This window comes from Curtobacterium sp. MCPF17_051 (assembly GCF_003234595.1).
Taxonomy (GTDB): domain Bacteria; phylum Actinomycetota; class Actinomycetes; order Actinomycetales; family Microbacteriaceae; genus Curtobacterium; species Curtobacterium flaccumfaciens.
The window spans coordinates 56,832-111,358 of record NZ_QKSE01000005.1 but is presented as its reverse complement, the minus strand read 5'-3'; the positions used below and the strand labels follow the sequence as shown (position 1 = coordinate 111,358).

The 54,527-nt window shown below is 71.3% G+C and carries 64 protein-coding genes (1 of these 64 only partly in view); 28 read left to right on the top strand and 36 right to left on the bottom strand.

All coding sequences use genetic code 11. The annotated features are described in order from the left end of the window. The first annotated feature begins 91 nt into the window (after nt 1-91). On the top strand, nt 92-1,315 hold the full coding sequence (locus DEJ35_RS05325) for an endo-1,4-beta-xylanase (protein WP_111192198.1): 1,224 nt from the start codon (nt 92-94) through the stop codon (nt 1,313-1,315). A gap of 52 nt (nt 1,316-1,367) precedes the next feature. Here DEJ35_RS05325 and DEJ35_RS05320 read toward each other — a convergent pair whose 3' ends face one another. The 3 genes from DEJ35_RS05320 to DEJ35_RS05310 form a co-directional block, all read right to left on the bottom strand. Further along, complete coding sequence (locus DEJ35_RS05320) at nt 1,368-1,682, bottom strand: SdpI family protein (RefSeq protein ID WP_111192197.1); 315 nt, start codon at nt 1,680-1,682, stop codon at nt 1,368-1,370. A gap of 115 nt (nt 1,683-1,797) precedes the next feature. Beyond that, on the bottom strand, nt 1,798-2,454 hold the full coding sequence (locus tag DEJ35_RS05315; RefSeq protein WP_111192196.1) for a response regulator: 657 nt from the start codon (nt 2,452-2,454) through the stop codon (nt 1,798-1,800). After that, a complete protein-coding gene (locus DEJ35_RS05310) occupies nt 2,451-4,169 on the bottom strand; it encodes a sensor histidine kinase (protein ID WP_111192195.1) in 1,719 nt (572 codons plus the stop codon). The genes DEJ35_RS05315 and DEJ35_RS05310 overlap by 4 nt, the downstream gene beginning before the upstream one ends. Nucleotides 4,170-4,322: 153 nt before the next feature. On the opposite strand from DEJ35_RS05310, the gene DEJ35_RS05305 reads away from it, so the two are divergent. Then, the gene (locus DEJ35_RS05305) at nt 4,323-5,816 is read left to right on the top strand and encodes a CitMHS family transporter (RefSeq protein ID WP_110860998.1); all 1,494 of its coding nucleotides are present in this window, start codon (nt 4,323-4,325) and stop codon (nt 5,814-5,816) included. Between the two features lie 54 nt (nt 5,817-5,870). Here DEJ35_RS05305 and DEJ35_RS05300 read toward each other — a convergent pair whose 3' ends face one another. From DEJ35_RS05300 to DEJ35_RS05270, 8 genes are all read right to left on the bottom strand, one after another. Next, a complete protein-coding gene (locus DEJ35_RS05300) occupies nt 5,871-6,944 on the bottom strand; it encodes a low specificity L-threonine aldolase (protein ID WP_110860996.1) in 1,074 nt (357 codons plus the stop codon). A 4-nt stretch (nt 6,945-6,948) separates the two neighbouring features. Beyond that, nucleotides 6,949-7,632: an SDR family NAD(P)-dependent oxidoreductase gene (locus DEJ35_RS05295; protein WP_110860993.1), complete on the bottom strand. Its 684-nt coding sequence runs from the start codon at nt 7,630-7,632 to the stop codon at nt 6,949-6,951. Beyond that, complete coding sequence (locus DEJ35_RS05290) at nt 7,629-9,095, bottom strand: DUF6421 family protein (protein WP_111192194.1); 1,467 nt, start codon at nt 9,093-9,095, stop codon at nt 7,629-7,631. The genes DEJ35_RS05295 and DEJ35_RS05290 overlap by 4 nt, the downstream gene beginning before the upstream one ends. Before the next feature lie 226 nt (nt 9,096-9,321). After that, a complete protein-coding gene (locus DEJ35_RS05285) occupies nt 9,322-9,621 on the bottom strand; it encodes a hypothetical protein (protein WP_111192193.1) in 300 nt (99 codons plus the stop codon). After that, a complete protein-coding gene (locus tag DEJ35_RS17215; protein WP_181435515.1) occupies nt 9,618-9,788 on the bottom strand; it encodes a hypothetical protein in 171 nt (56 codons plus the stop codon). Before DEJ35_RS17215 ends, DEJ35_RS05285 begins: the two co-directional genes overlap by 4 nt. 55 nt (nt 9,789-9,843) lie before the next feature. Next, nucleotides 9,844-10,557: a hypothetical protein gene (locus DEJ35_RS05280; RefSeq protein ID WP_146238549.1), complete on the bottom strand. Its 714-nt coding sequence runs from the start codon at nt 10,555-10,557 to the stop codon at nt 9,844-9,846. Between the two features lie 8 nt (nt 10,558-10,565). Next, complete coding sequence (locus DEJ35_RS05275) at nt 10,566-11,465, bottom strand: ATP-binding cassette domain-containing protein (RefSeq protein WP_258369892.1); 900 nt, start codon at nt 11,463-11,465, stop codon at nt 10,566-10,568. After that, nucleotides 11,462-11,662 (bottom strand): hypothetical protein, encoded by a 201-nt coding sequence (locus DEJ35_RS05270; RefSeq protein WP_110860986.1) that lies wholly within the window; start codon nt 11,660-11,662, stop codon nt 11,462-11,464. Before DEJ35_RS05270 ends, DEJ35_RS05275 begins: the two co-directional genes overlap by 4 nt. Nucleotides 11,663-11,781: 119 nt before the next feature. On the opposite strand from DEJ35_RS05270, the gene DEJ35_RS05265 reads away from it, so the two are divergent. Together DEJ35_RS05265 and DEJ35_RS05260 are read left to right on the top strand one after the other, a co-directional pair. Beyond that, nucleotides 11,782-12,231 (top strand): hypothetical protein, encoded by a 450-nt coding sequence (locus tag DEJ35_RS05265; protein WP_111192192.1) that lies wholly within the window; start codon nt 11,782-11,784, stop codon nt 12,229-12,231. Between the two features lie 146 nt (nt 12,232-12,377). Then, nucleotides 12,378-12,956 (top strand): TetR family transcriptional regulator, encoded by a 579-nt coding sequence (locus tag DEJ35_RS05260; protein ID WP_181435514.1) that lies wholly within the window; start codon nt 12,378-12,380, stop codon nt 12,954-12,956. A gap of 82 nt (nt 12,957-13,038) precedes the next feature. On the opposite strand, the gene DEJ35_RS05255 is transcribed toward DEJ35_RS05260, so the two are convergent. Then, nucleotides 13,039-13,683 (bottom strand): GntR family transcriptional regulator, encoded by a 645-nt coding sequence (locus tag DEJ35_RS05255; protein WP_111192190.1) that lies wholly within the window; start codon nt 13,681-13,683, stop codon nt 13,039-13,041. Nucleotides 13,684-13,780: 97 nt separating this feature from the next. Between DEJ35_RS05255 and DEJ35_RS05250 the strand changes: the two genes are divergently transcribed. The 4 genes from DEJ35_RS05250 to DEJ35_RS05235 all read left to right on the top strand — a co-directional run bounded on the left by DEJ35_RS05250 (nt 13,781) and on the right by DEJ35_RS05235 (nt 16,854). After that, the gene (locus tag DEJ35_RS05250; protein ID WP_027465970.1) at nt 13,781-14,488 is read left to right on the top strand and encodes a DUF969 domain-containing protein; all 708 of its coding nucleotides are present in this window, start codon (nt 13,781-13,783) and stop codon (nt 14,486-14,488) included. Beyond that, a complete protein-coding gene (locus tag DEJ35_RS05245; protein WP_111192189.1) occupies nt 14,485-15,567 on the top strand; it encodes a DUF979 domain-containing protein in 1,083 nt (360 codons plus the stop codon). The genes DEJ35_RS05250 and DEJ35_RS05245 overlap by 4 nt, the downstream gene beginning before the upstream one ends. Further along, on the top strand, nt 15,554-16,609 hold the full coding sequence (locus tag DEJ35_RS05240) for a DUF2891 domain-containing protein (protein ID WP_258369891.1): 1,056 nt from the start codon (nt 15,554-15,556) through the stop codon (nt 16,607-16,609). Before DEJ35_RS05245 ends, DEJ35_RS05240 begins: the two co-directional genes overlap by 14 nt. Before the next feature lie 62 nt (nt 16,610-16,671). Further along, nucleotides 16,672-16,854 (top strand): hypothetical protein, encoded by a 183-nt coding sequence (locus DEJ35_RS05235; RefSeq protein WP_110860976.1) that lies wholly within the window; start codon nt 16,672-16,674, stop codon nt 16,852-16,854. A gap of 51 nt (nt 16,855-16,905) precedes the next feature. Here DEJ35_RS05235 and DEJ35_RS05230 read toward each other — a convergent pair whose 3' ends face one another. The 4 genes from DEJ35_RS05230 to DEJ35_RS05215 all read right to left on the bottom strand — a co-directional run bounded on the left by DEJ35_RS05230 (nt 16,906) and on the right by DEJ35_RS05215 (nt 19,561). Beyond that, nucleotides 16,906-17,208 carry a putative quinol monooxygenase gene (locus tag DEJ35_RS05230; protein WP_111192188.1) on the bottom strand — a complete coding sequence of 101 codons (303 nt, stop codon included), beginning with the start codon at nt 17,206-17,208 and terminating at the stop codon, nt 16,906-16,908. Between the two features lie 63 nt (nt 17,209-17,271). Continuing rightward, on the bottom strand, nt 17,272-18,156 hold the full coding sequence (locus DEJ35_RS05225) for a biotin-dependent carboxyltransferase family protein (protein ID WP_111192187.1): 885 nt from the start codon (nt 18,154-18,156) through the stop codon (nt 17,272-17,274). Next, nucleotides 18,153-18,785 carry an allophanate hydrolase subunit 1 gene (locus DEJ35_RS05220; protein WP_111192186.1) on the bottom strand — a complete coding sequence of 211 codons (633 nt, stop codon included), beginning with the start codon at nt 18,783-18,785 and terminating at the stop codon, nt 18,153-18,155. The genes DEJ35_RS05225 and DEJ35_RS05220 overlap by 4 nt, the downstream gene beginning before the upstream one ends. After that, nucleotides 18,782-19,561: a LamB/YcsF family protein gene (locus DEJ35_RS05215; RefSeq protein WP_111192185.1), complete on the bottom strand. Its 780-nt coding sequence runs from the start codon at nt 19,559-19,561 to the stop codon at nt 18,782-18,784. The genes DEJ35_RS05220 and DEJ35_RS05215 overlap by 4 nt, the downstream gene beginning before the upstream one ends. Before the next feature lie 169 nt (nt 19,562-19,730). On the opposite strand from DEJ35_RS05215, the gene DEJ35_RS17210 reads away from it, so the two are divergent. Both DEJ35_RS17210 and DEJ35_RS05210 read left to right on the top strand, forming a co-directional pair. Continuing rightward, nucleotides 19,731-19,901, top strand: a complete 171-nt coding sequence (locus DEJ35_RS17210; RefSeq protein WP_164941189.1) for a hypothetical protein — start codon at nt 19,731-19,733, stop codon at nt 19,899-19,901. A 217-nt stretch (nt 19,902-20,118) separates the two neighbouring features. Continuing rightward, complete coding sequence (locus DEJ35_RS05210; RefSeq protein WP_110860963.1) at nt 20,119-21,483, top strand: MFS transporter; 1,365 nt, start codon at nt 20,119-20,121, stop codon at nt 21,481-21,483. Between the two features lie 119 nt (nt 21,484-21,602). Here the strand turns inward: DEJ35_RS05210 and DEJ35_RS05205 are convergent, their stop codons facing one another. Together DEJ35_RS05205 and DEJ35_RS05200 are read right to left on the bottom strand one after the other, a co-directional pair. Further along, on the bottom strand, nt 21,603-21,947 hold the full coding sequence (locus DEJ35_RS05205; RefSeq protein ID WP_110860961.1) for a hypothetical protein: 345 nt from the start codon (nt 21,945-21,947) through the stop codon (nt 21,603-21,605). Between the two features lie 146 nt (nt 21,948-22,093). Beyond that, nucleotides 22,094-22,924: an alpha/beta hydrolase gene (locus DEJ35_RS05200; protein ID WP_181435513.1), complete on the bottom strand. Its 831-nt coding sequence runs from the start codon at nt 22,922-22,924 to the stop codon at nt 22,094-22,096. Nucleotides 22,925-23,283: 359 nt separating this feature from the next. On the opposite strand from DEJ35_RS05200, the gene DEJ35_RS05195 reads away from it, so the two are divergent. The 3 genes from DEJ35_RS05195 (at nt 23,284) to DEJ35_RS05185 (ending at nt 25,233) form a co-directional block, all read left to right on the top strand. Further along, the gene (locus DEJ35_RS05195; RefSeq protein WP_111192183.1) at nt 23,284-24,315 is read left to right on the top strand and encodes a YeiH family protein; all 1,032 of its coding nucleotides are present in this window, start codon (nt 23,284-23,286) and stop codon (nt 24,313-24,315) included. A gap of 76 nt (nt 24,316-24,391) precedes the next feature. Continuing rightward, nucleotides 24,392-25,003 carry a hypothetical protein gene (locus DEJ35_RS05190; RefSeq protein ID WP_111192182.1) on the top strand — a complete coding sequence of 204 codons (612 nt, stop codon included), beginning with the start codon at nt 24,392-24,394 and terminating at the stop codon, nt 25,001-25,003. After that, the gene (locus DEJ35_RS05185) at nt 25,003-25,233 is read left to right on the top strand and encodes a helix-turn-helix transcriptional regulator (protein ID WP_017886849.1); all 231 of its coding nucleotides are present in this window, start codon (nt 25,003-25,005) and stop codon (nt 25,231-25,233) included. Before DEJ35_RS05190 ends, DEJ35_RS05185 begins: the two co-directional genes overlap by 1 nt. An 88-nt stretch (nt 25,234-25,321) precedes the next feature. On the opposite strand, the gene DEJ35_RS05180 is transcribed toward DEJ35_RS05185, so the two are convergent. From DEJ35_RS05180 to DEJ35_RS05165, 4 genes are all read right to left on the bottom strand, one after another. Further along, nucleotides 25,322-26,398, bottom strand: a complete 1,077-nt coding sequence (locus tag DEJ35_RS05180; protein ID WP_111192181.1) for an ABC transporter permease — start codon at nt 26,396-26,398, stop codon at nt 25,322-25,324. After that, nucleotides 26,395-27,276 (bottom strand): ABC transporter ATP-binding protein, encoded by an 882-nt coding sequence (locus tag DEJ35_RS05175; RefSeq protein ID WP_110860950.1) that lies wholly within the window; start codon nt 27,274-27,276, stop codon nt 26,395-26,397. The genes DEJ35_RS05180 and DEJ35_RS05175 overlap by 4 nt, the downstream gene beginning before the upstream one ends. Nucleotides 27,277-27,599: 323 nt before the next feature. Further along, a complete protein-coding gene (locus tag DEJ35_RS05170; protein ID WP_110860948.1) occupies nt 27,600-28,316 on the bottom strand; it encodes a response regulator transcription factor in 717 nt (238 codons plus the stop codon). Continuing rightward, nucleotides 28,298-29,572, bottom strand: coding sequence for a sensor histidine kinase (locus DEJ35_RS05165; protein ID WP_258378435.1), 1,275 nt, complete (start codon nt 29,570-29,572; stop codon nt 28,298-28,300). The genes DEJ35_RS05170 and DEJ35_RS05165 overlap by 19 nt, the downstream gene beginning before the upstream one ends. Before the next feature lie 65 nt (nt 29,573-29,637). Here DEJ35_RS05165 and DEJ35_RS05160 point away from each other — a divergent pair, with 65 nt between their 5' ends. Next, the gene (locus DEJ35_RS05160; RefSeq protein ID WP_111192180.1) at nt 29,638-30,003 is read left to right on the top strand and encodes a hypothetical protein; all 366 of its coding nucleotides are present in this window, start codon (nt 29,638-29,640) and stop codon (nt 30,001-30,003) included. On the opposite strand, the gene DEJ35_RS05155 is transcribed toward DEJ35_RS05160, so the two are convergent. Next, nucleotides 29,909-31,111, bottom strand: coding sequence for an MFS transporter (locus tag DEJ35_RS05155; protein WP_220036875.1), 1,203 nt, complete (start codon nt 31,109-31,111; stop codon nt 29,909-29,911). The two genes, DEJ35_RS05160 and DEJ35_RS05155, sit on opposite strands and share 95 nt — an antisense overlap. Before the next feature lie 62 nt (nt 31,112-31,173). Here DEJ35_RS05155 and DEJ35_RS05150 point away from each other — a divergent pair, with 62 nt between their 5' ends. Next, on the top strand, nt 31,174-31,764 hold the full coding sequence (locus DEJ35_RS05150; protein WP_111192178.1) for a TetR/AcrR family transcriptional regulator: 591 nt from the start codon (nt 31,174-31,176) through the stop codon (nt 31,762-31,764). 133 nt (nt 31,765-31,897) lie between these two features. Here the strand turns inward: DEJ35_RS05150 and DEJ35_RS05145 are convergent, their stop codons facing one another. After that, nucleotides 31,898-32,380: a RimK/LysX family protein gene (locus DEJ35_RS05145; protein WP_111192177.1), complete on the bottom strand. Its 483-nt coding sequence runs from the start codon at nt 32,378-32,380 to the stop codon at nt 31,898-31,900. Between the two features lie 87 nt (nt 32,381-32,467). Here DEJ35_RS05145 and DEJ35_RS05140 point away from each other — a divergent pair, with 87 nt between their 5' ends. From DEJ35_RS05140 to DEJ35_RS05125, 4 genes are all read left to right on the top strand, one after another. Then, nucleotides 32,468-33,646 carry a RimK family alpha-L-glutamate ligase gene (locus DEJ35_RS05140; RefSeq protein WP_110861118.1) on the top strand — a complete coding sequence of 393 codons (1,179 nt, stop codon included), beginning with the start codon at nt 32,468-32,470 and terminating at the stop codon, nt 33,644-33,646. A 68-nt stretch (nt 33,647-33,714) separates the two neighbouring features. Continuing rightward, nucleotides 33,715-34,788, top strand: a complete 1,074-nt coding sequence (locus DEJ35_RS05135) for a 3-oxoacyl-ACP synthase III (RefSeq protein ID WP_110861116.1) — start codon at nt 33,715-33,717, stop codon at nt 34,786-34,788. 8 nt (nt 34,789-34,796) lie between these two features. After that, nucleotides 34,797-37,562 carry an alpha/beta fold hydrolase gene (locus tag DEJ35_RS05130; RefSeq protein ID WP_111192250.1) on the top strand — a complete coding sequence of 922 codons (2,766 nt, stop codon included), beginning with the start codon at nt 34,797-34,799 and terminating at the stop codon, nt 37,560-37,562. 124 nt (nt 37,563-37,686) lie between these two features. Continuing rightward, the gene (locus DEJ35_RS05125) at nt 37,687-38,682 is read left to right on the top strand and encodes an NAD(P)-dependent oxidoreductase (protein WP_111192176.1); all 996 of its coding nucleotides are present in this window, start codon (nt 37,687-37,689) and stop codon (nt 38,680-38,682) included. Here the strand turns inward: DEJ35_RS05125 and DEJ35_RS17540 are convergent. From DEJ35_RS17540 to DEJ35_RS05065, 12 genes are all read right to left on the bottom strand, one after another. Beyond that, on the bottom strand, nt 38,658-39,311 hold the full coding sequence (locus DEJ35_RS17540) for a gamma-glutamylcyclotransferase family protein (RefSeq protein ID WP_258378434.1): 654 nt from the start codon (nt 39,309-39,311) through the stop codon (nt 38,658-38,660). The two genes, DEJ35_RS05125 and DEJ35_RS17540, sit on opposite strands and share 25 nt — an antisense overlap. Before the next feature lie 79 nt (nt 39,312-39,390). Continuing rightward, a complete protein-coding gene (locus DEJ35_RS05115) occupies nt 39,391-40,218 on the bottom strand; it encodes a hypothetical protein (RefSeq protein ID WP_146244747.1) in 828 nt (275 codons plus the stop codon). Further along, the gene (locus tag DEJ35_RS05110) at nt 40,208-40,747 is read right to left on the bottom strand and encodes an RNA polymerase sigma factor (RefSeq protein WP_110860933.1); all 540 of its coding nucleotides are present in this window, start codon (nt 40,745-40,747) and stop codon (nt 40,208-40,210) included. The genes DEJ35_RS05115 and DEJ35_RS05110 overlap by 11 nt, the downstream gene beginning before the upstream one ends. A 186-nt stretch (nt 40,748-40,933) precedes the next feature. After that, nucleotides 40,934-41,350 (bottom strand): MFS transporter permease, encoded by a 417-nt coding sequence (locus DEJ35_RS05105; protein ID WP_111192174.1) that lies wholly within the window; start codon nt 41,348-41,350, stop codon nt 40,934-40,936. After that, nucleotides 41,347-42,168: an Asp23/Gls24 family envelope stress response protein gene (locus DEJ35_RS05100; protein WP_181435512.1), complete on the bottom strand. Its 822-nt coding sequence runs from the start codon at nt 42,166-42,168 to the stop codon at nt 41,347-41,349. The genes DEJ35_RS05105 and DEJ35_RS05100 overlap by 4 nt, the downstream gene beginning before the upstream one ends. A 77-nt stretch (nt 42,169-42,245) precedes the next feature. Beyond that, complete coding sequence (locus DEJ35_RS05095; RefSeq protein WP_071246087.1) at nt 42,246-42,419, bottom strand: CsbD family protein; 174 nt, start codon at nt 42,417-42,419, stop codon at nt 42,246-42,248. A gap of 83 nt (nt 42,420-42,502) precedes the next feature. After that, complete coding sequence (locus DEJ35_RS05090; RefSeq protein ID WP_110860927.1) at nt 42,503-43,066, bottom strand: hypothetical protein; 564 nt, start codon at nt 43,064-43,066, stop codon at nt 42,503-42,505. Then, a complete protein-coding gene (locus DEJ35_RS05085) occupies nt 43,063-43,638 on the bottom strand; it encodes a DUF6286 domain-containing protein (protein WP_110860925.1) in 576 nt (191 codons plus the stop codon). Before DEJ35_RS05085 ends, DEJ35_RS05090 begins: the two co-directional genes overlap by 4 nt. Nucleotides 43,639-43,647: 9 nt before the next feature. Further along, entirely contained in the window at nt 43,648-43,962 is a 315-nt protein-coding gene (locus DEJ35_RS05080; protein ID WP_110860923.1) for a hypothetical protein, read from the bottom strand. Further along, complete coding sequence (locus DEJ35_RS05075) at nt 43,959-44,150, bottom strand: DUF2273 domain-containing protein (RefSeq protein WP_017885412.1); 192 nt, start codon at nt 44,148-44,150, stop codon at nt 43,959-43,961. The genes DEJ35_RS05080 and DEJ35_RS05075 overlap by 4 nt, the downstream gene beginning before the upstream one ends. Continuing rightward, on the bottom strand, nt 44,147-44,605 hold the full coding sequence (locus DEJ35_RS05070; RefSeq protein WP_110860921.1) for an Asp23/Gls24 family envelope stress response protein: 459 nt from the start codon (nt 44,603-44,605) through the stop codon (nt 44,147-44,149). Before DEJ35_RS05070 ends, DEJ35_RS05075 begins: the two co-directional genes overlap by 4 nt. A 160-nt stretch (nt 44,606-44,765) precedes the next feature. Next, nucleotides 44,766-45,977, bottom strand: coding sequence for a helix-turn-helix domain-containing protein (locus DEJ35_RS05065; protein WP_110860919.1), 1,212 nt, complete (start codon nt 45,975-45,977; stop codon nt 44,766-44,768). An 82-nt stretch (nt 45,978-46,059) separates the two neighbouring features. On the opposite strand from DEJ35_RS05065, the gene DEJ35_RS05060 reads away from it, so the two are divergent. The 9 genes from DEJ35_RS05060 to DEJ35_RS05025 all read left to right on the top strand — a co-directional run. Then, complete coding sequence (locus tag DEJ35_RS05060) at nt 46,060-46,350, top strand: metal-sensitive transcriptional regulator (RefSeq protein ID WP_110861109.1); 291 nt, start codon at nt 46,060-46,062, stop codon at nt 46,348-46,350. 32 nt (nt 46,351-46,382) lie between these two features. Next, the gene (locus DEJ35_RS05055; RefSeq protein WP_110860917.1) at nt 46,383-46,601 is read left to right on the top strand and encodes a heavy-metal-associated domain-containing protein; all 219 of its coding nucleotides are present in this window, start codon (nt 46,383-46,385) and stop codon (nt 46,599-46,601) included. Then, nucleotides 46,598-48,829: a cation-translocating P-type ATPase gene (locus DEJ35_RS05050; RefSeq protein ID WP_111192172.1), complete on the top strand. Its 2,232-nt coding sequence runs from the start codon at nt 46,598-46,600 to the stop codon at nt 48,827-48,829. The genes DEJ35_RS05055 and DEJ35_RS05050 overlap by 4 nt, the downstream gene beginning before the upstream one ends. Nucleotides 48,830-49,071: 242 nt before the next feature. Continuing rightward, nucleotides 49,072-50,793, top strand: a complete 1,722-nt coding sequence (gene pgi, locus DEJ35_RS05045) for a glucose-6-phosphate isomerase (protein ID WP_110861107.1) — start codon at nt 49,072-49,074, stop codon at nt 50,791-50,793. A 236-nt stretch (nt 50,794-51,029) separates the two neighbouring features. Further along, nucleotides 51,030-51,566 (top strand): hypothetical protein, encoded by a 537-nt coding sequence (locus DEJ35_RS05040; protein ID WP_111090969.1) that lies wholly within the window; start codon nt 51,030-51,032, stop codon nt 51,564-51,566. A gap of 154 nt (nt 51,567-51,720) precedes the next feature. Then, the gene (locus DEJ35_RS05035) at nt 51,721-53,178 is read left to right on the top strand and encodes a sugar porter family MFS transporter (protein WP_111122869.1); all 1,458 of its coding nucleotides are present in this window, start codon (nt 51,721-51,723) and stop codon (nt 53,176-53,178) included. 109 nt (nt 53,179-53,287) lie between these two features. Further along, entirely contained in the window at nt 53,288-53,548 is a 261-nt protein-coding gene (locus DEJ35_RS17695) for a hypothetical protein (protein ID WP_375342435.1), read from the top strand. A gap of 75 nt (nt 53,549-53,623) precedes the next feature. Further along, nucleotides 53,624-54,028 (top strand): ZIP family metal transporter, encoded by a 405-nt coding sequence (locus DEJ35_RS17690; protein ID WP_375342434.1) that lies wholly within the window; start codon nt 53,624-53,626, stop codon nt 54,026-54,028. A 131-nt stretch (nt 54,029-54,159) separates the two neighbouring features. Beyond that, nucleotides 54,160-54,527, top strand: partial view of a DUF4396 domain-containing protein gene (locus DEJ35_RS05025; RefSeq protein WP_220032948.1) — the 5' portion only. It continues 205 nt past the right edge of the window; only the first 368 of its 573 coding nucleotides appear in the window; its start codon is at nt 54,160-54,162; its stop codon lies off the right edge, out of view.

The window sequence follows — 54,527 nt, the reverse complement described above, 5'->3', positions numbered from 1 at the left end:
ACACCCTCAAGCTACGGCGTGACGCCGCCAGCTTCCGCTGCTATGTTTGCGCGCACAACAAATCCGGGACGACGATGTCGGAGGACGCGCGATGACGCACGCAACAGAGCACCGCTTCGGTCAGACGACCCTGACGATCGTCGATGCCGAAGGCAATCCGATCCCCGATGCCGACATCACGGTCGAGCAGACCCGCCACGCCTTCGCCTTCGGCAACATCGGCTTCGACTTCATCGGACTCGCCAATGGCGAAGCAACCGGCGAAGCAGGCACCGAGCACCTCGCCGACCTCTACACCGACGTCTTCAACACCGCGACGCTCCCGTTCTACTGGGGCCGCTTCGAGCCCGAGCGCGGAGCCCCGGACGCCGCCAGACTCCTGACGACGGCGCAGTGGTTCCGCGACCGGCGCATCGCCCTCAAGGGTCACCCGCTCGTCTGGCACACCGTGCAACCCGATTGGCTGCTGGGGCTCCCGCTGGACGAGGTCGAGCAGCTCCAACGCGAGCGCATCCGCCGCGAGGTCTCCTCCTTCGCCGGCGCGATCGACACCTGGGACGCCATCAACGAGGTCGTCATCATGCCGGTGTTCGACAACGGCGACAACGCCATCACCCCGCTCGCCCGGGCGAAGGGCCGCATCCCGATGATCCGGATGGCCTTCGAGGAGGCCCGCGCCGCCAACCCGCACGCCACCCTGCTGCTCAACGACTTCGACCTGTCGAGCGCGTACGAGTGCCTGATCGAGGGCGTGCTGGAGGCCGGTGTGCAGATCGACGCCATCGGGTTGCAGACCCACATGCACCAGGGCTACTGGGGTGAGGACACGATGCTCGCGATGGTCGACCGGTTCGCCCGCTACGGCCTGCCGCTGCACCTGACCGAGACCTCGCTCGTCTCCGGTGACCTCATGCCCGCGCACATCGTCGACCTCAACGACCACCAGGTGGCCTCGTGGCCGTCGACGCCCGAGGGCGAGGAGCGCCAGGCCGACGATGTCGAACGGCACTACCGGAGTCTCGTGGGGCACCCTTCCGTCGAGGCGATCACCTACTGGGGCATCACCGACGCCGGCGCCTGGCTCGGCGCCCCGATCGGACTCGTCCGCGCCGACGGCACCCCGAAGCCGTCGTACGACGCGCTCCGCCACCTGGTCAAGGAGGAGTGGTGGCTCGGTCCGACGGTGCTGCGGACCGACGACCGCGGTCGGGTGCAGATCCGGGGTTTCCGCGGCGACTACCGCGTCGACGCGCGTGGCACGTCCACGGCGTTCGCCGTCACCGACGTGCCCACGCAGGTGCAGATCGTCGCGTGACCACCTGACGGCCTGGAGGCCCGGTGCGGCCCCGCCCCGCGCCTCCAGACCGTCACCTGGTCGCGCGTCCTGCCGCCACCACACCCCAGAGGGCTCCACCGACGAGGATCGCGGCGCACGCGACGAACGCGGGAACGTCGTCGGCGCGTCCGAGTGCGATGGAGACCAGGCTCACGACCACCGTCGCGCCGCCGGCGATGCTCGTCGGGACGATCGCTGCTCCGTGGCCGAGGACCCAGCTCTCGTCGCTCCGCATGGTCGCCCGGGTGCGGATGCCCACGAGCCCGTTCCGGCCGATGATGCCCCGCGCCGGCAGTGCGACGAAGACGATGGTCAGGACGGCGGCGGCCATCTCGATCGCGATCACGTGGTCTCCTTCTGGGTTGGTCGTCGCGCTCGCGTGTGCAGTGAGCCTGAGCTCGGAGCGCGTCAGTCCAAACCTGCCGGTATCCGGTGGAATACGCAAGCGGCAGCGGAGTCCACTACCGCCGCACGTACCGGTGCTCCGGCCGTCCCGCAGCCCCGTACCGCAACTGCATCGCCACGGTCCCGTCCGCCGTGAGCTGCGCCAGGTACCGTTGCGCCGTCGCTCGTGAGACCCCGATCGCCGCAGCCACCTCGGCGGCGGATCGTTCCTCACCAGCGACGAGCTGCTCGAGCACCAGCGCCGCGGTGGCCGCCCGGGACGGCGACGCTCCGCCGCTGTCGCCGGCGTGCAGGATCCGGAACGCCCGCTCGACGGCCTCCTGGTCGAGGGTCGACCGCTCGTCGAGCACGTTCCGCGACCGTGCGTACGCCTGCAGCCGCTCGGCCAGCACCCCGGCCGTGAATGGTTTGATCAGGTAGGCGAGCGCCCCGGTGCGCATCGCCCGACGCACGGTGCCGGAGTCCGAGGCGGCGCTCAGCACGAAGGCGTCGGTGTCGATCGACCGCAGCAGGTCGAGGCCGCTGCCGTCGGGCAGGTACACGTCGACGAGCACCAGGTCCACGGTCCCGCTCGACAGCGCGGCGCGGGCGGCTGCGAGGGTCCCGACGGGTTCGAGTGCCCGGAACCCCGGTACCTCGTCGACCTGCCGCCGGTGCAGGTCGGCGACGTGGAAGTCGTCGTCGACCACCAGCACGGTGAAGACGGAACTCACGACACCACTCCTTCCAGTCGGGCGCAGAAGACCGCGCCGTGGTCGTCACCGCCGGGGGAGGCGAGCCACACGTCACCGCCGTGCCGCCGGGCGATCTCCCGCGACAACGGCAGTCCGATCCCGAGCCCGTGCACCTGCGAGACGTCCTCCGACGCAGGAGCAGCCGCCGTCCCGCGGACGAACAACGAGTCCGCGGCGTCGGCCGGTACCCCCGGCCCGGAGTCCATCACCGACAGGTGCAGGGTCGTGCCGTCGTCGAGCACCTCGACCTCCACCCACGGGGATCCGCGGTCCCGGGTGCTCCCGTCCCCGCCGAGGGCCGCCGACACCGCGTTGTCCACCAGGTTGCCGAGCACGGTCGTCACGTCGCCCGGTTCGGTGATCGTCCCCTGCACGAGTGTCTCAGCCCCGATCCGCAGCAGCACCCCGCGCTCGGCGGCCTCGACGCCCTTCGCCCCGAGGAACGCCTGCAGGTACGGCTCGGTCAACCGGTCGGCGTGCTGCACCGGGTAGCGCAGCGGCCCGCGCTCCTGCACGTCCGCCAGGTACGCCCGCGCTCGCGCGGTCTGGCCGATGTCGAGCAGGCCCGAGATCGCGTGCAGCCGGTTCGCGAACTCGTGGCGCTGCGCGCGGAGCGCCGTGCTCATCGACCCGACGGCGTCGAGCCGCCGGGTCAGGGCCTCGACGTCGGTGCGGTCGCGCAGGACCGCGACCCGGCCCAGGTCGCGTCCGTCCCGGAACACGGTGCGGACGTCGACGAGCAGCACCCGGTGCCCGGCGACGATCGTGGCGCTCGCCGAAGCGGCCGGAGCCGCGGGGGACGCGGCGAGCATCGACCCGAGCGGTGCGGGCAGGTCGAGCGACGTCACGGGTCGACCGACCGGGTCGGTCAGTCCGAGCAGTCGCACGGCTTCGGGGTTGCAGACGGTGACGACTCCTGACGGGCCGATCGCGATGACGCCTTCACCGACGCCGCCGAGCACGGCCTGCTGGTTCTGCACGAGCGTCACGAGCTCCTCCGGTTGCAGCCCGAGCGTCAGCCGCACCAGCCGCCGCCGGATCAGCACCGAGGCGATCACCGCGAGCAGGACCGCCGCCAGCCCGGCACCGATCACCGGCATGCTGTCCTCGACCAGGGTGTCGTAGACGCGTGCCCGGTTGAACCCGACGCTCACCTCGCCGACGACGGGGGACTGCCGGGAGGCCCGGCTCGCCTCCGCCCCGCCGGCTGCGGGCGCGGAGACGGGCACCTTCGCCCGCGCCGACTCACCGAGCGTGCCGCGCGCCCAGGACACGGTCTCGCGACCGGCGAGTGCGGCGTCGGGGGAGGTGCTCACCATCTCGCCGATCCGGTCGACGTCGGGGTGGGCCAACCGGATGCCCCGGTCGTCGGTGACCACGACGAAGAGTGCCCCGGTCCGGCGCTGGGCCGCGACGGCCGCACGCTGGACGGGTCCGTCGGCGAGGACCGCGGGGTCGAGGTCGGTGCCGTCGACGCTCAGCCGGGCGACCGCGGCCCGGACGTCGGACTGCGCGGCGACGCTCTGTGCGATCGCGAGGGCGGTCCCCTCGGCAGCGCGCTCGAGCCGGGTGACCTCGATCCGGACGAACACGGCGCTGGTCAGGGCGACGACGGCGACGACCACGGCGAGCTGCAGCACGAGCACCTCGGTGGCGAAGCGGAGCCTGGGGCGCCGTGAACGGTCGTCGGTCACGACCCCAGCGTACGGAGGGCGAGCGGACGTGCCTGCGCACAATGCGCAGAAAGCGGTCAACGCGCGATGGTGCGCCAATGTGCAGAAGCGCGCCGCGCCTCCAGGCCGGGTCGTAGCGTGCCCGGACTGCCAGACACGGACGAAGGAGTCCAGATGCTCGTCATCCTCGGGTACGCGATGGTCCTGACCTTCATGGTCCTGATCATGACCAAGCGCATGTCGCCCATGCTCGCGCTGATCATCGTGCCGACCGTGTTCGGACTGTTCGCGGGGGCGGGTCTGGGACTCGGCGACATGGTGACCGAGGCGATCGGCACGCTGGCACCGACGGCCGCGCTCCTGATGTTCGCGATCATGTACTTCGGGCTGATGATCGACGTCGGCCTGTTCGACCCGCTCGTCAGGTTCATCCTGCGGGTGACCGGCAACGACCCGGCGAAGATCGTGCTCGGGACGGCCCTGCTGGCCGGCGCAGTGTCGCTCGACGGAGACGGCTCGACGACGTTCATCGTGGTCACGGCGGCGATGCTGCCGATCTACCTGAAGCTCGGCATGAGCCCGGTCGTGATGACGTGTGTGGCCGGGCTGACGAACGGCACGCTCAACATCGTGCCGTGGGGCGGTCCCACCGCCCGTGCCGCCGCCGCGCTGAAGATCGACCCGACGGACATCTTCGTGCCCCTCGTGCCGTCGCTCGTGGTGGGGCTGCTGCTGTGCTTCACGTTCGCGTGGACGATGGGCCTGCGGGAGCGCAAGCGCCTCGGGCTGATCGAGTTCACCGAGGCCACGCGAGGCGCACGGGTGCCGGAGCGGGCGAACGCCCGAGCGGGGTCACGGGTGCTCGCGGCGGTCGGCGGGACCGGCGGCGGGATGTTCACCAGCCCCACGGTGGCGCTCGGACTGCGCGGCGGCAAGGCCGACGGTCGGCGTGCGGACGGCGATGGCGTGGACGCCGTCGGGTCGGGGGACGAGAGCACGGGCACCGGCACCATGGCCGAGACGATGCTCGACCCGAACCGTCCGACGCTGCGGCCGAAGCGCATCTGGTTCAACCTGGCGTTGACCGTCGCCGTGATGGTGGCGCTCGTGCTGGGGCTCCTGCCGCTGCACTTCGTGTTCATGATCGGCACGGCGATCGCCCTGCTCGTGAACTTCCCGCAACTCAAGCAGCAGACCGCGCAGATCGTCGCGCACGCCCCGAGCATCGTCGGTGTCGTGTCGATGGTGTTCGCCGCCGGGGTGCTGATCGGGGTGCTCGACGGAACCGGGATGGTCGCGGCGATGGCCGACTGGCTCGTCGCGGTGATCCCGGACTCGATGGGCCCGTACCTGGCGGGCATCACCGGTGTGCTGAGCATGCCGCTGACGTTCTTCATGAGCAACGACGCGTTCTACTTCGGGATCCTGCCGGTGCTGTCCGAGAGCGCCGCGGCGTACGGGATCACGCCGGCCGAGATGGCGCGGGCCTCGGTGGTCGGGCAGCCGGTGCACATGCAGAGCCCGCTCGTCCCCGCGATCCTGCTGCTGGTGTCGCTGGCGAACGTGAACCTCGGCGACCACCACAAGAAGGTGCTGTGGCGGGCCGCCGTGGTGGCCATGGCGATGCTCGTGGTGGCGATCGTGGTGCGGGTCATCCCGTTCGGATGAGCCGGCGGACGGTGCCGGTCCGGCGCGCGCCGGGCCGGCACCGGGCCGGGCGGCTCAGGCGGCGTCGAGCTCCCGCGTCAGAGCAGCGACGAAGTCGTCGATGTCCTGCTCCGAGGTGTCGTACGCGCACATCCACCGCACCTCGTTGCGGCTGGCGTCCCAGTCGTAGAACCGGAAGTGCTTCCGCAGCCGCTCGGCCACCCCGGCGGGCAGGGTCGCGAAGACGCCGTTCGCCTGGGTCTGCTGGCTGAAGCCGACACCCCGGATGCTGCCGTCGGCGATGCCGGCCTCGAGTGCACCGCGCAGTCGGGCGGCCATGGCGTTGGCGTGCCCGGCGGAGCGTAGGTACAGGTCGTCGCTGAGCAGGGCGATGAGCTGCGCGGAGACGAACCGCATCTTCGACGAGAGCTGCATGTTCATCTTGCGCAGGTAGTGCAACCCCTCCGACGCCGAGGGGTTCAGCACGACGATCGCCTCGCCGTAGAGCATGCCGTTCTTCGTGCCGCCGAAGCTCAGCACGTCGACACCGGCGTCGGTGGTGAAGTCGCGCAGGGGCACCCCGAGGGATGCTGCAGCGTTGGAGATTCGGGCGCCGTCCATGTGCAGCTTCATGCCGAGCGAGTGGACGTGGTCGGCGATCGTCCGCACCTCGTCCACCGTGTAGGCGGTGCCGAGTTCGGTGGTCTGCGTGATCGACACGACGAGCGGCTGGGCGCGGTGCTCGTCGCCCCAGCCCCAGGCCTCGCGGTCGATGAGTTCGGGGGTGAGCTTGCCGTCGGGTGCCTCGACCGGCAGCAGCTTGATGCCGGCGACGCGCTCGGGCGCTCCGGCTTCGTCGGTGTGGATGTGCGCGGTCGCGGTGCACACGACCGCTCCCCACCGCGGCAGCATCGACTGCAGGCCGACGACGTTCGCGCCGGTGCCGTTGAACACCGGGAACGCCTCGGCCTGCGACCCGAAGTGGTCCCGGATCACCTCGTTGAGACGTGCCGTGTAGACGTCCTCGCCGTAGGCGATCTGGTGGCCGTCGTTGGCCGCGGCGATGGCGGAGAGGATCTCGGGGTGGACGCCGGCGTAGTTGTCCGAGGCGAAGCCCCGCAGGTCCAGGTCGTGCAGTCGGAGGGTCACTCGTTCATCCTAGGTTCGAGGGATCGGGCGCCGTGAGCGGGATGCGGGCCCCGTTGACGTCGGCCGGTGGGGTGTCCCAGAGCCGGACGACCTCGGCGCCGAGCTGCGCTTCGAGGCCGGACAGCGCGCCGACGACGAACACGGCGGCCGCCGCGGTCTCCGGCGCCTCCTTCCGGAACCCCTGCGCGACGGCACGGACCCAGGCGTCGGACGCGGCCTTCGCCGCCGCGTAGTTCGCGGCGCCGGCGGTGGGGGAGTCGACCGCGGTGGACGACACGAACGCGAGCCGTCCGGCAGGGGACGCCACCAGGTCGTCGTGGAAGACCCGGGTCGTGTTCCGCAGGGTCCGGAAGGCACGGTCGAAGAAGTCCCAGTCCGCGTCGGACTGACCGACGATGCTGCCACCGCCGCGCCACCCGCCGACCAGGTGGACCAGTCCGTCGACGCGGCCGGCGTCCGCGTGGACGTCGTCGGCCAACGCGGTGACCGCACCGAGGTCCGACAGGTCGCACGTGCGGGTCGTGACGCCCGGGACGGACGCACGCAGGGCCTCCAGGGCGTCGGGTCTGGTGCCGACCGCGACGACGGCCGCACCGGCGGCGGTGAGTGCGCGCGCGACGGCCGCGCCGCTGGCACTGGTCGCACCGGCGATCAGTACCAGGCGACCGGCCACCGAGGCGTCGGTCACGCGGCGGCCTCGCCGACGAGCTCGGCGTCCGTGGTGCCGGTGATGCCGGCCGTGGACGCGATGACGGTCGCCATCTTCTTGTCGAGGGCCTCGTAGAACATCGACAGCGGGAACTCGTCGTCGAGCACCGCGTCGGTGTAACCGCGCGGCGGTCCGGCGAGCGTCTCGTCGGGCAGGCCACGCGCCCACTTCGACGCCGGGTGCGGCGTGAGCGTGCGGGTCAGCATCTCGTACGCGGCGAGCCAGTGCGCCGACTTCGGCCGGTCGATCGAGCGTCGGTAGAGCTCGTTGATCTCGTCACTCAGGGCGATGATCACGTCCGGCACCTCTGGCCAGTCGATCGTCAACTGCGTGTCCGTCCAGTGCAGGACGCCGTGCTGGTGCATCCAGGCGAACAGCAGCTGGCCGCCGAGTCCGTCGTAGTTGCGGACGCGGCTGCCGGTGATCGCGAAGCGGAAGATGCGGTCGAAGACGACCGCGTACTGCACCAGGCGCGCGTGGTCGCGGATGGCGCGCTGCGCATCCTGGAGGCCCGTGTCGGGTCCGGCGGACAGCTCGCGTTCCAGACGCACGGACTCGCGGAACGCGGTCAGGTCGCAGCGGAGCTCCTCGAGCGAGTAGAGGAAGAACGGCATCCGCTGCTTGATCATGAACGGGTCGAAGGGCAGGTCCCCGCGCATGTGCGAGCGGTCGTGGATGATGTCCCACATCACGAAGACCCGCTCGGTCAGCTGCTGGTCGTCGAGCATGGCAGCAGCCTCGGCCGGCAGCTCGAGCTTGGTGACGTCGGCGGCGGCACGGACGACCCGGCGGTAGCGGGCGGCCTCGCGGTCCTGGAAGATCGCGCCCCACGTGAAGGCGGGGATCGTGCGCATCGCGACGGTCTCGGGGAACAGCACCGCCGAGTTCGTGTCGTACCCCGGGGTGAAGTCGACGAACCGCAGCGCGACGAACAACGCGTTGCCGTGGTCGCCGGCCTCGAGCTCGGCGATGAACTCCGGCCAGATGACCTCGACCAGGACCGCCTCGACGAACCGCGAGGTGCTGCCGTTCTGCGTGACCATCGGGAACACGACCAGGTGCCCGAGCCCGTCGACGCGGTGCTGCTGCGGCTGGAACGCGGTGAGGGAGTCGAGGAAGTCGGGGACCCCGAAGCCCTGCTCCTGCCAGCGAGCGAAGTCGTGCTGCAGCACCTGCAGGAACGCGGCGTCGTGCGGGAAGTGCGGCGCCAGCTCGGCGACGGCCGGCACGATCACCGCGACGTGACCGGCGGCAGCGGCATGGTCGGACGGTTCGGGGACGGAGCCGTCCCGCGTCTGCAGGGCCTGCAGGCCGACGACTGCACGCTTGAGCCGGAGCCAGGCGGGGTGGGCGGCGATCTCGCGCACCGACAGGTGGTCCTCGACGACCTCGGGCTCTCCGACGATGGCGTCCTGCGAGATCTTCTGGACGAACTGGGACATGTCGAACCTCCCGTCATCGGGGTCGGCCGCGGATCTGCGGACGAGTGGTGCGCGTTACCGGATCGTCTCGAGCCTAGGGAAGTTCGGGGGACGCAAAGTTGCCCATCTCCGGTGGAATCGTGCGTCGTCACGATGCTCGCGCGTGGATCCGACTGCTGCGCACACGGAACCGTCGCCAGTCGTGCGTGGGCGGTCAGCGAGGTCGGAGTCAGCGGCGCTGGGCGGTTCACCCGGAGTCGATGTCCCCACGGGTCGCCGAGTCGATGTGCTCACGCTTGGTGACGGCATCGATCGCTTCGCTCACCGTCGAGTCCGGATGGGTCTCACGCCAGCTCCGCACCTGTGCCGGGTCTGGTGCTGACCCCGGGGGGATCGGCGTACTCCCGACGATGCTCGAAGCGAAGGCGGCGTAGGTGATCGTCGCGAGCGCTGCCAAACACGCGTAGAGCAGATCGAGCGAGAGCCAGGCGCCGACCGTCGACACGATCCCGAAGAGCACGATGAAGGCCGGCGCCCGGCGCCTCATCGGAAGCACCCTCGCTTCACTGCCGCGATGCCGAGGAGCTCAGCCCCCAGCGCAGCCGCAGCCCCGCCGAGGGCCCGGATCTTCTCCCAGCTGAAGGACGCGCCCCACATGATCCGGACTGCCTTCGTGACGCCGCCGAGCGAGTTGATCAAACGCTTGATCCTCACTTCTTTCAGTCTCTTTTCCTGGGTGTTGGCCCGGTGTGGGCCGCCGAGAGATGCATCACCGCGGTTCTGCGCGGAGCTGTCGGAACCACCCGAGCGCGAGTGGAATCGCGGTCCAAACGACGAACGACGTCATTGCGGGGCCGACGCCGACGCGGGTTTCCGAGGCGATCGTCCAGTCAAGACCAGGCGCCGCGAGCCACGACGCGAAGGCGTATGGATTCAGCCAGTTGAGGAGGGCTGGTGTGAACGCGAGGCCGATCGTGAGGAACAACGGACCGAACACAGCGATGACGAGTGCGGGCGCTGTTCGTAGCACCAGGCCCGCCACAGCCGTCGCGGTGAGCGTCGCGGCGATCGTCGTCGCGAGCATCTCCCAGAACTGCCGGAGTACCGCGATGTCGAAGACAGAAGCGGCTGAGGTGGGCCGTGTGACGGCGAAGACCACGGCAGCGAGGAGATGGATGACGACGAGCGTCGAGACGCCGAGGATCAAGACCGCGACGTAGCGGGCGCCGAGGATCCGCTGGCGTCGTGGCGTGATCGAGAACGTCGTCAACGCCGCACGCGTGGTCCATTCGGCCGTGAACGCCATGACAGCCAGGAGACCCATGAGCAGGGGAAGAGCCACGCTGAGTCCCGCCACGAAAGCGACGAACGTCTTCGTTTCCCACCCGATAAGGAAGGACAGCACCACTCCGCTGACAGCTGCGACTGCGAATGCCCATCGGGGACCGCGTGTGTCGAGAGCGCGTCGCATCTCGACGAGCACCAAACGGATCACACCATCCTCCCCTCGTACTCCGTGGCGGTGAGGGATGCCAGGTACGCGTCGAGCCGGATGTTCTCGCTCCTGAGCTCGAGGAGCGCGATTCGTGCATCCCGCGCAGCACGACCGACCTCCTCTGGTGCAAGGTCCACGAGCAAGCCTGCTCCCGTGGGGAAGGGATGGCTGCCGACGCGTCGGAGTGCCTCCTCAAAGCGCGGAAGATCTTCAGCGACGACGAAGGTGCGTCCGGCTTGTGTCCGAAGATCATCGAGTCGGGTTTCATCCACGATCCGTCCGCGGGAGATCACCACCAGGCGGTCGGCGGTCCGTTCCACTGCCGCGAGTTGATGAGTGGAGACGAGGACTGTTCCTCCCTGCTCCGCGAAGTGGAGCAGCAGGTTGTCGAGCCAACGCATTCCTTCGGGATCCAGGCCGTTGGACGGTTCGTCCAGCACGAGGGCACGTGGGTGCCCGAGTAGTGCGTGCGCCAAACCGAGTCGCTGACGCATGCCAAGGGAGAGTTTCCCGACTCGTCGGGCGGCAACCTCTGACAGGCCAACCATCTCGAGACACTGATCGACCCTTTGGAAGGGCTCGCCGATCGTGAAAGCTGTGAGCCGAAGAGTCTCGCGGACGGATCGACCTGGGTGGAAGGCTGACGCGTCCAGCAGGCAACCGAGGAAGCGGGCCGGATCGGAGAGCTGTTGAAGTTCCTGCCCGTTCACGAACGCGGCTCCGACATCGGCTCGGGTGATTCCGGTGAGGATCTTCAAGGCGGTGGACTTGCCGGCGCCGTTCGGCCCACAGAACGCTGTGATCGTCCCCTCGGGACAGGAGAAGGAGACGTCATCGAGCGCGATGCGTTTGCCGTAGGTCTTACCGACCCGACGGAGTTCGATCGGATCGGTCACGACATCAGCTGATCGAGCAGAAGTGCTGCCCCGATCGCTCCGACGCAGACCAAGAAGGCGGCTGGTGCCACCTTGCTCCTCGGTTCGACGATGCCAGCAAAGCCCGCTGCGCTGAGGCCGGCCGCTCCGGCCGCCACCGAGAGCGGCCACCCGGCGGCAACGAGGACGACACAGGTGGCCCCGAGCAGGACGGCCATCGCTGCGAGTCCAGCGCTGAGCAGTGGTCGTAAACGAGATTTCCTTGCAGCCACAACCCCTCCTTACGTTGGGGCTTCGAAGGGGTGGTGCAGCCACCACCCCTTCGAAGCTGGGTCAGTTGAAGTACTTCCAGATGTCCCAGGCCGTGATGAGCGTGCTGACCGTCCCTACGGCAGCCTTGATCGCGGGCCACGCAGTGCGCTGGAAGGTTGCGAACGACTTCTTGACACCGTCCGAAAGCTTCTTCCACAGCGCGGGGACCTTCTTCAACGCATTGATCGCAGTGCGGATGAGCGATATCCAGCTCCGCTCGGTCTCGCCGACACGATCGGATGACCCCGCCGGTGCTGCGGTGTTGGAGAGGGGCCGCGCCCAAGCGGGGGCACCGGTCGCGGCCGCGCTGCGAGTGGTTGTCGGGCCGTGGGTCGGTGCGCTGCTCGACGCGGAGACCGGCGTCGATGCCGGGGCCACCGCAGCCGTCGCGGGCACGGATGTGCCGAGGACAGCTGCTGCCGTGACGCAGGCTACGACTCCTGTCGACGCTGCCCAGCTCCGCCGCTTGCGCTGATACATGATTGCTCCTTCGCGATCCGTACGTGCCGGTCCTGGTCGACCGGCACGCTGTACGGGCAGCACGCTAGCAACGTTTCACCCGGTGATGTGCAAAGTTTTGAAATGTTACGAACGCGGTCATCGATCGGTACGGTGGTGGCCATGGCCCGATTCACGCCCCCAGCCGCCGACGCGATGCGCGCCCGGCTCCTGCTCGCCGCGCGGGACGAGTTCGCCGCGGTCGGACTGGCCGCCGGCAGGGTCGAACGGATCGGTGCCGCAGCGTCGAGCAACAAGGCACAGGTCTTCCACTACTTCGGCAGCAAGGAGGGGCTCTTCGACGCCCTCGTCGCCGACACCGTGACCGAGACGTTCGCCGAGGCACCGCTCGACACCGCCGACCTCGCCGCCTGGGCCGGCCGGGTGCACGACTCGTACGTCCGTCGCCCCTGGGCACAGCGGCTCGCGACGTGGCACCGGCTCGAGCGCGCCGACGTCCCGCTCGAATCCGTCGCGACGAGCTACGCCGACGCGGTGGCCGAGGTCGAGCACGCCCAGCGTGCCGGGGTCCTGCCGCGGGCGTTCCGGCCGGCGGTGCTGCTCGGACTCGTCCTGCACACCGCCGCGTTCTGGAGCGCGACCGCTCCGGAGTACGAGCCGCTGGTGCAGGCCGTGACGCCGCCGCGACGTCGCCAGGTGGTGGTCGACGCGGTCGCGGCGCTGGTCGGCGGGAAGTCCTGACCGAGGGGACAACAGGGACCAGCGTGAGCGTGCTCGGACCGAGCGTGCGGGACGGAGCCGCGCCGGGCCTCCTGGCCGTCCCTCAGTCGGCTGCGCCGGCGGCGACCCGCAGCGTCCGCTCCGCATCGTCGAGGTAGTCGGCGAGCAGCGCCGAGGCGGCGTCCTGGTCGCCACCGCGCAACGCGGACACGATCGCGCCGTTGCGTTCGACGAAGTCGGCGTGGAACGACGCCGGGTCCGCGGTGGTCAGGAAGGCGAGCCGCATCTCGGCGAGCAGCCCGTCCATCAGGGCGTGGATCCGCTCGCTCGGCACCGCGCGCACGAGCTCGGCGTGGAAGCGGATGTCGGCGGTGCCGACCGCACCCCACTCGCCCGCGGACGCTGCTGCCCGGGCGTCGGCGACCGCTGCGGCGGCCTCGGCGAGTGCCGGTGCGTCGGGGGTGCAGGCACGGACGGCCGCCTCCTCGAGCACCCGCCGAGCCGCGTAGAGATCGGCGACGTCGGCAGCGGAGAGTCGTCGGACGAACACCCCGCGGTTGAACACGTGCTCGACAAGGCGGTCGCGGGCGAGCAGTCGGAAGGCCTCGCGCAGGGTGTTCCGTGACACCCCGAGCTGGTCGCTCAACCGTTCCTCGGACAGCTGCGCCCCGGGGGAGAACCCACCCGACGCGATCATCGTGCGCAACCGCGTGGCCGTGGAGTCAGCGCCGCCGACGGTTCGGGTCATGGCACCGATCCTGGCACGGGTGGCGTTTGTGAAGGGCGTGTTACAGAGCGGAGCCGGCTCTTGCGATTGTTGAACAATGCGGTCCAGACTGTCCCGCATGTTCGTCCTCATCGGCGTCGCCGTCGTCATCGTCGGCTTCGCGCTGCGCATCAACGCGCTCCTCGTCGTCACGGTCGCGGGCATCGTGACCGCGGCCATCGGCGGGATCGGTCCCGTCGGCATCCTCGACGCGTTCGGCAACGGGTTCGCCTCGAGTCGTTCCGTCACGACCTTCGCGCTCGTCCTGCCCGTCATCGGCCTGATCGAGCGCTACGGCCTGCAGGACCAGGCGAAGCGTCTGATCGCGAAGCTCGACAAGCTCACGACGGGTCGTCTGCTCGCGGGCTACCTGGTGATCCGCCAGGTCACCGCGGCGGTCGGCCTGACCAGCATCGGTGGCCCGGCGCAGACCGTGCGCCCGCTGGTGTACCCGATGGCCGAGGGTGCGGCGACCAAGAAGTACGGGCGGATCGACGACCGGATGCGCGAGAAGATCAAGGGCTACTCGGCCTCGTCCGACACCGTCGGCGTGTTCTTCGGCGAGGACGTCTTCGTCGCGGTCGGTTCGATCCTGCTCATCACGACGTTCGTCGACTCGACCTACGGGCTGTCGCTCGAACCGATCGACCTGGCCCTGTGGGCGATCCCGACGGGCATCGCGGCGCTCATCGTGCACGGCGGACGCCTGCTGCTGTTCGACCGCCGACTCGACAAGATGGCGGCGGACGCCCGTGCCGACGCCCCGACCCTGGGGGCAGCAGCGTGATCACCAGCGAATGGCTCTACTGGCTCATCGGCGCGTTCTTCATCACCGTCGCCGTCCTGATCGTCACCGACACCGCGCACGCGAAGCGCCTGGGCAACGCGGCGTTCTGGGGCATCCTGGGCCTGTCGTTCTTCTACGGCACCTTCGTCGCCGCCGGCACCGTGCCGGCCTGGACGCTCGGGATCGCCGTCCTCGTCATGGTCGCGCTCGCCGGACTCGGCTTCACGGGCACGACGAGCCGCACCCGGGTCGCGAGCATCCCCGGCGCGGGCACGGGTGCCGAGACCGGCCCCGCCGAGCCCACCGGGGTGACGCAGAAGATCACGAACGCCGGAAGCGGCAGCGGCAGCGTGCTGGCCACCACCAGCCCGGACGAGCGCGCCGCGTTCGCGACGAAGTACGGCAACCGGCTCTTCATCCCGGCCCTCGTGGTGCCGGTGGTCGCCGTGCTGGTCGCGACGCTCGGCCCGCTCGTCTCGTTCGGCGGCCAACCGCTGCTCGCCGAGGGCAGCGCGACCCTGACCGGCCTGGGCATCGGTTCGGTGCTCGCCGTGGTCGTGGCCGTGTTCGTCCTGCGCCCGCCGAAGATCGCCACTCCGATCCGCGAGGGCGGTCGCCTGCTGCAGGCGATCGGCTGGGCGGCGCTGCTGCCGCAGATGCTCTCGACGCTCGGCATCGTCTTCACCCAGGCGGGGGTCGGTGACGCCGTCGGCACGATCATCAAGTCGGTGCTGCCCGACGGCTCGCTGCTCGCCGCCGTGGTCATCTACTGCCTGGGCATGGCCCTGTTCACGATCATCATGGGCAACGCCTTCGCCGCCTTCCCGATCATGACGGCCGCGATCGGCTGGCCCGTCCTGGTGCAGGGCTTCGACGGCAACCCCGCCGCGATCTTCGCGATCGGCATGCTCGCCGGCTTCTGCGGCACGCTCGTCACCCCGATGGCGGCGAACTTCAACCTGGTGCCGGCCGCCCTGCTCGAGATGCGGGACAAGTACGGCCCGATCAAGGCGCAGATCCCCACCGCCGCCATCCTGCTCGTCGTCAACATGGGAGTCATGTACCTTGTCGCATTCTGATGCCGCCCCGATCGACCTGACCCGGGCCGCCTGGGCCGACCGCTTCGCGGCCGTCGCCGCGGACAACACGACCCGCGAGTACCCCTACGCCGCGCACCACGCGACGTCCGGACCGGACGACCGAGCCCTGCCCGTCGAGCTCCACCCCGCCTTCGCCACGTCGTACGACTGGCACTCGTCGGTGCACATGCACTGGCTCGCGGCGCGCCTGGTCGCGCACGGCCTGCCGACCGACCTGGAGGCCCGTCTCACCTCGATCCTGCAGGCGCACCTCACGACGGATCACCTCGCGACCGAGGCGGCCTACCTGCGTGAGACGCCGCACTACGAGCGCCCCTACGGCTGGGCCTGGCTCGCACGGCTCGCCGCCGAGGTGTCAGCGTCCGAGGCACCCGCCGTCCGGGCGCTGGCACCGGGGTTCGCGCCCGTCGTCGACGTCCTCGAAGACCTGGTCGTCCGGTGGATCGACGGCGCCGCGCACCCGGTCCGGCACGGCGTGCACTCGAACTCGGCGTTCGGGTTGCTGCTCGTGCTCGAGGCCGCCCGGTCGCTCGACCGTCCGGCCCTGGCGGCTGCGGTCGAGGGGGCTGCGAAGGACTGGTTCGGCGCGGACGCCGGGTGGCCGTTCGCCTGGGAGCGGAGCGGGCACGACTTCCTGTCCGCGGGCCTCGCCGAAGCCGACCTGATGCGTGCGGTGCTGCCCGCCACGGAGTTCGCCACGTGGGCGCGCGGCTTCTTCGCCGCGGTGCAGCCGGGCGACGCGATCCTGCGGTCGACGGTGGTCCGTGACGAGAACGACCCGCAGCAGGTGCACCTGTTCGGGCTCGACCTGTCGCGGGCGGGCTCGGCCCGGCGCATCGCGGACGCACTCCGCGCCGGGGCCCCGGACGACACCGGGATCGCCGACCTGCTCGACGACGCGGCCGATCGGCTGCTGGCCTCCGGGCTCGCGGCGAGCGTGGGCGAGGAGTACTACTCCACCCACTGGCTGGCGAGCTTCGCGTGGGACGCCATGGAGGCCCGGGAGCACGCCGCCCGCTGATCGTTCGTCGGAAGGTCGGTCCTCTCCGGACACAACGAGGATCCGGAGGTACCTTCGGGGCCATGAGCGATCCGAAGGACGACGAGACCCTCGACGACTTCCGCGAGGCGCAGGAGACCGACTACGAACCGGAGCCGACCGTGCTCGACCCCGACGACCTGCCGGTGGTCGACGACGCGGACGACGAACTGCTCCCCGACGACGACCGACCGGTGCCGCTCGACACCGACGACGACGCGATCTGAGCCATCGCGCCGCCGTCGTGCAGCGGCGTCGGCGTCGGCGTCGGCGTCGCCTCAGTCGAGCGGGAGGGTCCGCGCGAAGGTGCGGGTGACCGGTGTCGCGGCGAGGAACGGTGCCATCGCCGGAGCGCCCTCCGGCGTCGCGCGCCAGGCCACGTAGGTGTCGTGGTCCTCGGCGGTCGTCCACGACTCGACGACGACCATGCGCGCCGGGTCCTCGTCGTCGACCAGGACCTCGAGCGAATCCAGGCCGTGGAACGACGCCGTCTGTTCGAGCGTCTCGCGGATCGCACCCTGGAGTGCGTCGGAGGCGGCATCGCTCTGGAACTGGACCTCGAGCAGGACGGTCATCGACATGGGGAACCTTTCGTCAGCGGTGTCCAAGCCAACCCCTGACCCCCTGCGCTTGTTCCGGGTCGGTCAGTCGACGATCCGGAACCGGAGCGGATCACCCGGACGGAGCTGTGCAGCGAGGTCGATCGACGCCGGCGTCAGGACCGCGACGACCGGGTACCCGCCGGTCACCGGGTGGTCGGCGAGGAACAGCACGGGGAAGCCCTCGGGCGGCACCTGCAGTGAACCGGTCTCGACGCCCTCGCTCGGCAGCTCGCGTGCCACGGAGCGGACGAGCGGCGTCTCGGCCGTGGTGCGGACCCCCACGCGGTCGCTGTCCGCGCTGACGGAGAAATCCTGACCGGTCAGGGTCGCACGCCACTCCGGGGTGAACCAGTCGTCGCGCGGTCCGGGCACCACGTCGAGCACGACCGGCTCGTCGGGCCACCGCGGCTCGGGCTGCGGCACCGCGTCGACGATCGGCCACGACACCCGGGCGTCACCGACGGGCAGGACGTCACCGGCCGACAGCGGCGGCGGACCGAGGCGCGCGAGGGAGTCCCACGAGCGACTGCCGAGCACCGGGTCGACCGCGAAGCCCCCGAGGACCGCGACGTAGGCGCGCAGGCCCACGGTCGCGGTGCCGATCCGGAGCGTGTCGCCCGGGGCCAGGAGCAGCACCTCGTGCGAGGCCGCACCCCGGACCGACCCGTCCGCCCGCTCGACCTCGACGGGGCAGGCCGCGCCGGTGGTGGCCGCGACCACGTACGCGTCGGCACGGAGCGTGACGGAGCCGAGCAGGGCCTCCAGGACGGCCGCGTCCGGACGGTTGCCGACCAGCCGGTTGGCGAGCGCCGCGGAGCCGCGGTCGGCTGCCCCGGCGGCGCCGAGGCCCATGTCGCTGAAGCCCGGGCGCCCGAGGTCCTGCGTGGTCGCGCCGTAGCCGACCTGCACGACGGTCAGCGCGCTCATCCCGCACCCGCCACGACGAAGCGGACGAGCGTGCCGGCGGGCGCGAGCGCCGGGGGTGTGCGGTCGAGCGACCACATCGGCACATCGGTGCGGCCGATGAGCTGCCAGCCACCGGGGGAGGTCCTCGGGTAGACGGCGCTGAACTCGCCGGCCACCGCGACGGCCCCGCTCGGGACGGCCGTGCGGGCGGTGCTGCGGCGGGGCAGGTCGAGCGGTCGAGCACTGCCGGTGAGGTAGCTGAAGCCGGGCGCGAAGCCGCAGAACGCACTCGTCCAGAGCTGCCCGGTGTGCCATGCCACGAGCTCGTCCCGCCGCATGCCGGTCAGCTCGGTGACGGTGTCGAGGTCCTCGCCGTCGTACGTGACGGGGATGACGAGCGGTTCGGCGTCGTGCGCTTCGAGCGCTGCGCTGACCGGGCTGACCTGCGTGAGCTCGGAGCGGAGCCGCCCGGCGTCCGTCGTGGTCGGGTCGAACCGGAGCAGCAGTGTCCGGGCGCCGGAGACGATCTCGGTCAGCCCCGGCAGGGCGGCCTGCGCGAGCCCGGCGCGGAAGGCGACGACGTCGGCGAGGGACTCGAACGTGGCCAGGAGTGCGCTGCCGCCCGCGGAGCGGACCTCGGGACCCGTCACGGTGCGAGCGGCGGGGACGGTGCGAAGGGAGCGATCGTCACGCCGTGCTCGGTCAGCAGCGCTCGGATGGCTCGGGCCATCGCGACCGCGTCGGGGGAGTCGCCGTGCACGCAGACCGAGTCGGCACGCACGGCGATCTCGGACCCGTCGACGGCGGTCGCGACGCCGTCGGTGACCATGCGGAGCACCCGCGCTGCGACCTCGTCCGGGTCGTGCAGCACCGACCCCGGCTGCTTCCGTGACACCAGTGAACCGTCGGGTTCGTAGGCGCGGTCGGCGAAGGACTCGCTCACCGCGCGGAGCCCGTGGCGCTCGGCCGCCAGCAGCAGCTCCGACCCGGGCAGCGCGAGCACGGCGAGGGACGGGTCGACGTCGGCCACGGCTCGGACGACGGCCTCGGCCTGCACCGGGTCAGCGCAGGCGGTGTTGTACAGGGCGCCGTGCGGCTTGACGTAGGTGACGGCCGTGCCGGCGACGTGCGCCGTGGCGGCCATCGCGCCGAGCTGGTGCACGACGTCGGCGTACAGCTCGTCGGGCGTGACGTGCACGGGGCGGCGGCCGAACCCGATCAGGTCGCGGTAGGCCAGGTGTGCGCCGACCGCCACCCCGCGCTCGGCGGCGGCGCGGGCGGTGGCGAGCATGATCGTCGGGTCGCCGGCGTGGAACCCGCACGCGACGTTGGCGCTCGAGACGACGTCGAGCATCGCGGCGTCGTCGCCCATGGCCCAGGCGCCGAAGCCCTCGCCCAGGTCGCTGTTCAGGTCGATCGTGGTCACGGGTGCTCCCTGTCCTCGCGGGTTGTTGAACAATCTACCGATCGCCCTGGTCCCTGTCACCCGCTGCCTCCGACCGGACGGCGGTTTCCGAGGTGCGCCACGTACTGTCCGAGTCCTCAGTACCACCGGCGGCAGTGCTGCCGGATCGATCTCTGCACTGGAGCAGCTCATGACCGACAGTGACAACACGCACGACGCCCCGAAGAACGACTCCGAGGGCACCGAGAAGCCGGGCGGCCTCGGCGACGACAACACCATCCCGAACAACCCCGACGGCCTGGCCGCGGGCCACACGGGTGACGACTCGCACTTCAACCCGGAAGAGGACGGCGAGCACTAACGGCTCCTTCCGGCCTGCGGGTCGATGCAGAACGACACCGTCGTTGTCCTCCGACAGCGGCGGTGTCGTTCTGCGTCAGCACCACGTCCGTCAGCACCCGACGAAACATGCGCTACAAAACCTTCCGGCACGAGGTTTCCGGTGCTACAGTCCCGATCACCTAGCAGCACTAGGGATTCAGCGGGCGCCGAAGCCCCCTGTGACTCAAGGAGGAGTCATGTCGACACCGACGTCGAAGGAAGAACCCACGCGGGGCATCGCCGGGACCGCGTCCCCAGCGGTCACCGCAGCCGCCGGAGCCACCGCCACGGACGCCGCGGCGTCCCGGGCGTTCTCGGTCGAGGGCATCACGCAGTCCGTCAGCACCGTCCGGGTGGGTCGGGGGTACCTCTGGGGCCTCAGCTTCGCCCAGTTCGGTCTGTTCGTCGCCCTGCTCACCCCCGTCTTCGTGAGCATGTCGATCAAGGCGACGGAGCTGAACCCGACGAGCCCCGAGACCGTCGTCGGCTCGGTCCTGCCGTTCGGAGCGCTCGGCGCCCTGTTCGCCAACCCCCTGTTCGGCGCGCTCTCCGACCGCACCCGGACGCGGTGGGGTCGTCGTCGCCCCTGGATGGTCGGCGGTGTCGTCGTCTTCGTCGGTTCCCTCGCCTGGCTCGCGTTCTCGCCCGACGTGCTCCAGCTCACCCTGGCCTGGGTGCTGGCGCAGGTCTCCGCCAACGCCGTCCTGTCCACGCTCACGGCGAGCTTCGCCGACAACGTGCCGGAGTTCCAGCGCGGCAAGGCGTCGAGCGTCATCGCCCTGGCGCAGAACATCGCGATCCTGGCCGGGCTCTACCTGGCCGTGTACCTGGTCGGCAACCTACCGCTGCTCTTCATCGCACCGGGCGTCCTGGCGATCGTCGCGGTCCTCGTCTACTCGTTCGTCGCCCGTGACGACCTGCCGACGACGCCGGTCAAGCCCTTCAGCTGGATCAACCTGATCAGCTCGTTCTGGACGAACCCGATCAAGCACCGCGACTTCGGGCTCGCCTGGTGGGGCCGCTTCCTCATCACCTTCGGCACGTTCATGTTCACGACGTACCGACTCCTCTACATGCAGGACCGCATCGGACTCCCGCAGGCCGAAGCGGTCGGGGTCGTGGCGTTCGGCGTGCTCCTCTACACGATCGCCCTGCTCGTCAGTGCCGCCGTCTCCGGCTGGGTGTCCGACCGGATCCAGCGTCGCAAGGTCTTCGTCTGGGGTTCGACGGCCATGACCGCCGTCGGCCTGGTGATCCTGGCCCACGTCGACAGCGTCGGAGGGTTCTACTTCGCCGAGATCGTCCTCGGCTTCGCCTTCGGCATCTACGCCGCCATCGACACCGCGCTGATCGTCGACGTGCTGCCCGACCCGGAGCGCCCCGGCAAGGACCTCGGTGTCATCAACATCGCGAACGCCCTGCCGCAGTCGCTCGCTCCCGCCGTCGGCCTGTTCCTGCTCGGCATCGGTGGTGGCCAGAACTACACGCTCATGCTCTGGGGTGCCGGCGTCGCCGTCATCCTCGGTGCCCTCGTGATCCTGCCCGTCAAGTCGGTCCGCTGACCGACGCGACCGCCTGGAGGCGCGACCCGCGCCCGCGACGCATCCCGCGCCTCCGGACGGTCACCTCCACCGCACGTGCCCGGCTCCGCGGGCGCGGTGACGGGCAGGGGTGGCGTGGTTCAGAGCTGCGGTGTGCGCTTGCCGAACAATGCGTCGAGGAACCGCGAGAACCGCGACTCCGGTTCGTGAGTGGTCTCGATCGAGCGGGTCGGCGAGCGGAACGCCAGGTCGTGCAGCATGTTCCGCTTCGACCCGTCCCAGTTCGCGAACAGGTAGGTCCCGCCGATGAAGGACATGCTCCGGACCGGCGTGCGCTTCCACGAGTCGGCAGCCACGTAGTACCCCGCGTGGCCGGCGCGGATGTGCTGGATCACAGTGTCCACGTCGATGACACCGGTCGGTGTCACGACGGCGGTGATGCCCGTGCGGTCGCGGGCGACGTACTCGATGAGGTGTTCGGTCACGATGGAACTCTTCGTCACGGTGGTGAGGCGCCACGGCAGGGAGCGTGGCGAAGGGGATTCGGAACCGCCGTTGCTTCCGTTTCCAGAGTACGTCCGCGGCGGGCGTGCCGTTCCCGGATGTCCACCGTTCGCAGACGGACGAGCGTTCAGCGGATGGGGGTCCGGACGGCCCACTCCGCGATGCGTTCGATCGTGTCGCCGAAGTCCCTCGTGCCGGGTCTGTTGAGGAACGCGTGACGGCTGTCCGGCAGGACGTGTCGTTCGACTTCGATGCCCGCGGTCTCGAGCTCGTCCGCGAAGCGCTCGCCCGAGGCGCGCATGACGTCCCGCTCGGCGTCGATCACCAGGGTGCGGGGAAACCCGCCGAGGTCGTCGGACGCCGGGTAGACCGCAGCGGGGCGGCCGCCCGCGTACGCCCGGTTGCTCAGGTCGAGCAGCAGCGGCGCGTGCGTGAGCCGCCGGTGCCCTCGGACGAGTCGCCGCACCGCCGGGTCACGGGGGAGTCGGGCGTGGAAGAACCCGTAGGTCAGCACGAGGCCGGCCAGCGGCGGGGCGCTCGCGACCGCGGACGCCGCCAGGCACGCACCGGCGCTCGCGCCGCCGAGCAGCAGGCCGGACGGTGCCTCGTCGTGCAGGTGGCGGAGCACGGCGACGGTCTCGTCCCGCGCGTGCGGTGCCCGTCGTCGCCCTCGCGGTCCGCCCCGGCCGAGCCAGGGCAGTCCGGGCAGCGGTCCGAGGCGGTAGTCGACGGTCACGACCGGCAGGCCGCGCTCGGCGAGTGCCCGTGCGACGGCGTCGGACTCGGGCAGCTCGAGGTCGCCCCGGAAGAACCCGCCACCGTGCACCCAGACCAGGGTCGGGTACCCCGTGCCGCCGCTCTGCTCCGCCGGTCGGTAGCGCCTGATGGGGACCGGCCCGTGTGGTCCGTCGATCCTGTCGTCCGCGACCTCGATCGCGTCCTGGTGCATCCCCCGCATGGGAGCAGTGTCGCAGCACGCGGGCGGGAGCCAGGCTCGCGGCGCTTGAATAGGCATACTTTTGTAGCGGCCAAAGGGGCACAGCCCGGGGACCATGCGTCAAGGCGGACGAGGCCAATGCGGACGCCTCGGACGGCACCACCGCGACCTTCACCTGGAACGGCGAGACCGGCCGCGTCGAGATGACGGGGGACACCCCGCCCGAGGGCAGATCGCGGCTGCACGACCACGTCGTCACTGCCGGTCGTGGTGATCCATACGCCGAAGTCGGCGCGCTGGCCGCGGGAGTCGCAGTACTCCACCGTGCCGTCCTGCCCGTCACGGCCACGGATCGTCCGCGAGCGCGACATGCTGTTCCCATGCAGTCCGTCCGTGCCGCCGTCCCCGGTGTCGCCCTCGCCGTGGCGATCGGCATCGTCGCCACTCTCGTCGGCCGTGTCGTCCCCGTGGTCGGTGGTCCCGTCCCCGCCGTCATGATCGGTGCCGTCGTGGGGTGGCTCGTCCGGCGTCGCACCGGTGGCTCACTCGCCGCACTGGCTCCCGGGGTGAAGTTCTCGTCCAGCCGGGTGCTGCAGTTCGCGGTGGTCCTGCTCGGCGCGCAGCTGTCCATCGGTGAGGTCCTGCGCATCGGCGGTGAGACCCTGCCGGTGATGCTCGCGACGCTCGTCGTCTGCCTGGTGGCCGCGTGGGGGATCGGCCGACTGCTCCGGGTCTCGGGCGCGCTCCGCACCCTGATCGGCGTCGGGACCGGCATCTGCGGTGCCTCGGCGATCGCCGCCGTGACACCCGTGATCGGCGCGGTCAGTGCGGACGTCGCCTACGCGATGTCCACGATCTTCCTCTGCAACATCGCGGCCGTCTTCGCCTTCCCGCTGCTCGGGCACGCCCTGGGCCTCAGTCAGCACGCCTTCGGCGTCTTCGCGGGCACCGCCGTGAACGACACGTCGTCCGTCGTCGCCACGGCGACGGTCTACGGCCGCCAGGCGACCGACACCGCGGTCGTCGTGAAGCTGGTGCGCACCCTGATGATCATCCCGATCGTCATCGGGCTGGCCGGACTGGAGGCCCGCCGCGCCTCCCGCGAGCAGCTCGCCCCCGCCTCGGGGCCGGGCCGCGGGTTCCGGGTGTTCCGGTTGGTGCCGTGGTTCCTGATCGGGTTCCTCGTGGTGGTGCTGCTCCGGACGGTCGGGGTCCTGCCCGCGTCCGTGGCACCGGGGTTCGCGACGGCCGCCTCGTTCCTCATCACGGTGGCGCTCGCCGCGATCGGCTGCTCGACGGACTTCGCCGCGCTCCGCCGTGCCGGGTTCCGACCGATGCTGCTCGGCATCGCGCTCTGGGTCCTGGTGGCGGGGACGAGCCTGGGCATGCAGGCGGCCTTCGGTCTGCTGTAGGGCTTGCCGAGGTCCTCCATATCGTTTATCGTTGCATCGAAATTCGATGGTATCGATGATCGACAGGGAGACAGTCATGACCACACCCGTCTACGAACCGCCCCGCGGGCGGAACTCCTACCTGGCCTACGTCGTCTCGTGCGCGATCGGCATCGCGATCGTCGTGTGGCGGTACGTCGACCTGCTCGTCCACTCGATCACCTCGGGCACGGTGGCGGTGCCGATCCGGATCCGTGAGACCAGTGCCGTCCCGCAGCCTCCGGGTGGTGCGACGGTGACGTCCGACCAGCTCGTGCTCCGGGCGCCGATCGCCGACGTGCCAGGTGGTGCGATCGGGTACATCCGCGTCGGCGACGCCCTGGAGGTCCTGCTCGTCAGCGCCCTCATCGCCCTGGTCGCGGCGGTGGCCTGGAAGATCTCGCGCGGCGGGCTCTTCGACCGCTCGACCACCCGGATCCTCGACTGGCTCGCCGGCGCGGTGCTGGCCGCCGGGTTCCTGCCGTCGTTCGTCCGCCGCATGGGGTGGAACTGGGTGGTGTCCGGCCTCGGCTGGGACGGGTACCTGCCCACACCGGTGGTGGACCACCAGTTCCTGCCCGTGTACCTCGGCCTGCTCGTCGTCGTCTGCTTCCGGTTCGCGCTCACCGCCTCGCAGCGGATGGTGCGGGACCAGGCCGGGCTGGTCTGATGCCCCCGGAACAGGAGGACGGCCACGCGGTCGTCTGTCACCTCGACGACCTGCTGGCCGCGCGGGGGATGACACTGACCGAACTCGCCGACCGCGTCGGTGTGACCGTTGTCAACCTCTCGGTGCTCAAGAACAACCGGGCTCGCGCTATCCGGTTCTCCACCCTCACCCGACTGTGCGAGGTGCTCGGCTGCCAACCGGGCGACGTCTTCTCGGTGCGCACGGACTGACGACGGGAGGCCCGCCCGACGTGAGCTGATCTGCTCACGTGGGACGGGCCTCCTGGCCGGGTCTGCCGTGCCTGCCGCGCCGGCGGCGTCAGCCGCGCAGCGCCTCGGACAGCTTCACGCGACTTCCGGTGCGGAGCAGGGCGTTCTCGTAGACGCGGGCGCCGATGACGACGACCGCGACGACCGAAGCGGCGACGATGACGAGCGACAGGATCGGCTCCCACCACTCGGCCGTCCCCAGGAAGATCCGCATGGGCATGCCGATCGGGGCGCTGAACGGCACGTACGACATGATGCCGAGGATCGTCGGGTTGTCGTACGCGACGATGATCAGGAAGTACGGGATCATCACCAGCATCATCACCGGGGTGGTGACGCTGCCGACGTCCTCCTGGCGGGAGACGAGCACGGCCGCCGCGGCGAACAGCGACGCCAGGAGCACGAACCCGATCGCGAAGAAGCCGATGAACCACAGGATGCTCGGGCCGAGCATCGCGAACATGTTGTCCTGCCCGGTCACCGCCAACGTGACGATGGCGGCGACGGCCACCGCGACGATCTGGGCGAAGGCCATGATGCTGTTGCCGAGCACCTTTCCGGCGAGCAGCGCCCGGGCCGGGATCGCGGACATCAGGATCTCGACCACCCGTGTCGACTTCTCCTCGACGACACTCTGCGCGATGGACTGGCCGAACGTCACCGCCGACGCGAAGTACACGACGCCGAACGCGATGGCGATGAGGTAGACCAGCCCACCCGGGAGTGCGTCCGGGTCGAGCAGCTCGATGCGCGGGGTGACGCTCAACGCCGAGACGACCTCGGACGGGGCCTCGTCGAGTCCGACGACCTTGTAGCCGAGCGGGTCGTCCGACGGCACGATCGCCGCGTCGACGTCGCCCGTCGTCACCAGCCGTTCGGCGTCGTCGACCGATGCCGACTTCGTGACGTTGAGCCCACTGGTGGTCGGCAGCGAGACGCCATCGACGACCGCGACCGGGATGGTGTCGTCGGCGGTGGCCTTGCTCACGATCCCGCCGACGACGATCGACGCGACGACCATGCCGATCAGGATGAGCGCCGAGACCACGAAGGCCTTGCTGCGGATGCGTGCCTGGATCTCACGTGCGGAGACGAGCCGCACGGCCTGCACGAAGGAGTTGTTCATCGGACGACCTCCCGGAAGACCTCGCTGAGCCGCGGCACCCGCGGTGAGAACGACCCGACGGTGCCGTGCTGGACGGCCCGCTGCAGGACACGCTGGGCGGTGGCGGCGTCGGCCTCGAAGACCGCGTACCCGCCGTCGAACTCGCGCACGGCCACACCCGGCTCGTCGCGGAGCCAGGCGACGTCCCCGTCGACCAGCAGCTCCCAGGCGGCCGGACCGGCCTGCCTGCGGAGTTCCTCCTGCGGGCCGGCGGCGCGGATCGTGCCACCGGCGATGACGACGACGTCGTCGCAGAGCCGCTCGACCACGTCGAGCTGGTGGCTCGAGAACAGCACCGGGACGCCCCGGGCAGCGGTCTCGCGCAGCACGCCGAGCACGGTGTCGACGGCCATCGGGTCGAGGCCCGAGAAGGGCTCGTCGAGCACGAGCACCTCGGGGTCGTGGGCGAGCGCCGCCGCGATCTGGACGCGCTGCTGGTTGCCGAGCGAGAGCTTCTCGACGGGGTCGCCGGCGTGTGCGGTGAGTTCGAGGCGTTCGAGCAGCTCGCCGGTGCGGCTCGTCGCGGCGCGCTTGTCGACGCCGTGCAGCCGGGCCAGGTAGGTGATCTGCTCGGCCACCGGCATCTTCGGGTACAGGCCGCGTTCCTCGGGCATGTAGCCGAAGCGGCGGCGGTCGGCGGGCCGGACCGTGGTGCCGTCGATCGAGACCGTGCCGGCGTCGGCCTGCAGGACACCGAGCATGATGCGCATGGTGGTGGTCTTGCCGGCGCCGTTGCCGCCGACGAACCCGGTGAGGCGTCCGCTGCCGACCGTGAACCCCACGTCGTCGAGCACCCGGCGGTCACCGAAGTGCTTGGTCACCCCTTCGATGGTGAGCATGTCGTTCCCCTTCGTCGCGACGCTGGTCGTCGCTGCGTCCGACGCTATTGGCCGGGAGGCACGCCCCGCCTCCGCCGTCAGGCGGGACTCGGGTGGGTGCCCGGCTCCACCGCGTGGGGGAGGAGGGCGGGCGGGTCGCGCCGTGCCGTGCCTCCAGGACGGATGCGTGTGCATGTTCCGACGTTCCACGCGTCGATCGACTCACGTTCTGTCGGAACTTGCACCCACATGCGATGCGTGTGCATCTTCCGACGTTGCACGCGTCGATCGAGTCGTGGAAAGTCGGACTTCGCGGCGGCAGCCGGTCGACGAGTTGCGCTCGGTCAGCCGGCGACGCCGTGCTCGAACGCCCAGACGACGGCCTGGATCCGGTCGCGCAGTGCGAGTTTCTGGAGCACGTTCGACACGTGGGTCTTCACGGTGGCGTCCCCGACGTAGAGCTCGGCGGCGATCTCCGCGTTGCTCAGACCTCGGGCGAGCAGCCGCAGCACCTCGGTCTCCCGCTCGGTGAGCCCGGCGGCGGCGAGTGCGTCCTCGCCCGTCGTGGCGGGTGTCGTGGTCGTGGTGGTCGCCGGGGGCTGCGCCGCAGCCGACGCCGTCGCCCGGCTGATCACCCGGCGCGTGACGTCCGGCGCGAGCAGGGCGTCCCCGGCGGCGACGGTCCGGACCGCGTCGATCAGCCGCTCGGGGGAGGCGTTCTTCAACAGGAACCCGCTCGCCCCCGCCTCGAGCGCCTGGAACAGCGCGTCGTCGCTGTCGAACGTGGTGAGGATGAGCACCGCCGGCGGATCCGGCAGCGCCGCGATCCGCCGTGCCGCCTCGAGCCCGTCGACGCCGGGCATCTGCACGTCGAGGCAGACCACGTCCGGGCGGAGTTCCTGCACGGCCTCGACCGCACGCGCGCCGTCCGAGGCTTCGCCGACCACGCGGAACCCCGGCTCGGACTCCAGGATCACGCGGAACCCGGCGCGGACGAGCTCCTGATCGTCGGCCAGCACGATCGTCAGGTCGGTCGTTCCGTTCACGTCGTCGGCAGCCATGCGCGCACCAGGTAGCCTCCTCGGGCTCGTGGCCCGATCTCGATCCGTCCGTCGACGGCGGCGACGCGTTCCCGCATCCCGACGTGTCCGAGGCCGCTGCCGGAGGTGCTCCGGGCGGCACGGGCACCGAGCCCGTCGTCCGTGACCTCCACCTCGACGCCGTCGTCCAGGTACCGCAGCCGGACGTCGGCGCGGGCGGTCGGGCCGGCGTGCTTGAGGATGTTCGTCACGGCCTCCTGCACGATCCGGTACGCCACTGCGGCCACCGTCGGCGGCACCGGGCGCTCGTCGCCCACGACGACGTACTCGGCGGGGTGGCCGGCCACCCGGGCGGATTCGGCCAGCTCGGCGATCCGCGTGATGCCCTCGGTGCTCGGGCCGTCGGCACCGGCCGTCCCGAGGCCGTCCGCGTCGTCGTCGGAGCGCAGGGTCCCGAGCATCCGCCGGAGTTCCTCCACCGCGGTGCGGGCGCTCTCCTCGACCACTCCGAGCGACGCCGTCGCCTGCGCCGGGTCGCGGTCGATCACGCGCCGTGCAGCACCCGCCTGCACGCCCATCAGCGAGACGTGGTGGGCGACCACGTCGTGCAGCTCGCGGGCGATCCGTACCCGCTCGATCGTGACGGCCTGGGCCGCTGAGCGCTCCCGCTCGGCGGCGAGTTCGGCGGTGCGTTCGGCGAGCTCGTGTCGTGCGACCGCGGAGGCCCAGGCCCGGTTGCCGGCGTACCAGGCGGCGCCGAAGTAGATCACGTTGATGACGATGTTCAGCAGCGAGATGGCGACGTAGGGCGCCACCGGCGAGTCCGTGTCGTTCGGGAGCGCGTTCGGTGACGCCCACCCGAACGAGATCGCGACGAACAGCCACGCGAACATGCCGCCGATGACGACCCAGCGCACCGCTTCGGCCCGCACCCGATCCGAGCACCACGCGCCCACCGTGTAGAGCGCGATGAAGAGCGTGAAGTTGACGAGGAAGACCTCGGGCACCTGGAGCAACTGCGTCGCGGCGAACGCCACCGCCGACACCAGGGCCACCGACATCGGGAACCGCCGGCGGAACGCGATCGGGGCCGCGTTCGCGACGATCATCAGCGCGGAGACCCACCAGGAGGCCTGGTCGTCGCCGTAGGTGCCAGCCGACCCGTACAGGAACGTCGTGACGGCGAGCCCACCGGCCAGCACCACCGCGAGCACCGTGTCCTGCCGGTACTCGTGCTGCCCCACCGGCAGTCGCGACCACTCCGCCGTCGTCCCCATGCAGGAAACGCTACTGGGTGCCCCCGGTCAGGAGTAGCCTCCCGCCAACGAGCAGGGGAGACGCCATGCAGTTCCTCGTCAACGTCATCGACGACGGCCAGGCCGCCGCCGTCGGCGACACGTACTCCGCGACCGACGCCGAAGCCGCCGCGGTCGACGCCTTCAACGAGCGGATGGCCGACGCGATCGTGTTCGCCGCCGGGGTCTCCGCACCGGCCGACGCCACCGTGGTCGACGCCCGCGGGGGCGCGGCCGACACGACGGCCGACACGACGACCGGGTCCGCCACGGCGGGGTCCGCCAGCAACTCCGACGAGTACGTCGCCGGGTTCTGGGTCATGGACCTCCCGGACGCCGAGACGGCTGCCCGGGTGGCGCACCAGGCGTCGCAGGCGTGCAACCGGAAGATCGAGCTCCGCCCGCTGCTCTGACGGCACGGACCCCACCCGGCCGACGGACCACCGCGGGGACGGCGCTCGCCGCGGTCACGACCGCCCCGACCACGAACGTCGCGACGAACCCGATCGCACCGACGAGCGCTCCGGCAGCCGCCGCACCGACGGCCTGCCCGAGCACGAGTGCGACGAACAGCATCGAGGTGCCCGCCGACGACCGCTCGTTGTCGATCTCGGTCGTCCACGCGATCAGGGCGCCGGTCGCCGCCGTGTAGCCCCAGCCGAACACGACACACGCCAGCAATGCCGCGACCGTCGACTGCGGCGCTGCCCCCAGCACCACGACGGCGACGGCGACCGAACCCGCCGTGAGCGCCCAGAGCGTCCGGGCGCGCAGCCCGTTCGTCCAACGCGCGGTGACCACGACGGCGGCTCCACCGATCCCGAGCGCGATCCAGGCCGACACCGAGACGACGACCGACGCGCCGGCCTCCACCAGCGCCGAACGTCCGTAGGTCCAGACGACGGCGGACCCGGCCCCGAACAGCAGCGCCAGCACGAGGACCCCTCGGTGCGCGACGAACCACGGAGCGCCGGGCAGCGGTGACCGGGACGCAGCAGCCCCGCCGCGTGACACCACGAGCAACAGGGCTCCGACGGCCAGGGCGAACACCCCGGACACCGCCCAGGCCGTCCGCCAGTCGGGCAGCAGCACGAGTGCGAGCACGCCGGCGCCCACGAGTCCGGGGCCGGTGCCGGCGTTCACGATCGCCTGCGCGCGGCCCTGCAGCCCCTGGGGCACCTGCGCCGCGACGATCCGCACGAGGGCGGGGGACGCGAGTCCGGCACCCGCCGACGCGAGCACGGCGCTGATGCCGAACGCCAGCGACCCACCGGCCGTCGCCATGGCGATCGCACCGGCCCCCGCCACCAGGGTCGCGACCGCGACGAGCACCCGGGGCATCCGTGCGGCGAGCAGGAACCCGGCCACCGCACCGACGCAGTACAGCGCCGAGGCGCCCGACGAGACCCACCCGGCGGCGTCGGACCGGAGCCCCAGGTCGCGCTGCACGTCGGGCAGGAACAGCCCGTACGCCAGGCGCACCAGGCCGTAGGTGGCGGCGATCAGGCCGAGTCCGCTCACGAGGAGCAGTCGATGTCGTAACGAAAACGATCGTTTCACTTTTCAGAGCCTAGGGTGCTCTCATGGTGATGCGCCCAGGGACCGAGCAACGGCTGCTCGACGCCGCCGAGGAGCTCTTCTTCTCGCAGGGCATCGCCGCCACCCCGATCGACGCCGTCCTCGAACGGGCCGGGGTCTCGACGGCCACGCTGTACCGCGGCTACGCGAGCAAGGAAGCGCTCGTGGCGGCTGCCCTCACCCGTCGCCACGAGGACTGGATCGCCACCTGGGACCGTGCCCTCGCCGCCGAACGTGACGACCTGGGCCGACTGCTGGCGGTGTTCGACGCCCTCGACGACTACCGCTCGACGCCCACGGGCTCCCGCTGGTGCGCCTTCCTCGGCACCGCCGCCGAGTACGCCGACGCCCCCGCCGAGGTCCGACAGGTCCTGGACCTCGAGACCAACACCCTGCGCCGGCGGCTCGTGGCGCAGGCGGTGCCGGTGGTCGGTCCCCGTGCCGACGCGCTCGCCGATCAGCTGCTCCTCATCGTCTCCGGTTACCTTGCGATGCGGTTGCGCGACCCCGCGCTCGACACGACGACGGCACGGTCCGTCGCCGCGTCCCTCATCCGGGAACACACCACCCCAGACGGAACGATGCCCCGGGCCTGACGCGACCCGCGCCCGGGACGCCACCCGCGCCCGGGACGCGCGTCGAGGCGGACAGGAGGCCCGTGGCGGCCCCGCGCCGCGCCTCCAGGCCGTCGACCGTCACCCCCACGGCCCGTGCCGCTCGGCCGAGCGCTCAGGCGCGACCGCGGTTGCGGCGCCGGATCTCCTTCGGAGCCCGCCCGGCCATGAAGGACCGTGCAGGATCGACGAGGAAGCCCTGCCGGAGCGCCTCGCGACCGACGAGCATCCGGAACCCCATCTGGTCCCGGTTGCTCAAGGTGACCTCGGACTCGACGACCTGCCCGGCCAACGCGATCCGCGTGCGGACGACGATGCGCTCCTGGGTGTGCCCGGTCGAGCTGCGGACGATGCGGCGGTCGTGCACGTCGCACTCGATGGTGGTGGCGTCGGCATCGGTGTCCTGCCAGGGGTGCAGCGAGAACCGGACCCGCTCGCCGGGCAGTTCCTCGAGGTCGAAGGCGTGCAACGCGGAGCTCCGAGCGCCGGTGTCGAGCTTCACCTTGATCCACGGCACGCCGAGGTCCGGCAGCCCCGCCCACTCCCGCCACCCGGCGACGACGAGCCCGCTGTCGGAGGACTTCGGAGCTCGGGCCATGTGCCCATCCTGTCGCATGCTCCGCGGCCACGTCCGCATGCTTTGATGGAGCGTCGCCGTCGATCCGACCCAGCGGAGAACCCCTCGATGAAACTCGCCATCCTGTCGCGCGCGCCCCAGGCGTACTCGACCCAGCGCCTCCGCGCAGCGGCACTCGACCGCGGTCACGAGGTCAAGGTGCTCAACACCCTGCGCTTCGCGATCGACCTGTCCGGCGACGACCCGGACCTGCTCTACCGCGGCAAGCTGCTGAGCGACTACGACGCCGTGCTGCCGCGCATCGGCAACTCGATCACCTACTACGGCACCGCGGTGGTGCGGCAGTTCGAGCAGATGGACGTCTACACGCCGAACACGGCGAACGGCATCACGAACTCGCGCGACAAGCTGCGGGCGAACCAGATCCTGTCGCGGCACGACATCGGCATGCCGGCGACGACCTTCGTGGCCGGCCGCAACGACGTGCGCGGGGCGATCGAACGGGTCGGCGGCGCGCCCGTCGTCATCAAGCTCCTCGAGGGCACGCAGGGCATCGGCGTGATCCTGGCACCCGAGGCGAAGGTCGCCGAGTCGATCGTCGAGACCCTGCACTCCACCAAGCAGAACGTCCTGATCCAGCGGTTCATCGCCGAGAGCCGCGGTCGGGACATCCGGGCCCTCGTCGTCGGCGACCGGGTCGTGGCCGCCATGCGCCGGACCGCCTCGGGCGACGAGTTCCGATCGAACGTGCACCGCGGCGGCACCGTCGAGAAGGTCACGCTCTCGCCCGAGTACGAGGCCGTGGCGGTGCGCTCGGCGCAGATCATGGGCCTCAAGGTCGCCGGCGTCGACATGCTCGAGGGCAACGACGGGCCGCTCGTGATGGAGGTCAACTCGTCGCCAGGGCTCGAGGGCGTCGAGCGCGCCACCGGCCTCGACATCGCCGGTGCGATCGTCGACTTCATCGCGAACCAGGTCGCGTTCCCCGAGATCGACGTCCGCCAGCGGCTGTCCGTCTCGACCGGCTACGGCGTCGCCGAGCTCCTCGTGCACACCAACGCCGACCTGGTCGGCAAGACGATCAAGGAGTCCGGGCTCTGGGACCGCGACATCACGGTCCTCACGCTGCACCGCGGCTCGAACGTCATCCCGAACCCTCGCAGTGGCGTCGCCCTCGAGCCTGGGGACCGCCTGCTCTGCTTCGGCAAGCTCGAGGAGATGCGGTCGATGATCCCGGAGCGCCGCAAGCGGCGCGCGAAGGTGCGGAAGCTGCCGAAGGACGTCTGAAACGGGCCGTCCAGCGCATCCGGATCGCGCACACAGGCCAGATGCGGAAGTATGTGTCGGTGACGATCATGACGGAACGGCCGGTCGACCAGGCATCGAGCAGTGAACCGGAGCAGCCCGGCAACGCCACGGCGAAGCACCGGAACGTCTCGCTGCTCTCAGTGGCGACCACCACTGCGGAGCGTGTGACGACCTCGGCCGACATCGAGGCCAAGCTCCGAGGGGTCCTCCGTCGGCTCCGTCTGCCGATGGGACTGCTCGAGCGCGTCGCCGGGGTCATCGAGCGTCGCAACTGGGGCGAGGGTCAGACCTTCCAGGACGCTGCGATCGACGCCGGCCGTCGTGCCATGGCCGAAGCCGGTGTCCGTCCGGACGAGATCGGGCTGCTCATCAACACCTCGGTGACGCGCCCGCACCTCGAGCCGTCGGTGGCCGTCCGCCTGCACCACGGCCTCGGGCTGCCGTCGTCCGCCATCAACTTCGACATCGCGAACGCCTGCCTGGGCTTCGTGAACGCCATGAGCGTCGCCGCGGGCATGATCGACTCCGGGCAGATCAAGTACGCCCTCGTCGTCGACGGCGAGGACGCCGACCAGGTGCAGCTCAACACCATCGACCGCCTGAACCAGGGCGGCCGGAACCGCAAGGACTTCATGAGCGAGTTCGCCAGCCTGACCCTCGGGTCCGGTGCCGCGGCGGCCGTGCTCGGCCCGGCGGACCTGCACCCCGAAGGCCACCGGATCGTCGGCGGCGTCACCCGCGCGGCGACCCAGTGGTATGACCTGTGCGTCGGCAGCGTCGACGGCATGTTCACGGACGCGAAGATGCTGCTCAAGGGCGGCATGGAGCTCGTCGTCGCCGCCTGGACCGAGGCCCGAGCCCACTTCGACTGGGCAGACATGGACCGCTACGTGCTGCACCAGGTCTCCGACGTGCACACCAACGCCTTCGTCGAGGCGATCGGCATCCCGCGCGCCAAGGTCCCCACCACGTACCAGCGGTTCGGCAACGTCGGCCCCGCGTCGATCCCGATCACCCTCGCCGACGAGGTCGCCTCCGGTGGGATCCGTCGCGGTGACCGCGTGTTCCTGGGCGGCGTCGGCTCCGGCATCAACACGGCGATGATGGAACTCCACTGGTGAGGTCCCGGCTGCCCCGCGTCGCCGCGAGCACGGCTCCGGCGACGCAGCCGCCCTCCCTGCCCGGCCTCGACCCGGCCTGGTCGCGTCTGGTCACGGTTCCCGCGTGGTCCGCAGAGCGGACTGGGCCCACGCCGCCGGTTCCGGAGCGACGCGCCAGCGGCGGGCCGGCCGTGCCGGTGGGGAGAGGCACAGATCGCGCCGCGCGCACCTGGCACCTCCTGGACACGGCCGGTTCCCTGGCCGCGCTCGGCGTGGAACCAGTCGGCACGATCCTCTGCGTGCACGGCAACCCGACCTGGTCGTACCTGTGGCGGTCGGTGCTCCGCACCTCGCTCGAGGTCGCCCGGGCCGGCGGACCGGCCTGGCGCGTGGTCGCCGTCGACCAGCTCGACATGGGCTTCTCGGAGCGCACCGGCGTCGAGCGGGGACTGGCGCAGCGCGTCGCGGACCTCGGAGCCCTGACCGACGAACTCGGGCTGACCGGACCGGTCGTCACCCTCGGCCACGACTGGGGTGGTGTGGTGTCGCTCGGTTGGGCGGTCGACCACCCGGACGTCCTGGCCGCCGCGATGACGTGCAACACCGCCGTGCACCAGCCCGACGACGCCCGGATCCCGGCACCGCTGCGGCTCGCCCTCGGCCCGGGGATGCTCGGCCGCGCGACGGTCGTGACCCCGGCGTTCCTGGAGACCACCCTGGCCATCGCGCACCCGAAGCTCGAGCGGGCCACAGCCGACGGCTACCGGGCGCCCTACCGCGGTGCCGCCCGACGCGGTGGCATCGGCGGCTTCGTCGCGGACATCCCCGTCGACGCCCGGCACCGGAGTGCCGCCGAACTCGACCGCATCGCCGCCGGGGTCGCCGCGCTCGACGTGCCGGTGCTCCTGCTCTGGGGTCCGCGCGACCCGGTGTTCCTCGAGCGCTACCTGGACGACCTGACCGAACGCGTGCCGCACGCCGACGTCCACCGGTTCGAGGGCGCCGGGCACCTGCTGCCTGATGACGCCGACGTCGCGGGTGCGGTGTTCGACTGGCTCGGTGACCGCCTGCCGGACGGTGGCCGTCCTGCTCAGGCCCCCACGGGCCTCCAGTCCGACGTCGTGGACCCGGGCCAGCCCGCACAGGCGACCCCGCCGCTCTGGGCGCGGCTCGACGAGCTGCGTGACAGCGACGAACCCGCGCTGGTGGAGATGGCCGCCGCCGGTGGCCCCCGCACGATCACGTGGCGGCTGCTCGCCCGACGGGTCGACGAGATCGCCGCCGGACTCGACGACCTGGGCGTCCGGAGCGGCGACCGTGTCTCGCTCCTGGTGACCCCCGGCGCCGACCTGACCGCCGTCCTGTACGCCTGCGTGCGGATCGGGGCGGTCGTCGTCGTCGCGGACGCCGGACTCGGACTCGGCGGCCTGACCCGGGCCGTCCGCGGAGCCCGACCGGACTGGATCATCGGCGCGCTGCCCGGGCTCGGTGCCGCGCGCGCCCTCGGCTGGCCGGGGCGACGCATCGCGACGGTCTCGTTGCCCGCGCCGGCACGGAAGGCGCTGCGGGTGGAGCACACGCTCGTCGACGTCGCCCGCCGCGGTGCCCGCCGTCTCGCCCACGGCACCGCGCTGCCGGCGGCACCGTCGTCGGACGCACCCGCGGCCGTGCTCTTCACCTCGGGATCGACCGGGCCGGCGAAGGGCGTCGTGTACACGCACGGGCAGCTCAGCGCCGTCCGGGACGCCCTGGCCACCCAGTACGACGTCGGTGTCGGCACCGGCCTCGTCGCCGGGTTCGCACCGTTCGCGCTGCTCGGCCCGGCCCTCGGGGCACGGTCGGTCGCGCCCGACATGGACGTCACCGCGCCGCGCACCCTGACGGCGAAGGCGGTCGCGGCCTCGGTCGCCGCGGCTGACGCCACCGTGGTGTTCCTGTCGCCGGCGGCACTGGCGAACGTCGTCGCGACCGCGTCGGAGCTCACCGACGCCGACCGCCAGGCACTGAAGGGCGTGCGGCTGTTCCTGTCGGCCGGGGCTCCGGTCTCGGCTGCGCTGCTCACCGCGGCGACCGAGCTGATGCCGAACGCCAGCGCGCACACCCCCTACGGCATGACCGAGGGGTTGCTCATGACGGACGTCGACCTGGACGGGGTCCGTGCCGCCGGCCGGTCCGATGACGAGGGGATCTGCGTCGGGGTGCCGGCAGCGAACGTCCGCGTCCGCATCGCGCCGCTCGACGGTTCCGGGCGCTCGACCGGAGCCCTGACGGACGAGCCCAGGGTCACCGGCGAGATCGTCGTCGCGGCGCCCCACGTGCGCGACCACTACGACCGGCTCTGGCGCACCGACCGGGTCTCGCGCCTCGGCGTCGACGACCCGCGCGGGCACCGCACCGGGGACGTCGGGCACCTGGACGCCGCGGGACGGATCTGGGTCGAGGGCCGGCTGCAGCACGTGCTCACCACCCCGAGCGGGGTCGTCACGCCGGTGGGGCCGGAGCAGCGGATCGAGGGCGTCGACGGTGTCGGACGTGCCGGGGTCGCTGGCATCGGGCCGATCGGCATCCAGCAGGTGGTGGCCGTCGTCGAGACCGACCCGGCCGTGCGCCGGCCCGGGTTGGCGTCGCCGTCGCTCGCGGCAGCGGTCCGTGCCGCCGCCGGAGTGCCGCTCGCCGCGGTGCTCGTCGTGCCCGTGCTGCCGACCGACATCCGGCACAACTCCAAGGTCGACCGCACCCGGCTCTCACGCTGGGCCGGCTCGGTGCTGTCCGGTGGACGGATGGTGCGCCCGTGAAGGGCGCGTCCGGCATGACCTCACGCGCTCACCGACACTTCGCGGGCCGTCAGACGCGTGACCTGTCGCTCAGCACGAATCTCCGACCCGCCGCGGTTCGAGACGGCGGACGGATGGTGCGCCCGTGAAGGTCCTGGTCACCGGGGCCAGCGGGTTCCTCGGGCAGGCCACCGCCGCTGCGGTGCGGGACGCCGGGCACGAGGTCCGGACCTTCCAACGCCGTCCCTCCGGAGTGTCGGGCGTGCAGGACGTCGCCGGGACGATGACGGACGACGCTGCGATCGCCCGCGCGGTCGACGGGGTCGAGGCGGTCGTGCACCTGGCCGCGAAGGTGTCGCTCGCCGGGGACCCGGCCGACTTCGCCCGGGTCAACGTCGAGGGAACCCGGTCACTGCTGGGGGCCGCCCGTGCCGCCGGCGTCGGGCGCTTCGTCTTCGTGTCGTCGCCGTCGGTCGCGCACACCGGTTCGTCGCTCGTCGGGGCCGATGCCGGTCCGGCCGAGCCGTCCCGTGCGCGTGGTGACTACGCCCGCACCAAGGCCGCGGCGGAGCTGTTGGCACTCGATGCCGACGCCCCGGACTTCGCCGTCGTGGCGGTCCGGCCGCACCTGGTGTGGGGTCCGGGTGACACACAGCTCGTCGGACGGATCGTCGAGCGTGCCCGAGCCGGACGGCTCCCGCTGCTCGACTCCGGCGCTGCGCTCATCGACACGCTCTACGTCGACAACGCCGCGACGGCCATGGTCGCGGCACTCGAACACGTCACGGACGACGGCGTGCACGGCAACGCCTACGTGGTCACGAACGGTGAGCCCCGACCCGTCGCCGACCTGCTCGCCGGCATCTGCACGGCATCCGGCGTCCGGCCCCCGCAGTGGCACGTGCCGGCCGTTGTCGCCCGGGCAGCGGGGTCCGTGGTCGAGGCCGTCTGGCGGGTCCGACCGGGCGAGGACGAACCCCCGATGACGCGGTTCCTGGCCGAGCAGCTGTCGACCGCGCACTGGTTCGACCAGCGGCGGACCCGGCGGGACCTGCGGTGGACCCCGTCGGTGTCGATCGACGAGGGGCTCGAGCGACTGGCGGCGGCGACAGCGGCTCAGGCTTCGTCGGCGGCGACGTAGACCCAGGCCGTCCGACCCGAGGCGAGTGTGACCCGCACGCGCTGGTAGTCGGCGACCTCGTACCCGTCGACCGCGCGGAGCTGCCACTCGTACCCGAGGGACAGGGCCACTCCCTCGACGACGTCGTCAGCAGTACCGCGGCGCAGGATCGGGTGCTGGTCCGAGCCGCTCGTCCGGATGACGTCCGGGTCGGTGATCGTCACCCGGTCGAGCCGCCAGCCGGGCAGGGAGTCCGGGGTGGTGGGGACGTGCTCGCCGAACAGTGACTCCTGCACGAGGGGCTGCTGGAGCGTGCCGTAGGAGAACACCCGCTGGGTCTGGCCGGGCAGGTGCTCGGGTCGCCGGACCGGCTTCGGACCGATCGTCGGCGTCGAGGTCCAGACGAGTGCCCCCGCGAGCCCGGTGAGTCCGAGGTGGAGCAGTCCGACGACGGCGAGGACGCTGCCCCACAGGATGCTGCTGGTGTCACCGGGGCACGCGTACTGCAACCCGTCGTCCTCGACGTCGACGCAGGTGGCGGCGCCGTTGCCGATCCCGACAGCGATGGCGATGATGCCGACGACGAGGCAGACGAGCGCGAACGCGCCGAGACCGAGGACCCAGCGCTGGCCGGGGGAGAGACGCTTCACGTCGCGAGGGTAGCGGACCGGAGGCGCGGATCACGCGAGCCGATCGGCTCGCGTGATCCGCGCCTCCGGTCCGGCGACGTCACCCGCAGAACTCGTACGGGACTTCCGCCTGCGAGCTCACCCAGACGCCGCCGACGGTCGAAGCCTGCCCACCGAGCTCGAACGTGATGTGACGACCGTCGCGCTCGATCGTCCACAACCCCGACCCTTCTTCCTCCGAGTAGTAGACGGAATCGACCGACGTCAAGTCCGGGTACGCCGCGCGGAGCTCGTCCAACGTGCTGCCGACACCGAGTCCCTCCGCGGTCGTCGGTGCGTCGACGTCCTCCCCCGAGAAGCCCGAGATGTAGACGCCCCACACGAGCCCGTCCACCGCGACGACGGTCAACGCAGCAGACCCGTCCCGGCGGAAGTTCGACACGTTCGGGTTCGGGCAAACGCCTTCCACTGTGCCCGGGTAGGCGTCCGCCACCTCGTCGAGTTCACCCGAGACCGGACTGCCGAAGGCGATGGGTCCCACCTCGCTGCCGGAGATCGTCCAGGTGTCCGGATCCGACAGCGAGTACGGCGGCCGGGTCGGCGTCGACGTCGGCGTCGGCGTCGGCGTCGGGTTCGCCGTGGGCGTCGGGCCGCCCACGACCGGGGCCCCGGACGAGGTCTCGGTCGGCGACGGTTCGGGCGTCGTCGTCGCGGTGGGGACGGGCGCGGTGGTGATCGACGTCGGGATGAGGCCGAGCGCGACCCCGCCGCCGGCAGCACCGAGCAGCAGCACCCCGACGACACCGATCGCGATGCCTGCCCGGCGGCCTCGTCGCTTCGGGCGAGGGGTGGCCCGCTCGAGGACGTTCTGCTTCATCGAGACGAGCATGCGCTGCAGGTCGTCTCCCTGGGGAGGTTCAGTGTTCATCGTGCGTCACCGCCTTCCTGAGTCGTCGGCGGGACCGGGAGACCCGCTGGGTGACCGCCCCGACGCTGAGTCCGAGCAGTTGTGCGGCTTCGGCGTAGGAGTACCCCTGCAGCAGGCAGAGTTCGCAGATCCGCCGGTCGGTCTCCGGCAGCGCGGCGATCTCGGCGCGGACCCAGCGGAGCTGCTCGGATGCCTCGGTGGTGTCAGCGGGGGCGGCGAGGTCGAAGGGGAGCTCGTCGCCGGCGTGCTTCTGGTTGCGCCGTCCCAGGTTCTTGGCGTGGTTGCGGCACACTACCAGCAGCCACGGCAGGAGTGTGCCGGTCGGGAGCTGCAGACCGTCGGCTCGCTGCCAGAGCGTCAGGAACGTGTCCTGGACCAGCTCTTCGACGTCCTGCTTGCTCCCCGCGATCGCCCATGCGTACCGGGTCAGCGTCGGCGCGAACCGGTCGAACGCCGTCGCGAGTGCTGCTCTGTCCCCCGAGGCGAGGCGCCGTGCGAGGCCGGCGTCGTCTTCTGCGGTGTTGTCCACGGTGCTCCCTTCACTACGACAATGTCGTGAAGGGGCCGAACCTGACACGGATCACGACACGAATCGTCCGTGTCGTGATCCGATGGTGATGTGGGAGCGCCATCCGCGCGCTCGGCGGCCTCGGCGATCTCCTCGCGGAGCTCCGTGCGGGCCCTGCGGGCGGGCGGTGGTGCAGGTGCCGCCGTGTCAAGCGGTGAAGCGGTTCCAGAGTTCGGTGACGATCGGCCAGACGTCACCGGCGCGGTCGGCGGACCCGATGGCCACGAGGACGATCGGGACGATCGTGACGGCGACGGCCACGAGGACGGCGAGCACGACGGCCGAGGCTGCGGTCGCGGTGTGCCGTCGGGTGAAGGCGAGGACGAGCAGCGCGAGGACGACCAACGACCCCGCGACCGTGACGAGTGCCACCCGCACGAACGGGAACGGCACGAGTCCCGAGGTGGTCGCCGTGACGCCGCCGAGGAACCCGACGAGGGGCAGGAACGCCCCGAGTGCGGTGCCGAGGACCAGCACCACGCCGATGCCCGAGGCGATCCAGACGCCGCGCGGGCGGGGGCGACGGAGCTTCGCCCGGCGGTTCCCGGACCAGGCGGTGGTCACGGCTGCTCTCGGCGGTGCCGTGCTGCGTCGGTCTCGGCCGCATCGGCGGAGTCGGCAGCAGCGGATGCGGCGTCCCCAGCGGCGACGGCTGCGTCGGCCGCGGCGTCGGCGGCCTGCTCCGACGCCCGGGCGAGCGAATCTGCGGCGGCGTCACGCACGTCCTCGGTGGTGTCGGCGGCGGTCTCGACGACGCGCTTCGTGGTCTCGGCGGTGGCGTCGGCTGCGCGCTTCGACGCGCCAGCCGTGGCATCCGCTGCGCGCTCCGCCGCGTCGGCGGTCGCGTCCGCGGTGCGCTTGGTCACGTCGGCGGTCGCTGCGGCAGCGCGCTTCGTCGCGTCCGCCGTGCTCTCGCCGGCCTGCTTGACGGCGTCGGTCGCGGCCTCGGTCGCGCGGCCCAGGGGTGACTGCTCGTCGTCGAAGGGGCCGTGCACGTCGAGGACTCGGACGTCCACGCTCGTCGGGAGCTCGGACAGCTGCCGCGTCGCGGCGGTCACCTGCTTCCGCACCTCGTCGGCGACGTGCAGCACCGGCGCCGGGTAGCTGACGACGATGGAGACCCGCACGCCGAGCGCGCCGTCGTCGTCGTCGACCTGCACACCGGCGGTGCTGGCGCTCCGGCCGAGCTGCTTGCGGAGCTGGTCGGCTGCACGGGCGGCGATCCCGCCGAGGCGGTGCACACCGGGCACGCCGAGGGCGGTCTCCGCTGCGGTCCGGGCGACGATCGTGACAGTGCTCGCGTCGTCGGGCAACGGCTCCGTCAGTTCTGCGGGCAGTGCCACCTCGGTGACCTGCGTGTGCGCGTTCGGGTCGTGCTGCATGGTTCCTCCTCGTTCGGGATCTGCGCGGGGACGCATCGGGGCACCCGTTCGACGGGTGCCCCGATGCGGTCTGCCACCTACTTCTTGAAGACGTCCTTGACGTCCTCGCCGGTCTGCTTCGCGCTCGCAGCTGCCTGGTCCTTCTTGCCCTCGGCGACCTTGGAGTCGTCGTTGGTCAGGTTGCCGACGGCTTCCTTCGCCTTGCCGGCGAGGTCCTGAGCGGCGTTCTTGATCTTGTCGTCGAGTCCCATGACGGGTCCTTTCCTGGGTGGGCGGTCCGCCCGGTGGTGTGGTGGTGGGCCGGGAGGCCCGGGGTGCGTCCGGCTGACGGGTGTCAGTGGACGCGGGTCGACTTCGCGAGCGCGGAGCGGGTACCGCCGGTCAGGTGCACGAGCACCGGGACCGGACGGCCGAGGGTGCGGTCGAGGACCGCGACGGCTCGGTCGACGGCGTCGAGCACGGTGACGGCGTCCCCGCCGCGGCGGACCGCGACACGGATCCGTGCGGCGCGCTGCCGGCGGACGAGGTAGGTGTCGACACGGGAGCCGACCACGTCGCGGACACCCGCGAGTTCGTGTTCGACGACGTCCCGCACGAGTGCGACGTTGATCGTGACGGCGTCGTCGCCCGAGTGCTCCCGGACGGCGACGGACGTGCCACCACCACCGCGGGTGAACACCCACACGAGCGACAGCACGATCACGAGGGCCGCGGCCCCGGCGACGACCCACAGCGCCGACGCGGGAACGTCGAGGCTGCGGGGGAGGTCGACGTACGGCTTGACGGCGTCCTGGACGGCGGGCAGCACGCCCGCCCCCATCGCGATCCCGACGACGACGGCGACGAGGCCGAGGACGAACAGGATGATCCGGTTGAGGGTCCGGTTGCTCTTGGTCATGCGAGGGTTCCCTTCTCCTCGACCCGGACGCGGACGCGTCGGCCGAAGCGCTCGTCGAGACCGCTCAGGCGCTCCACGACTGCGGCGCGGACGTTCGCCTCGTCGACCGGTACGCCGGTGACGGGGACGATGCGGACCTCGGTGGAACGGCCACGGGCGGTGGCGGATGCGTTCCCCTCGGGGACACCGGCCGCCATGCCGGCGGCGTTCGCCGCGGTGGAGGCGACGATGCGGGAGTCGATGACGACCGCACCGCGGTCGTGCTCGACGACCGATCGGTGCTGGCGACCGGGCTTGAGTGCCAGGACGACCAACACGACGCCGAGGACGACGAGTGCACCCGCGATGACCTCGACGATGGTGACGAACGCGGCGTCCGGGCGGAGCGCCGTGTCGACGACCGTCTGCGGGTCAGCGAGGAGCGGTGGGCGTCCGATGGCGCTGAGCACCGACTCGGTGCCGATCCAGGCGGCCACCAGGGCGAACACCACGAGGGCCACCGCCACTGCGGTGGAGCGGGAGCGGTGGACGCTCCGACGACGGATGCGTCGTTCGACGGAACCGTTGCTCATGATGGCCTCCTAGCGGGCACGGGACTCGTGCGCGCGCACGATCCCGGTGAGTTCGATGTGGGCACTGCCGACACGGCGCCCGGTCAGGTCGCTCACGCGGCCCTTGACCTGGTCCGCGATCCGGATCGACCCGGAGACGATGTCGTCGCTCGCGGCGATCGGCCCGGTGATGTCGAGGGACAGTGCTCCCGAAGCGTCGCCGAGTCCGACGCGCACCCGCTTGGCGGGGGCGCCGAGCCCTTCGGCTGCGACGGCCCGCGCCAGCGAGGTGAGCGCGCGTGCGGTGATCTCGACGCGGCCCGGGACGTCCGGGCCGGCGTTCACCGGGAGCTCCGGCGTCCGGTCAGCACGTCGGTCAGGGCACCGCGGTCGATGCGCCCGGTGGCGAGGGCGGCCACGAGGGCCCCGATCGCACCGAACACGATCACGAGCACGAAGCCCCAGAACCCGAACTGCAGTGCCACGACGGCGAGGACTGCGCCGATGAGGGCGCCGATCAGCGTGTTGCTCATGCGACTCGGGCTTCCTTCTTCTCGTCCTCGTTGTCGTCGTCGTCACCCGGGATGTAGACGTCCTGGATGGTCACGTTGACCTCGGCGACCTCCATGCCGACGATCTGCTCGAGGGCTCGGGCGACACCGGAACGGACGCCGTCGGCGACCTGCTGGAGCGACACCGGGTACTCGGCGACGATCACGATGTCCGCGGCGACCTGCTTCTCGCCGACCTCGACCTTGACGCCCTGACCGAAGTCACGCTGGCCGATGGCGTCGCGGAGGGCACCGATGGCACGGGCTGCGCCGTTGCCGAGGGAGTGCACACCGTTGACCTCGCGGGCGGCGATGCCGGCGACTTTCGACACGACGGTGTCGTCGATGACGGTCTTGCCGGTGACGCCGCTGGTGCCGGCGTGCGAGGTGGCACGGGTCGCCGTGGCGGCCGGGGTGGGGGTGATGGTGTCAGCCATGTTCGTTCCTTCCGTTGACCCGCCGGGCGTTCCCAGCGGTTGCTGTTCACGGATGAGACGGGCTGTGGAAGAGGTTCGTCACACACGACTTCTCGCATTCGGCGGAGATCCAGGGAACCCCGGAAACACGGGGATCCACGTGTACCCCCGGGGTGTTGCGTCAGGCGGTTCCGCTGTTTCCGGCCGCGTCGTTGCGTTCTGCAGCGGCCCGCATGGCGCGCACGCAGGCCATCGGGGACTCGCCGCGCTCCTCGCGGAAGAGCTGCTGCAGGCGTCGGGGGAGCACCCCGGCCGCGGCAGCGATGTCGTCCAGCGTGAGGGCGTCGTCGAGGTGCTGCTCGATGAACGCGACCGCTCGCCGGACCCGCCACGAGGCCCTGCCGGCCTCCGGTCGCGCGGCCAGCGACGCACGCTTCGTCGTGGCCGGGTCCTCGCTGAAGCGGTCGCGGTAGGTCTCGGCGAAGCGCCCGGGGTTGGTGAATCCCCAACGTCGGGCGATCGCGGCGATGCCCGTCGATCCGTTCGTGCCCCCGGCGCGGTCCGCGCGCAGCAGTTCCTCGCGCACGCGGTCGAGCCGGTGGTCGCGGAGGAACCGGTGCGGGGTGGTGTCGAGGGTGCGGGCGAAGACGTCCTGCAGCCCGCGCTGGCTCAGCCCGCACGCGGCGGCGATCGTGGGGACCGACGGGCGTTCGGCGGCCTGCAGCTCGATGAACCGGATCGCGTCGCGGAGCCGGTTCGCCACGGGCACGTCGTCACCGCGGTTGCGGATGGGGAACGTGTCGAGGATGACGACGGCCAGCCGGCGGTTCAGGGCGGTCCGCATCGGTCCGAGCACGCGGTCGTCGACCAGGGCCGGCCCGAGCTCACGGACCAGGTGCCGCAGCGGCTCCCGCCGGGCGATGACCGCGTCCTGCTGGTCGAACAGCAGGGGACCGTCGGGCAGGCGGTAGCCGAGGTCGCGTCCGACGGACCGCAGGAATCGATCCGCGACGTGGATGCCGTTGTAGACGGTCCCGCTCGACTCGAACCGGTAGGCCTCGGATGCCGACGCGATGTACGGGCTGCCCGGTTCGACGACGCGGGTGCGGTCGGCGAAGTGCATCTCGAGCCGACCCTTGGTCAGCCAGAACACCACGTGGTCGTCCCGCACGCCGATGACCCCGCCGCGTCGACCGCCCTCGGCGCGCATGGTGCGGAGCGTCAGGTCGTCGTCGCCCACGACCGTGTACTCGTACCTGGCGTCGTCGGTGGCGAAGGTCTCGGAGGCAAAGTCCGAGCCGCCGTACTCGGCCTCGAAGATGTCCGAGTAGTCGGAGCCCGCGCCGTCGGAGAACCGCAGCCGGCGGAATCCGTTCGTCGTCGAGGGGTCCATCCGCCGATCATGCCACCGGTTGCGCGCGGACGAGATCGGAATACCCTAGGGGGGTACCGTATTGAGAACGGTGGAGGCGGACATGCACGAACACGTCGGGTACATCGGCGACAAGGACGACCTGCTCAAGCGACTCCGTCGCGCCGAGGGGCAGGTGCGCGGCATCGCGCGGATGGTCGAGGACGAGACGTACTGCATCGACGTCCTGACCCAGATCTCGGCGGCGAACCGGGCGCTCGAACGCGTCGCGCTGTCGCTGCTCGAGGACCACCTGGCGCACTGCGTCGCCGAGGCCGTCGCCGAGGGCGGGGACGGCGCCGACGAGAAGGTGCGCGAGGCCAGCCAGGCGATCGCCCGGCTCGTCCGCTCCTGACCCTGACGACCCACCACCGAGAAGGAGACACCATGACCACCGAAACGCTGCTCGTCGAGGGCATGACCTGCGAACACTGCGTGATGAGCGTCACCGAGGAGCTCACCGAGGTCGACGGGGTGTCGGGCGTCGACGTCCGACTCGTCCCCGGCGGGTCGTCCGAGGTCACCGTCAGCTCCGCGGCACCCGTCGACGCGGACGCCCTCCGCGCCGCCGTCGCCGAGGCGGGGTACGAGGTCGTGCGCTCGTGACCGATCGCACCGTCGAACTCGACATCACCGGGATGACCTGCGCCTCGTGCGCGAACCGCATCGAGCGGAAGCTCGGCAAGCTGCCCGGGGTCACCGCAACGGTCAACTACGCCACCGAGAAGGCGCAGGTGCAGGTCGCCGCGGACGGCACCGCCGACCCCGAGGCGCTCATCGCCGCGGTGGAGTCGGCCGGGTACGGCGCCACGGTGCCGGCGCCGCCCGCCGCTGCTGACGCCGACCCCGTGCTGGACGAGGACCCGACCGGCCCGCTGCGCCGACACCTGGTCGTGTCCGCCGTGCTCGCGGTGCCCGTCGTGGTGCTCTCGATGGTGCCGGCCCTGCAGTTCCCGGACTGGCAGTGGCTCGCCCTGACGCTCGCCGCGCCCGTCGCGGTCTGGGGCGCGCTCCCGTTCCACCGCGCCGCGTGGGTCAATGCCCGCCATGGTGCCGCCACCATGGACACCCTGGTGAGCGTCGGGGTCCTCGCTGCCTTCGGATGGTCGCTGTACGCCCTGTTCTTCGGTGACGCCGGCACGACCGGCATGCACATGACGTTCTCGTGGTTCGCCACGGACCCCGAGGCCACCGACCTGTACCTCGAGGTCGCGACGGCCGTGACGGTGTTCATCCTCGCCGGCCGGTACATGGAGGCCCGTGCGAAGACGCAGTCCGGCGCCGCACTCCGGGCACTGCTCGAACTCGGCGCGAAGGACGCCACCGTCCTGCGCGACGGTGCCGAACACCGCGTGCCCGCGTCGTCCCTCGTCGTCGGCGACGTCGTCGTGGTGCGACCCGGCGAGCGGATCCCGAGCGACGGCCTGGTGCAGGACGGCTCCTCGGCCGTCGACCTCAGCATGCTCACCGGTGAGTCCGTGCCGGTCGAGGTCGGCCCGGGCGACCGGGTCACCGGCGCGACGATCAACGTCGGCGGCCGGCTCGTCGTCGCGATCACCCGCGTCGGCGCCGACACCGAGCTCGCCCGGATGGGTCGCCTGGTCGAGGACGCCCAGACCGGCAAGGCCGAGGTGCAGCGCTTGGCCGACCGCGTGTCCGGGGTCTTCGTGCCGATCGTCATCGCGCTCGCCGTGCTGGCCTTCGTCGGCTGGCTCGTGTTCGGCGGCTCGGTCACCGCGGCCTTCACCGCGGCCGTCGCCACCCTGATCATCGCCTGCCCGTGCGCCCTCGGACTCGCCACGCCCACCGCCCTGCTGGTCGGGACCGGCCGAGGCTCGCAGCTCGGCATCCTGATCGGCGGTCCGCAGGTGCTCGAGCGCACCCGCGGGGTCGACACCGTCGTGCTCGACAAGACCGGCACCGTCACCACGGGGTCGATGACCCTGCGGTCGGTGACCGCCGTCGACGAGACCGAGGACTTCGTCCTGCGCCTCGCCGCCGCGGTCGAGGACGGCTCGGAACACCCCGTTGCCCGTGCCGTCACCACCGCGGCCCGTGCCCGAGGCGCCGACCTGCCCGAGGCCGAGCAGTTCACCGCGACCGCGGGTGCCGGGGTGCAGGCCGTCGTGGACGGCGACGTCGTGCTCGTCGGCACGGCCCGCTGGCTCGCCGACTCGTGGTCGATCGCCCTGCCGACGGAACTGTCCGACGCCGTCGAGCGCGCCGAGGCCGACGGGGCCACTGCGGTCGTCGTCGCCCGGAACGGCAGCGCCCTGGGCGTGGTCGTCGTCGGCGACATCGTCAAGCCCGAGGCCGCCGACGCGATCGCCCGGTTCCGGGCGCTCGGCCTGCACCCGGTCTTGCTCACCGGCGACAACGAGGGTGCCGCACACGCGGTCGCCGCCCGTGTCGGCATCGACGAGGTGCATGCTCGCGCGACCCCGGCGTCGAAGCTCGAGACCGTCCGCCGGCTGCAGTCCGAGGGCCGGAGCGTCGCGATGGTCGGCGACGGGGTGAACGACGCCGCCGCGCTCGCCGCGGCCGACCTCGGCATCGCCATGGGGGCCGGCACGGACGCGGCCATCGCGGCCAGCGACATCACGGTGGTGAGCGGTCGGCTCACCGTGGTGGCCGACGCCATCCGGCTGTCGCGCGCCACGCTCGGCGTCATCAAGGGCAACCTGTTCTGGGCGTTCGCGTACAACGTCGCGGCGATCCCGCTCGCGATGGCGGGGCTGCTCAACCCGGTGCTCGCGGGTGCGGCGATGGCGTTCTCGTCGGTCTTCGTCGTGACGAACAGCCTGCGCCTGCGTCGCTTCGCACCGCAGCCGTGAACCCGGCGAGCCGACCGCGGCCCTGAACCCGGCGAGCCGACCGCGGCCCTGCACGCGGCGAGCCGACCGCGGCCCTGCACGCGACCGGCCCGGGGGCGTGACGCGCGCAGCGAACGCGAGCCGCGCCTCCCGGCCGACTGTGCGCACCACCTGCCGGAGCGCACTACGCTCGAAGACGGTCCGCGACGCAGCGCTGCGTGACCCGCGGGCTGTACGTCCAGAAGGTGATCCAGGAGGACCCCGTGACCGAATCCGCTCCCGTCGACCCCACATCGACCGAAGGCTGGAAGAAGCTCGACAGCATCGCTGCCGACTTCACCCCGGACCTGCGAGGGTGGTTCGACAGCGACCCCGGTCGTGCCGAGCAGTACACCTTCCAGGCGGCCGACCTGACCGTCGACCTGTCCAAGGGCCTGGTGACCGACGAGATCCTCGCCGCGCTGCTGCAGGTCGCGAAGGACACCGGCGTCGCCGAGCGCTTCCAGGCGATGCTCGCCGGTGAGCACATCAACGTCACCGAGGACCGCGCCGTGCTGCACACCGCGCTCCGCCGCCCGAAGGCGACCGAGGGCCTCGTGCCGGCGGCGCCCCTGACCGTCGACGGCCAGGACGTCGACGCCGACGTGCACGCCACGCTCGACAAGGTCTACGGCTTCGCCGAGCAGGTCCGCAGCGGCGCCTGGACCGGTGTCACCGGCAAGCGCATCGAGACCGTCGTCAACATCGGCATCGGTGGCTCCGACCTCGGCCCGGTCATGGTCTACGAGGCACTCAAGCCCTACGTCCAGCCCGGACTCGAGGCCCGCTTCGTCTCGAACATCGACCCGGCGGACATCTACGAGAAGACCGCCGACCTCGACCCCGAGACCACGCTCTTCATCGTCGCGTCGAAGACCTTCGGCACGCTCGAGACCCTGACGAACGCACGCCTCGCCCGCCAGTGGCTGTGGGAGGAGCTCGGCCTGACCGACGCCGCCGACGACGAGAAGAAGAACGCCGTCGCCAAGCACTTCGTCGCCGTCTCCACCGCGCTCGACAAGGTCGAGGCGTTCGGCATCGACCCCGAGAACGCCTTCGGCTTCTGGGACTGGGTGGGCGGCCGCTACTCGGTCGACTCGGCCATCGGCACGAGCGTCGTCATCGCCATCGGCAAGGAGAACTGGGAGCAGTTCCTCGCCGGTTTCCACGCCATCGACGAGCACGTCCGCACCACCCCGCTCGAGCAGAACGTCCCCGTCCTGATGGGCCTGCTCAACGTCTGGTACACGAACTTCCTCGGTGCGCAGAGCCACGCGGTCCTGCCGTACACGCAGTACCTGCACCGCTTCGCCGCGTACCTGCAGCAGCTCACCATGGAGTCGAACGGCAAGCGCGTCCGATGGGACGGCTCGCCCGTCACCACCGAGACCGGCGAGGTCTTTTGGGGTGAGCCCGGCACGAACGGCCAGCACGCGTTCTACCAGCTCATCCACCAGGGCACCCGCCTGATCCCGGCCGACTTCATCACGGTCGCCAACCCGGCCCGTCCGCTGAAGGACGAGACCGGCGACGGCAAGGGCGTCGCGCCCGGCACCGACGTGCACACGCTGTTCCTGGCGAACTTCTTCGCGCAGACCAAGGCGCTCGCGTTCGGCAAGAGCGCCGACGAGGTCCGCGCCGAGGGCACCACCGACGAAGGCATCGTCGCGGCGCGCACGTTCCCCGGCAACAAGCCGACCACGTCGATCATCGCGCCGGAGCTCACCCCGAGCGTCCTCGGCCAGCTCATCGCGCTGTACGAGCACATCGTGTTCACCGAGGGCACGATCTGGGGCATCGACTCGTTCGACCAGTGGGGTGTGGAACTCGGCAAGCAGCTGGCGCTGCAGGTCACGCCGGCCGTCGAGGGCGATCAGGCTGCGCTCGACGCGCAGGACCCGTCGACCAAGGCGCTCATCGCGAAGTACCTGGAGCTGCGGAAGTAACGGACGCCGGCACCTGACGGACGGGAGGCCCGTGGCGGATCCGCCACGGGCCTCCCGTCCGTCGTGTGCGTGCGCTGGCCGCGGGGGTGGACGCCGGGCCGGTTTCGCGGTCAGCGACACCTCACGCGCCCCGCGGCCCGTGAGGTGTCGCCCAGCGCGAAACGCGCCTGCCGCCGCGCCCCGTCACCGCGCCGGACGGTCCGCCGGTGTCGGTCGGAGCGGCTACGGTCGAGGGCATGGAGCGTTCGGAGATCCTCGCCGCGGCTGCCGCCGCGCACGCCGCCCGCATCGCAGCGGCCGGTGGTGACGACGTCGCAGCGCGTGAACGGGCCGACAGCGTCCGCCGCCGGGCCGACGGGCTCACCGACCGGTACGACACGGTCGAGGGCACGGACGGCGAGTCCGACGCCCGCGACGCCGCACGCCGACGCGCAGGCGAGGCAGACCGAGCGGCCTCGCGCACCGAGGGCGTGCTGTCGGACTGGCACCGGATGGGCACCCGTCGCGGCGTCACCCCGGACGCGCAGGTCCGCACGGCCTGGACCGTGACCGGGGTCCCCGAGCGCGGCGACGCCCGGGCCCTGGCCAACGTGCTGCTCTCCACCGCGGGGCACGCCGGACGCGTCGCCGACGCCGCCCGACGCAACCCCGCCCTGTCCGGTGCCGCGAGTGCCGCCGCCCGACGGACCGTGCGCCGCTACACCGACCACGGTGCCGACATGGCCTCGTTGGGGGACGTGCTGGGCGACGGCCCCGTCGACGACGAGCGCTGAGCCCGATCCGCGGGTTGGACCGCTCCCGTCCTCATCAGGCCTTCTGTGGACCGATCCAAACGACCCACGACAGAATGTCCAATTGACAGGACATGGAATCGGGTTACGATCGGTCCACGCGATGAAGCGCGATCACCGACGAAGGAGTCACCGAATGGTCGACATCAAACCGACAGCCCCGACTGTCGCACTGCCCCCGTTGGGGACCGGGCCGCACCGCCGACGACTCGGCGTGCTGGCCCTCGTCGCCACGTTCGGCGGGTTGCTCTTCGGGTACGACACCGGTGTCATCAACGGTGCCCTGAACCCGATGAAGGCGGAGCTCGGCCTCACGAACTTCACCGAGGGCGTGGTCACCAGCTCGCTGTTGTTCGGTGCCGCGATCGGCGCCATGCTCGGCGGCCGCATCGCCGACGGCTGGGGTCGTCGCAAGACCATCATCCTGCTCGCCGTCACGTTCTTCGTCGGCACGCTGATCTGCGTGTTCGCGCCGACGTTCGAGGTCATCGTCGTCGGTCGTGTGCTCCTCGGCCTCGCGGTGGGTGGCGCGTCCACGGTGGTGCCGGTGTTCCTCGCCGAACTCGCACCGTACGAGATCCGCGGGTCACTGTCCGGCCGCAACGAGCTCATGATCGTGATCGGTCAGCTCGCCGCGTTCGTGGTCAACGCGTTCATCGGCACCTTGTGGGGTGAGGGCAACGGCGTGTGGCGCGTCATGCTGGCCGTCTGTGCGCTCCCCGCGATCGCGCTGTTCGTCGGCATGCTCCGCGTGCCGGAGTCGCCGCGCTGGCTCGCGTCGAAGGGTCGCAACGACGAGGCACTCTCGGTCCTCGGACAGATCCGCACGACGGAGCGGGCGAACGCCGAACTCGACGACATCAAGCGCACCAACGACCTCGAGGCGAAGCTGCAGAAGATCAGCGGCTGGCGCACCTTGCTCGGCAACAAGTGGCTCATCCGCATCGTGCTCATCGGTGCCGGGCTCGGGGTCGCGCAGCAGCTCACCGGCATCAACTCGATCATGTACTACGGCCAGACCGTGCTGATCGAGTCGGGCTTCGAGCAGTCGGCAGCGCTCATCGCCAACATCGCGCCCGGCGTCATCGCCGTGATCGGTGGCTTCATCGCCATCTACAACATGGAGAAGATCAACCGCCGCACGACCCTGATCATCGGCTTCTCGCTGACGACCGTCTGCCACTTCCTCATCGGCATCGCCTCGGTGGCGCTGCCCGACGGCAACCCGGCTCGTCCGTGGGTCATCCTGTTCCTGGTCGTCGCCTTCGTCGGCTCGATGCAGACCTTCCTCAACATCGCCGTGTGGGTCGTCCTGTCCGAGATCTTCCCGACCCAGATCCGTGCACTCGGCATGGGCATCTCGGTGTTCTGCCTCTGGATCGCGAACGCGTTCCTCGGGCTGTACTTCCCGACGATCGTCGCCGCGACCGGCATCACCGGGACCTTCTTCGGCTTCGGGGTCGTCGGGCTGCTGGCGTTGCTCTTCATCTGGAAGTTCGTGCCGGAGAGCCGCGGCCGCACCCTCGAAGAGGTCGAGGAGGGTGTCACCACCGGCAACATCTTCACCGTCCCGGAGAAGGCGTCGCGCCGCTAGTCCGCACCACGCAGGAGACGTCGGGGCGCCCCAGGGCCCCCGACGTCTCCTGTCCTGCGTGACGGGCGACCTTGGTGCCCACGGATCGGCGGGTTCCTACACTCGACCCGTGCATCCCCTCCTCCTGGCGACCGGCGCCGGTCTGGCCTCCGGTCTCGCCCTCGTCGTCGGTGCCGCGATCGCCTGGTTCGTCCGGGTGCCGCGGACGGTCGTGGCGACGATCACCGCCTTCGGCGCCGGCGTCCTCATCTCGGCGCTCTCCTTCGACCTGGTCGCCGAGGCCACCCGGTCCGGCACGTTCTGGACGGCGATGGCCGGGTTCCTCGGCGGGGCGGTCGTCTACGTCGGTCTCGACGTCCTGCTGGAATGACGCGGTGCACGGAAGAAGCGCAGCGGGGCCGGCTCGACGGGATCCGGGACCGGCCTCGGCATCGCCCTCGGCGCGTTGCTCGACGGCATCCCGGAGACGGCGGTGCAGGGAGTCGGGCTCGCCGCGGGCGGCTCGCTGTCGATCGCGGTCGTGGCCGCGGTCATCATCTCGAACCTGCCGGAGGGGCTGTCCAGCACGTCCGACATGAAGGAGAACGGTCGGGGAGCGCGGTACGTGTTCTCCGTCTGGGGCGCCATCGCCCTCGCGTGCGCCCTCTCGGCGCTCGGCGGGTACGCGATCCTCGGGCAGGCACCGGCCGGGGTGCAGAGCGCCGTGACCGCCGTCGCCGCCGGAGCCATCCTGGCGATGCTCGCGGACACCATGCTGCCCGAGGCCTTCCGGAAGACCGGCCCCTGGACGGGCCTCATCGCTGTCCTCGGGTTCTTCGCGGCGTACGGCATCCACGTGATCGGCGGCTGACCTGGAAGCACTCAGCGCCGGTGCGTTCCCGGTGCCGGTCACCCTGGTCTGCGCCGCGCTGCTCGTGATCGCCGTGGGCTGCGCGGCGTTCGTGGCGGTCGACGTCGCGCCGCCCGCCGCAGATGCGCGTCATGGCGTTCGTGTGGCCGCTCACGATGCTGTTCGGCAGCGTCGTGTGGCTCGTCTTCTACCTGCGCCGGGGTCGGGCCACCGCGCCTGTCCACGGACGGTGGGCGGGCAACGCGATCGACACGAGTCACTGCGGTGCCGGCTGCGCACTCGGTGACCTGATCGGGGAGTTCGGGCTCGCGGCGTTCCCGGCGGTCGGGGTGGCGGTCGGCCTGGGCACGCTCTACCAGGACCGGATGATCGCCGGGTGGATCGTCGACTTCGTCATCGCGTTCGTGCTCGGCATCGCGTTCCAGTACTTCGCCATCGCGCCGATGCGGGGCCTCGGCGTCCGGGCCGGGCTCGTCGCAGCGCTCAAGGCCGACACGTT

Bases quoted from the DNA above. Each gene is read 5' to 3' on its own strand.
- DEJ35_RS05325 (WP_111192198.1), top strand. From the start codon at position 92: ATGACGCACGCAACAGAGCACCGCTTCGGTCAGACGACCCTGACGATC.
- DEJ35_RS05305 (WP_110860998.1), top strand. From the start codon at position 4,323: ATGCTCGTCATCCTCGGGTACGCGATGGTCCTGACCTTCATGGTCCTG.
- DEJ35_RS05290 (WP_111192194.1), bottom strand. From the start codon at position 9,095: ATGTCCCAGTTCGTCCAGAAGATCTCGCAGGACGCCATCGTCGGAGAG.
- DEJ35_RS05285 (WP_111192193.1), bottom strand. From the start codon at position 9,621: ATGAGGCGCCGGGCGCCGGCCTTCATCGTGCTCTTCGGGATCGTGTCG.
- DEJ35_RS05270 (WP_110860986.1), bottom strand. From the start codon at position 11,662: ATGGCCGTCCTGCTCGGGGCCACCTGTGTCGTCCTCGTTGCCGCCGGG.
- DEJ35_RS05260 (WP_181435514.1), top strand. From the start codon at position 12,378: ATGGCCCGATTCACGCCCCCAGCCGCCGACGCGATGCGCGCCCGGCTC.
- DEJ35_RS05255 (WP_111192190.1), bottom strand. From the start codon at position 13,683: ATGACCCGAACCGTCGGCGGCGCTGACTCCACGGCCACGCGGTTGCGC.
- DEJ35_RS05250 (WP_027465970.1), top strand. From the start codon at position 13,781: ATGTTCGTCCTCATCGGCGTCGCCGTCGTCATCGTCGGCTTCGCGCTG.
- DEJ35_RS05235 (WP_110860976.1), top strand. From the start codon at position 16,672: ATGAGCGATCCGAAGGACGACGAGACCCTCGACGACTTCCGCGAGGCG.
- DEJ35_RS05230 (WP_111192188.1), bottom strand. From the start codon at position 17,208: ATGTCGATGACCGTCCTGCTCGAGGTCCAGTTCCAGAGCGATGCCGCC.
- DEJ35_RS05225 (WP_111192187.1), bottom strand. From the start codon at position 18,156: ATGAGCGCGCTGACCGTCGTGCAGGTCGGCTACGGCGCGACCACGCAG.
- DEJ35_RS17210 (WP_164941189.1), top strand. From the start codon at position 19,731: ATGACCGACAGTGACAACACGCACGACGCCCCGAAGAACGACTCCGAG.
- DEJ35_RS05210 (WP_110860963.1), top strand. From the start codon at position 20,119: ATGTCGACACCGACGTCGAAGGAAGAACCCACGCGGGGCATCGCCGGG.
- DEJ35_RS05200 (WP_181435513.1), bottom strand. From the start codon at position 22,924: ATGCGGGGGATGCACCAGGACGCGATCGAGGTCGCGGACGACAGGATC.
- DEJ35_RS05195 (WP_111192183.1), top strand. From the start codon at position 23,284: ATGCAGTCCGTCCGTGCCGCCGTCCCCGGTGTCGCCCTCGCCGTGGCG.
- DEJ35_RS05190 (WP_111192182.1), top strand. From the start codon at position 24,392: ATGACCACACCCGTCTACGAACCGCCCCGCGGGCGGAACTCCTACCTG.
- DEJ35_RS05185 (WP_017886849.1), top strand. From the start codon at position 25,003: ATGCCCCCGGAACAGGAGGACGGCCACGCGGTCGTCTGTCACCTCGAC.
- DEJ35_RS05180 (WP_111192181.1), bottom strand. From the start codon at position 26,398: ATGAACAACTCCTTCGTGCAGGCCGTGCGGCTCGTCTCCGCACGTGAG.
- DEJ35_RS05175 (WP_110860950.1), bottom strand. From the start codon at position 27,276: ATGCTCACCATCGAAGGGGTGACCAAGCACTTCGGTGACCGCCGGGTG.
- DEJ35_RS05170 (WP_110860948.1), bottom strand. From the start codon at position 28,316: ATGGCTGCCGACGACGTGAACGGAACGACCGACCTGACGATCGTGCTG.
- DEJ35_RS05165 (WP_258378435.1), bottom strand. From the start codon at position 29,572: ATGGGGACGACGGCGGAGTGGTCGCGACTGCCGGTGGGGCAGCACGAG.
- DEJ35_RS05160 (WP_111192180.1), top strand. From the start codon at position 29,638: ATGCAGTTCCTCGTCAACGTCATCGACGACGGCCAGGCCGCCGCCGTC.
- DEJ35_RS05150 (WP_111192178.1), top strand. From the start codon at position 31,174: ATGGTGATGCGCCCAGGGACCGAGCAACGGCTGCTCGACGCCGCCGAG.
- DEJ35_RS05145 (WP_111192177.1), bottom strand. From the start codon at position 32,380: ATGGCCCGAGCTCCGAAGTCCTCCGACAGCGGGCTCGTCGTCGCCGGG.
- DEJ35_RS05140 (WP_110861118.1), top strand. From the start codon at position 32,468: ATGAAACTCGCCATCCTGTCGCGCGCGCCCCAGGCGTACTCGACCCAG.
- DEJ35_RS05135 (WP_110861116.1), top strand. From the start codon at position 33,715: ATGACGGAACGGCCGGTCGACCAGGCATCGAGCAGTGAACCGGAGCAG.
- DEJ35_RS05115 (WP_146244747.1), bottom strand. From the start codon at position 40,218: ATGAACACTGAACCTCCCCAGGGAGACGACCTGCAGCGCATGCTCGTC.
- DEJ35_RS05100 (WP_181435512.1), bottom strand. From the start codon at position 42,168: ATGCAGCACGACCCGAACGCGCACACGCAGGTCACCGAGGTGGCACTG.
- DEJ35_RS05095 (WP_071246087.1), bottom strand. From the start codon at position 42,419: ATGGGACTCGACGACAAGATCAAGAACGCCGCTCAGGACCTCGCCGGC.
- DEJ35_RS05090 (WP_110860927.1), bottom strand. From the start codon at position 43,066: ATGACCAAGAGCAACCGGACCCTCAACCGGATCATCCTGTTCGTCCTC.
- DEJ35_RS05085 (WP_110860925.1), bottom strand. From the start codon at position 43,638: ATGAGCAACGGTTCCGTCGAACGACGCATCCGTCGTCGGAGCGTCCAC.
- DEJ35_RS05075 (WP_017885412.1), bottom strand. From the start codon at position 44,150: ATGAGCAACACGCTGATCGGCGCCCTCATCGGCGCAGTCCTCGCCGTC.
- DEJ35_RS05070 (WP_110860921.1), bottom strand. From the start codon at position 44,605: ATGGCTGACACCATCACCCCCACCCCGGCCGCCACGGCGACCCGTGCC.
- DEJ35_RS05065 (WP_110860919.1), bottom strand. From the start codon at position 45,977: ATGGACCCCTCGACGACGAACGGATTCCGCCGGCTGCGGTTCTCCGAC.
- DEJ35_RS05060 (WP_110861109.1), top strand. From the start codon at position 46,060: ATGCACGAACACGTCGGGTACATCGGCGACAAGGACGACCTGCTCAAG.
- DEJ35_RS05055 (WP_110860917.1), top strand. From the start codon at position 46,383: ATGACCACCGAAACGCTGCTCGTCGAGGGCATGACCTGCGAACACTGC.
- DEJ35_RS05040 (WP_111090969.1), top strand. From the start codon at position 51,030: ATGGAGCGTTCGGAGATCCTCGCCGCGGCTGCCGCCGCGCACGCCGCC.
- DEJ35_RS05035 (WP_111122869.1), top strand. From the start codon at position 51,721: ATGGTCGACATCAAACCGACAGCCCCGACTGTCGCACTGCCCCCGTTG.